Origin of the sequence: Altericista sp. CCNU0014, from assembly GCF_044923475.1 — a bacterium.
Taxonomy (GTDB): Bacteria; Cyanobacteriota; Cyanobacteriia; order Thermosynechococcales; family Thermosynechococcaceae; genus JAAURS01.
Genome location: NZ_CP137338.1, coordinates 563,616 through 621,286 on the forward strand (window position 1 = coordinate 563,616; position 57,671 = coordinate 621,286).

Here is a 57,671-nt window from a genome sequence, read left to right on the forward strand (position 1 = left end):
CAGAATCGACAAACTCGGCAGAACTATCCGCACCTTGACCCAACTAGAGCGTAAAAATCAGAGCGGCGAAAACCGTCGAAAGCTTTGATTTAGCTAGAAAAAGCCGCCCAGGACAGGCTTAAAGGAAGCTCTAATTTAAATCGGGATGACAGGATTCGAACCTGCGACATCCTGCTCCCAAAGCAGGCGCGCTACCAAGCTGCGCTACATCCCGTTGCTTTCAGTACCGAACGCTTATCTACTATAGCCCACCCAGGAACCCTAGGCTAGCGTTTTCTCTAGAACGGATTCCAAACCCCTTCAGTAGCGAGAATTCGGGTACCAAAACATGCCCTTGATGCCCTCTGGATCCGGCTTAAAGCCTAAGCCTCGATAAAAATTCACCACCTGCGGGTCGGCAAAAAGGGTAATGTTGCTAATATCCTCGCGGCGCAGCTCTCGCACGATATTTTTCATGAGCGCCTTCCCCAAGCCTCGGTTCTGGAAATCAGGATGAATCACCACATCCCAGATGGTGGCGTTAAAGGCATGGTCGGAGGTTGCACGGGAAAAACCCACCATTCGGCGATAGTTGCCGCGCACTTCCCACATGGTCACCACTAAAAAGCTGTGCTCGATCGCCTTTTTGACCTTGCGCAAGGGACGTCGAGACCACCCCACCGCATCGCATAACTCTTCGAGTTCGTAAAGATCGATATTGCGGTCTTTGCGGAACGTAATTCGAGACTCAATGCCGGGCTTTGCTCTGGGGTTGGCGGCTTCCCCAATCACTTGAGCGGATACTCCCATTGCGGGGTCTGCCGTGGCGATCGCCGCGCCACCGTTGCTATTAAACAGATTTTTCCAAAAACCCATGCCGCTGCTGCTGCCTACACGATGAAACGCATACTTAGGCTAGTATAATTCAGCTCTAATTCCCGTGTCGCCCTAGCTCGAGAGGAAACTTGCCGTCCACCAACGGGAAGAGAGGCAGCCTCTGCAATTGCTTGACTGCCGCTCTCTAGGTTTTTTTAGGTCTCTTTATCCTTTTACGCAAACCAACTGCCTCAGGGTCGCCACAATTTCCACCAAGTCAGCCTGGTTTTGCATCACGGTTTCAATGGGCTTATAGGCTGCCGGAATTTCATCAATCACGCCAGCATCCTTGCGGCACTCAATCCCATCGGTTTGGCGTATGACGTCATCCACATCAAACTGCCGCTTGGCCGCGCTGCGAGACATCAAGCGCCCCGCGCCGTGGCTGCAAGAACAGTAGCTTTCCGCATTTCCCTTGCCCTTGACAATGTAGGACTTTGCCCCCATCGAACCTGGGATAATGCCGTAGTCTTCCGTCCGCGCCCGCACCGCACCCTTTCGGGTAACGTAAACCTCTCGGTCGTAGTGCATCTCTTTTTCGGCGTAGTTGTGGTGGCAGTTCACCACCAACAGCGGCTTTGTGGGCTTACCGCCCGCCACATGCTTTTCCACAATTTGCTTAAACCGATCCATCATCACTTGACGGTTGAACCGAGCGTAGTCTTGCGCCCATTGCAAATCGCGCCAGTAGTCTGCAAACTCAGACGTTCCTGCTACAAAGTAGGCTAGGTCGGGATCGGGAAGTTGGGTGCGGGCCAACCGCGCCAGCTCGCGGGCCGTCTTAATGTGGTTTTGGGCGAGCATATTGCCAATATTGCGAGAGCCAGAGTGCAGCATCAGCCAAACTTGGTTTTGCGTATCCACGCACAGCTCGATAAAGTGATTGCCACCCCCCAGAGAACCCATTTGCTTGAGCGCTTTGGTCTCTAAATGCTGCACGCCCCTATGGAGCTCCTTAAAGTGGTTCCAACCTTGCCAGTTATAAACCGCCTTTTCCACCTCTTTATTGTCGTTAAAGCCCACTGGAATCATGGCTTCAATGTCCTGACGGATTTTTTTGAGTCTTCCGTCCAGTTGGTCTGCCCCAAACGGCATCTGCATGGCACCCATCCCGCAGCCGACATCCACCCCAACCGCTGCAGGGATAATAGCATCGTGCGTCGCCAGCACCGAACCCACCAAGGCACCTTTGCCCAAGTGAACGTCTGGCATCAGCGCTACATGCTTGTAGACAAAGGGCAGCGAGGCCACGTTACGAGCCATTTTAGTTTCTTCATTCCCTAACGGGTGATTGGCCCAAGATAAAACAGGTTTGGGCGTCGATAACGATAACTGTTCGTAAGGCATACAAATTCAACCGCACATTTTTCAATTTCAGTTGCGTTCAATCTGCTTTTGCAGTTTTGATGACAAGGCAAAATAACTCGCGGCCAGCGCAAACGAGGGATTGCCATTTTAGACAAACCAAACCCACCTTCAGTCGCAGGTGCTATGGATTCAAAACGCTTCGGACTTTTCTAAGAGCAGCAGGACGCATCCTGATGGCTAGCCTGCCAAATGTTCACCAAATATCCTTCTAAGACCGGGTCTGCGTTCATAAAGAAAATCCCTTCTCCCGGATTCTTTTGCTGAGCCAGCCAGTACCCTTGCAGCCGCATTTCTACCTGAGCGGCCCCTTTCTGGATTAACTCTAGTACGTTGGTGGGGGTTTGGGCGGACTCTTGGTGCGCAGCTACCGCCCCCATCAGTCCCTTCAGTGCGGGTAAAGAATCGTCTACCAGTAGCGATACCGACGTGGGTTCTAACCCCACGGGTTCGCCGATCCGAAGTCCTAGCAGTACGCGTCGGCGAATGGTCGCCTCAAAGGATTCAACTGAGCGCTCTAATGTGACGCCCGTCGAGGTATACGTAAGTTTCAGCATAAAAAATCCTGGAAAATTTCATTTTTCTTCTCTGCGTTCAAAAACAATTGGGACAGGCGGTCAGAACAGAACTGCCCCCGACAAACTTAAAGCTTTGTCAGGGAAACCACTCTTGAATCGATCGATTCATAAAAACCATGCGGCTCACCGCCTTAAAGGTTTAATAGCATTCCTATTATCAAATGAATATACGTCTAAAGCCGCAGTAAAAACCGTCAGCTCGCACGACGAGCTGTTTGTCGCGCGGGAGAGAGCGTTGGCTTGGCCTAGAAATGCCACGACTAATCCATTGACTGCGCTGTACTTTTGACTGCGCGAAAGTTATTCCAATATACTACAATCGTAGTACAATCTGTCAAGAGAATACAGGAGATCGCGCAGTGGTCAATGTTCGTCAGGTACCCACTACAGAGATGCAGGTTACGAGCATTCGCCTCGAGCAGGAGTTGAAAGATTGCCTCAAAGAGCTTGCGGGGCATCAAGGGTATCAGGCGCTGATTCGAGAAATCCTTTGGGAATACGTTCAACAGCGACAGCAGGTTCCGCCGCGCTCCTTGGCCGCATCTCAAATTCGGGCTACTTTGACGGCGATCGCCCAGACCACCGAGTATTGCGCCTTGAGCGGTCAAATCATTCATCCCCACGAACCCATGCTCCTGGGCCTGACCTCTGAAGGCCGACTCGTCCCTTTATCCCAAAGCTTCGAGCGAGAACCCGCCAGCATTAAATAATTTTGAGATAACTGCTAGATCGATTGTCTATCCCTTTGTGATGCAGCTCACAGATTAGGGGCGGGCTGGGTCACTGAGTCGTTCTATCTTTTAGCGCATGCTATATACAGCCTAGATGAGAGGATTGAAATCTGTGAACGGCTTTGGATGTAGAAAAAAAGCAGTTTTGTTTTTCAATGCAGGGCTAGCGGGACTTAGCCTTGGCATCAACTTGCTGGCGGGCACGGCTGGAGCAGAGACCGCGACGATCGAGCCTCCGATCCAGCAAGACGGAATTTACTTATACGGCGAGACCAATACGGCCCGTCAGCCGGGTAAAGGCTACCTCATTTTTCAGCAGTCCGGCGATCGGATTGTCGGCGCAATGTATTACCCGCAATCTGAGTACACCTGTTTCACGGGAAAGCGTGCCGCGACAAAGGTTCATCTTCAACCCTTTGAGCCAGCGGGACAGCCTTTGCCCGAGCAAGGCGCGCTTCAAATTTCTCTGCCTGGATTGCACTCCATCAGCCAGATTGGCTCATCCGAACGCCAGACGCTAGCAGCCTGCCAACGAGAGGCGATCGCCCTTCAACCTTCCGGTGCGGTTACGGTTTTACCCCTCCCTTAACGAGCGCTGTTGGCTGGCTCAAACCTTCCCGTCAAACTGGCGATACCAAACCCAATTTGCTGCAATTTCAAGAACCAGCAGAATAATGCCCGCACCTATTGCAAGATCGGGTCTGTAGTTGCTTCGGCTGAGGGTTTCCATCCAAACCTGGGTGCGATTGGAGTGCAGGGTAAGATGGGCGATCGCCGGAAACAAATAAATTAACGCTGCCCCGATCGCCATCCACCCCACCATTGCGCTGAGGAGAAAGATCGTTTTTGCGGTTGATTGCGAACCCATAATGCCTGAGATAAAAATGGTTAAAAAAGAGGATGCAGTCTAGATCGCCCCTAAGGAGAAAGACTACACCCTCTCGAACCACTGGAGTAAAGTTAGAGTCGATTCTTTAAAAGATCTCGGATACTGAAGCCGCCACCGCCGCCCAAGAGATCGCCTAGGCCGCCCAATAACCCGCCGCCCAGGAGTCCACCGCCCCCCAGGATGCCGCTATTTCTAGAGGAACGGCTCGACAGACCTTCCATAACGCCCGTGATGACTGACGGTGCAACTTCTCCAATGACCCCCATCGTGTCGTTGCCCTTACTGGCCGTCGCGCAATCGCTCAAGGTTCCAGTGCTGCCCTGAATGCTTTGGTCGGCAACGCAAGCGCAAAATTTGTTGACCTGCTTGAAGTCTGCATCGTTCGCGTTGGCATGGGCATCGAGGCAGTCGCGATAAACAGCCATTCTTCTGGGCGATGGCGTTGAAGTATTGGGAAGGGATCGCTCCGGTGTGGGAGAAGACTCGAATAGGGGTTTACTCTGAGCGCTTAAAGGCATGACGAGACCGGAAACCAGAAAAAGACCGAGGCCAAGAACGGGAGTGAGGGTTTTCATGGTGTTTTGCTTCAAGACAATCTAAATAGATAGATATTTCGCTGAGCTTCTAAACTCTATTTTTCCCAGAAATCTCTGGTTAATTTCAGTAACCTTCGTTTGCGAGCTAGAAAAACGCTCTCTAGAGGACTTAGATGAGTTCTGTCTAGCAAAACCGATAGAACTGAGCGCTATCGACCCAGCATTGAATTGATTCTAGTGTTTTTCAAGAATTTTTGTGCAGAAACGCAGACGCACTCTAAGTCTCGGGATAAGATTCGAGCAAGTTTGTACGCACGCATAAGGTGCATCGAGATTTAAGACTGCAAACGGGTTGGGATTGATTCCCAAGGATACAAAACGACATGATGGCTGAGGAAGGTTTCGTTAAGGGCGATCGCACTAAGAAAGTTGCGGTGATTGCCGTTCACGGCATCTCCGACCAAAAACCCTATGAGTCGGCACGGGCGATCGCCGATCTACTGCTAACCCAGGCCGATCCGGCCCAATCGACCTATGCCCCCTTCAGCGAACAGTTTATCCGGGTGAAGGTCGCTCGCGTTGAAGCGCAACAACAGGTCAATATTGAGATGGTCGAGGGCTGGAATCATCCGATATCCAAATTTTTAGATGGGGTTTTGCCTCGAAAATGGGCGGAAGTTTTCTACCGTCTGTGGGACTCCGCTGACGAACGCGGACCTTTTATGCGCCGGCTTTTGACGGGCAAGCCTGCCGATCGAAAGGATCCTTTAACTCAGCCAGACTATCTCTTTATTCGCGACCAAATTGATGAATATCAAAAAAAGTCAGTCTATGACAGCATTTGCTTGGAAGGTTACAGGATCGACGCCCACCAGACATCTCCAGAAAAGTCCCCAACCCAAGTGCATATTTACGAAATGTACTGGGCCGATCTCTCCCGGCTGGGTTCTGGTTTCGTTCGCATTTTTGGGGAACTCTATCAGCTCTTGTTTCACCTAGGCAGCTTGGGACGCCAATCCGTCGACTTGCTTCGAGCCGAACACCAAGAGGTTCAAAAGCATCCCGCGTTTGGCAATTGGCTCAACATTTGGGCTTGGTACGGCGCTACCGAAGCATTAGCCGCTCGGATCCTGTCTTTGTTTCTCCCCATTTTGAACTTGTGCCTCCTGGTCGTCGCGCTCTTGAGCCTTCCAGGCAATATTCCAGAACCCTATGCTGGCTCGGTCGCGACCGTCAGTACCGGAATATTGCTGACGGTCTGCGTAGGCCACAGGCTGCTGCACTCCAATAAAACAGCGTTCTGGCCCTGGCTCCTCCTGCCATTTTTTAGCGGGATTGCTGCTGCCTTAAGCATTGAAGGTCTTGTCACGGGTAAGTTTGACACTGGCTTTGCATTTGGTTCATACCGATGGCTGGCCATAGAATGGGCGGTGCTGCTTGGCGCGGTCATTTGGTATGCGTTAGTCAAGCCCTACAGCCGCCATCGACCAGGGGCAGATGTTTTCGCGATCGCTATTGGAATTCCGTTGGGGCTAGCGACCTTTGGGCTGATCTGTACGGCTGCAAACTCCCATCTGGGTATTACGTTTGCCAGTCTGCGCGCGATCGAGGTCATTTATCTGCTGCTGATGGGCGGTTGGATGGTCTTTTTGCTGCTGTACTTTTCTACCCTGGCGATTGCTGGATTGGCGATCGCCAGTATTGCCCAAAACGGCGACAGCGCGAGAACCTTGGCAAGGCGTGCCGCTTGGACGGCGCGCTTTGCCCTCGCATTCCCCGCACTTTTATTTTCTTTCTTAACGCTGTCGCTGTGGACGGCCTTGGCCCGTCTGTCGAAATCCTTTGTACCCGATGAAGCCTTTTACAAACCGCTTTGGTTTTTTAGAGCCATTCAGCCTGTCTTTAAACCCTTTGATTTTGCCCACGACCTCACGGTTTTCTCAGGTTCGGGATTGGCCTCAATCGTCATTCTTGCAACAGTCTTAGCTCTAATTTTATTTCTCTGGGTTTTGGTGCCTGCCATTTTGACAGAAATCTTTCCCCCCGAAACAAAAGACCCCGATAACTTGTTTTCCCAAGGGTTGGGAAACTGGCTTAACAACGGATTTAGGCTTATTCTAGGGCCAGGAGATTGGATTATTTCTTGGGTTATTCCCTTTTTATTTTTTGCCGGAACGATCGATGGAATTTTCTTGCTGAGCGGACAAAAAACCTCCGTTTTAGTCATGCTACTGCCATGGTTGAAGCCAATCGCTGGTTCGACCGAGACGCTGTTAACTTGGGTGGCTGCGTTTTTGACCGCTTCTGCCACCAGCCTCATTGCCTTTGGTGGGCGTTTAAATCAGCTTTCCTTAGGGCTGCGCGGTGCGATCGATGCAGTGTTAGATGTCGATAATTATCTGCGGCTTCACCCCCGAGACGATAACCCTAGCGCTCGAATTTATGCCCGCTATACGTCGCTGCTGCGCTATCTGTGCCGTCAGACTGCGCCGGACGGAGAACCCTACGATGCTTTGATCGTTGTGGCCCACAGTCAAGGTAGTGTTATCAGCGCTGACCTGCTTCGGTTTTTGGCGATCGACCCCGATCCAGAACTAAAACGGCTTTCGGAATCTAAACGTATCTATCTTTTTACCATGGGGTCGCCGCTCCGCCAGCTCTACAGCTATGCTTTTCCCCATCTCTATCGCTGGGCGATCCAAGAACCCGCTTCTGCCGAAACCATTTTGGACCTCGGACCGCAGGTCAATCCCCGTCCTGAAACCTTGCTCGGCGTCAGGGCGTGGGTCAATAGCTTTCGCAGCGGCGATTATGTGGGACGTCACATCTGGCGATCGGATCGCGCCGCACAGCAGTGGTTTCGGGTCGATGCTCGTAATACGCCAAACTTCATTTCAGTGGATCGAACTCAAACCCGTCGCGAGTTTTGCTTGGGTCCAGGTGCCCACACCCATTACTGGGACAAATATGCGCCTGAGGTGGCCCGTGAAATCGATCGCCTCATTCGCGAGAGTTGAATCATTTCGAAACAGGCCCTAGGGCATAAACCGCTACAGGCACCCGCTTGTAGGCTGGGATCCCTGACTTCTCGTCGACGCGTGCTTTGAAAATAGCGTTTACCTCTGGGTAAAACATCAGCGCCGCACCCTCGCGAATTTGACCGTAGATAATTTCTACGTCGTCCAACTGAGCGCGATCGCCCCTAACCGCGACCCGCTGGTGCTCCGATAGCCCAGCTTTCCGCGCATCTGCCGCATTCATCAAAATGCAATTTCGGTGAGGCATCCCGCGATATCGATCGCCAGAGCGGTAGACCACTGTATTGTGCTGGGAGTAACTGCGTCCCGTCCCGAGGGCTAAGACAATGCCCTTGGCTTGGGCTGGAACCTCAAACTCTGCCAAGGTAGGCAGCGAGAGGCAAGGCAGGGGCGTGACAAACATATTGGCTTTACCAGAGGGCGTGGCAAACGTCGGCTCGTGGAAAATTCGGTTTGAAATGGTGAACTCTTGCTTCGTGCGATCGATCTCCCCAATTTTTTCGTAGCCTGGAATGGTTTTGGCAATCAACTGGCGGACGTAGCGCGTGTCTTGCAACTCGCGCCAGCGCACGGGAGCTTCGCCATGAAGCCGATGGGCCAGCTCCGTCAAAAACTCAACCTCAGAAATCAGATCGGCCTCCTTGAGGTGGGTGCTGCCCTCGTCGCTGAGCCGCACAAAATTGTTGCCCGATTCCGTCGTGACTTTGTGGGGATTCTCAAAACGAGCAAATACGGGAATGACAAGGGTATTTTGGCGAGCCAACCCGTGGAAATGACCTAGATTGGGCTTGGTTGCCAGGTAAACGATCGTTTCAACATTCCCTAGCGCTCGCTTAGCTTGGGTCGAGTCGGGATTGGCCGCGTACAGGTTGCCGCCCAAGCAGAGCAGCGTATCAATTTTGCCGCTATCGGCAGCCGCGATTAGGGCGTGAGTGTTGTAACCAGGGACGCGACTGAGGGGACGATCCAGTAATTTTTCCAGAGCCGCGCGAATTTCTTCCTTGAGGTGAATCGTGACGCCCATCGACCCAAACCCCTGCACGTTAGAGTGCCCGCGCACGGGCATCGTTCCGGCTCCGGGTTTGCCCGCATTCCCTGTCAGAAGCGCCGTATTGGCAATACTAAATACGTTGTCAACGCCGTTGTCATGCTGGGTAATACCCATAGACCAGGCAAAAACAACCCGCTGTGAAGTTCCGATCGTTGTCGCTGCTGCTTCAATTTCTGAGCGCGATATGCCGCAAGTTTGGGTAATCGCGTCCCAGTCAGTCGCAGCGGCGTATTCTACAACCGCTTCCCAGCCTTCAGTATGGTTTTGGAGGTATTTAGGCTGGCTCAATCCCTGTTCGAGCAAAGATTTTTGAATGCCCACCATCAGCGCCGCATCGCTCCCTGGGATGGGCTGAAGGTACAGCGATGCAATATCGGAACCGACCAGCAGCGATTTTACAAACGCAGGTGAGGCGAATTTGACCAGTCCGACTTCCACTAAGGGATTGACGATAATGACTTTACCGCCACGATCGCGCAGTTTAATCAGCTCGTTCATCAGTCGCGGTTGGTTGGCAGGCGCGTTAGACCCCAGCAATACCACGCAGTCCGATTGCTTGAGATCCGCCAGGCTCACCATCGAAGTGCCGGAACCGAACATTTGCTTCAATCCTGTCGTGGAGGGGACGTGGCACAAGTCGGAACAGTCCGCTAAGTTATTCGATCCTAAGGCCCGCATCATCAGCTGCAATAGATACGCTGCTTCGTTAGACGATCTCCCGGAACTATAAGATGCCACGCGCTCGGCGGGTTTGCGGAAAGCGGATTCGGCGATCGCAAACACTTCCTCCCAGGAAATGCGCTCGTAATGCTGGCTCCCCGCCCTCAGAATCATCGGAAAGCTGAGCCGCCCCAACCGATCGGCTTCTTGAGAAGTCAGTTGCTGAAGCTCGGTAATTCTGCGTCGGGCAAAGATTTCGGGAGCGATCGCGGGTTTGAGTTCGGCGGCGATCGCCTCTACGCTTTTGGCACAGCGCTGGAGCGTTTCCCCCTCTTCGTTTGCAAAGCCGCCCTTTTGGCCCCCGGTGCCCCACGCACAAGAAAGGCAAGCACTTCTGTGGCGGAGCGTTTTCCAAATTTGGGGACCATCCGGCGATAGGGTATGCTCTGCCCAGTATTGAATGACAGGCATCCCACCACCCACGGTTGGCGTTCGAGAATTCTTTAGCTCGGCATCGGTTGCAGAGGGGACGTTAGATGGCCTTTCTAAATCCATAGCGCACCTCAGTACATGGAAATCGCAATGCGTCCTTCAGATAGGATAACTTTTTCTTAGAGTCACCCAAGGCCGAATATGCTTCCCGTTTTATCTCCCATTTCAACCGATGGTTTGACAGAGCCTACTTCAATTGCAATGGTGGCGGCCATAGAATCGCGTTCCATTCCCGTCCCCTTTAGACCGGAAGGCATAGAGACGACGTACGTACGGCAAGGCACGGGGTCGCCACCCATTTTGCTGCTCCATGGCTTCGATAGCTCCGTACTGGAGTTTCGTCGCTTGCTACCGCTCCTAGCGCAGCACGCGCAGACCTGGGCGATCGATCTGTTGGGGTTTGGTTTTACAGAACGTCCCGACGGTCTTGATGTATCGCCTGCTAATATCGAGACGCATTTGCACTCATTTTGGCAGACTGCAATCCAACGTCCGGTCGTGCTGGTGGGAGCATCAATGGGCGGGGCCGCAGCGATCTCCTTTACGCTTGCGTTTCCTGAGGCTGTAGAGAAGCTGGTTCTCATCGATAGTGCGGGTTATGGTGGCGGGCCTGCAATGGGTCGGTTCTTGTCCGATTCTCTGGGCAATTGGGTCACAGAGGGATTTCTCAAAAAGCCATCCGTCCGCCAGAAAATTAGCGAGAAGGCCTATTTCAACCCAACCTTTGCGTCCCCCGATGCTCGGACGTGCGCGGCCCTCCATTTGGATCGCCCGAACTGGTCTAAATCCCTGATTTCGTTTACGCGCAGTGGCGGGTATCGCTCGTGCAAGGCTAGACTTACAGAAGTTCGGGTGCCAACATCGATCTTGTGGGGAGAGTGCGATCGCATTCTCGGCACAAAGGACGCAGCTAAATTCCATCGCGCTATTCGTCAAAGTAAACTGATGTGGGTGCCAAACTGCGGTCACGTGCCCCACCTAGAACGGCCTGATACTGTTGCAGCGGCGATCGCGCAATTCGTCATTTGAGTTGCCCGACACGCCAAGGCCAATGATGGCGAACGCAAAAGTGAAGTATCACCCACAGCATTACGGCGCGACGTTCAATACATAGAAGTATATTTAAACTTTAAAGAGGATGGCAGGACTTGATTTGAGCGATTGTGTGAGAAGCTTGCCGATCTAAAAACGGAAAATGTATATCAAAACACACACACACAACTTCCGTGGTGTTAATATTTGTTTAGTGGGCCTTGTTCGCTTCATAGTTTTACGTTTAGGCATTGAGTACCACAGCCGAAAATGTAGGATTTGAAGATCTAAGTAACTAAGTCATGTCAATCGTGAAATATTACTGTAGTGCGAACAAGAAATAAAGCTGCATTTTCTCTTTTTGTTTTGACTTAAAAGTTCCGGGGGGAATTATGAACTCATCATTAAATGAGCAGGTGTCGAAAACGAGCACTTTTGTGAAAGACAAAAGTAAACTGTCCTGCCAAGCTCAGTCTAAAAAAAGATATGAGAGAATTTTCTTCGAAGTTAATGGTGTAGCTTAGAACTCTACAAGACTAGGCTGTTTGGCTTCGTAGTTTCCATTGCAATACTGAATGATGAAAGCCGATCGGGTTGCAATTGAGCACCTAAGGTTTGAATGACGTATCACTTCAGACGGCTGCGTAGCGGTTACTGTCTTCTAAAGTTACGATTTCAATGTAATTTGATGAAACTCAGGCGGCTGAGGGTTTCGAGCTACATTCTGCCACTCTGGGTGTCAGAAGAATATCTGCGTACATTTCTCTGCTTTCTGAATAAGTGCTTAGCTACGACGGCCTTATAGCTAAGTTATTCGTAGCTAAAGCTGTGTTGTATGCGCAAAGGTATAAGGTTCTTTGCTATTACGGCTAGGCAATTTCTCACGCGTTCAAATCTCGCTGTGCAAATCATTATGGCGCAGCTAACTTCGCCTATCTTTTTAGCTAGAAATCTATAAATTTTCTCTTGAAAAAGAGGAGATATTCTAGCACTATATTTGCATTTTAATAGGCTTAATGCTACAGAAACTTATTTGCTACGAGGCAAAAAAAACTTTAATTTTAAAATCAAAAATTAAGGTTGTTTGACCTTAATAAGTCTCGCTAAAGTGTTTTTGGATGTCTGAAATTCCTTACGCCTAATTCATTTGTAAAAGAAAAATATTAGCCTGAGATAATGCAATGAACTCCAAAAATTTACAGACGATCGATAGTAAATTTAAAAGCTTTCCAACAAACAATGCATATTTGTTGGGGCGAAAAATCACATGTATTACTACTGACTCATTGATACGAATGATTCATAAATCTTGTGAAAATAATGAAAAAATAACTGTAGCGAATTATAACGTTCACAGTTTTAACATGTCTATACAATTTCCATGGTTCTACAAGTTTCTTCAGCAAGCAGACATCGCTCATTGCGACGGACTCGGTATTATTTATGCTTTGCGTTTTATGGGCTATAGTATCCCTCATGCCTATAGAGTTTCTTACTCAGTTTTGATGCCAAAATTACTAAGGCATTGTAATAATAACTGTTTTTCTGTTTACCTGTTAGGAGCCAAGGATGAAAATCTAAAAATGGCATTAAACAATATCAAAAAGCAGTACCCAAACATTAAAATATTCGGACATCATGGATATTTCTTTGTTAACGATAAAGAAAAAAACCTTGAAATTGTTTCTGATATAAATAAAATTCAACCTAATGTCCTTATCGTTGGTATGGGAATGCCTATCCAAGAGTATTGGGTTCAAAAATATCAAAAACAACTGAATGTTAACTCCATTTTATTAGGTGGTGCGGTCATCGATAGACTAGCGGGAATTGTTCCTGAATGTCCTGAAATTTTATCCAATATTGGCCTTGAATGGTTGTTCCGCTTAGTAAGAGAACCTAAACGATTGATGACTCGATATATATTAGGAAATCCGGCATTTTTATTGCAAATTACGCTTGCCAAATTTCAAAATTCACCTTTAAGAATTTCTGCGAGAGAAGATATTTCGAGTGAGTTCGAAAGTCTATTTTAGAATGGTTTTGTTTCCTCGGCTCGTATAGGATTTTAGGTGTCTAATCGTTGAACGATTGAGCAACCCCGATTAGTTTCCAGTAGACTAGGTCAAATATTCGGTTTCTTAAATTTGTTTGTTGCCATCCTAGATTTTAAGTTATAGGGAGAGTTGAATGAATATCGATAGATTCAAAGATTTGTATAGAGTACTTTTAATTCAAATGGGAGTTAGTAGTGATAAGGCAGAAAGCGCATGTCAACATCTAACCGTTGAGGATATGAAAATTATCAGTGAGATTTGGCCTGAATGGCAATCTATTTTCTCTATGAATAAAACATAAAGGAAGCATTATCACAGATTTTTTATCTTCCTTTTTTTAATAAAAATTCTGATTCAATACCTTTTCTGAACACATACCCATTGTCTATGCGAGGTACCATGGAATCTACATCCGAGTTTCAACGCTTTGCATCTGATTTGCAAAATTTGCTTTCTATCGTAAAGCGACGTGGGAAGCCAGCTCTGGCTGGTGCAGGAGCAATATTTTCAGCAGTTGTATTATTAATAATTATTCAAGGCCCTAGTTATGAAACTAGCGGAAAAATTTTATTAGAAAAGAGAAACTCTACCTCTTCTTTGACAGAGTCAGGAAAAGAAATTGGTGAATTAAACTCGGTCGGTAGTAGCGATCCAGTTTCTAATGAAATGGAAATTATCCGTTCGTTACCTATTGCTCAAAGAACGATTCAAGATTTGCAGCTTAAGGATGAAAAGGGAAGACCTCTTGAACCTGAAACATTTTTAGAAAAGAAATTGACCGTCGAAAAAATCAGGGGTACCGATCTTTTGAAAATAACTTATAAAAGTAAAGCGCCTCAGGAAGCGGCTGCAGTTGTAAATAAATTAATGAGTATTTATGTCGAAAATGGTATTTTGATCGATCGTTCAAAAGCTTTAATGACTGGTAAGTTTGTCAGTCAGCAGCTTCCTTCTACTGAAGTTGCCGTTCGTAAGGCGGAAGATGCCATACGCAAATTCAAAGAAGTCAACCGAATTTCCGATCTAAATGAAGAGAAACGGTCTACCGAAGCAGCGGTATCTACGATCGATCAAAAAATGAGTGAGTCTCGCACTGCTTTAAAGAGTTCCTTATCTCGTTCCGAGCACATTCAACGTCAGTTGGGTATTACCTCTGGAAACGCACTTCAGATGAGCTCGCTGAATCAAACGCAACCCGTACAAGAAGTAATCGGCGAACTCAAACAAGCCGAAAGTCAGCGTGCCGTTGCGCTCAATCGTTATAGCGAACAGCATCCTATTATTATTGAATTAACTAATAAAGTTAATACATTAAAAGAGTTACTTCAAAATAGAATTAAGCAGGCTGTTAATGTCCAGGTTAAACTCAGCGATAGTCAACTGCAGTATCGGGGGGTAAAGCAAACTCTTCTCGATGATTTCGTAAAGGTACAAGCTGACAACGCAGCTCTGAGCGCGCAGCTCAGCTCTCTAGGCAACGAGAAAGAGCTTTATCTAAAGAGAATCAATACTTTACCTAGACTAGAGCAAAAGCAGCGAGAGCTTGAAAGACAGCTTGAAGCATCACAATCTACTTATTCTATGCTTTTAAAGAAATCTCAGGAAATCCGAATTGCCATCAACCAGAGCGATGGTAATGCTCGAATTATTGAATATGCAAGCATACCTAAAAAATTTCGAATAAAGCCGATTTTACTCAAGCTTAGCTTAGGTATATTCTGCAGTGGGTTGATTGGTGTCGCAATAACCTTTCTGTTGGAAGTTCGAGATAAATCAATTAAAACAGTCAAGGAGGCCAGAGAGAAATTTAATTACACATTATTAGGAGTAATTCCAAGCTTTGAATTCTCAGGGCATGATAACTCTGTTTTTGAAGAGTATGGAAAGCTAGTTCCACAGTTAATCGTTCAGAAATTTCCCTCTTCTCCTATCTGTGAAGCCTTCCGAATGCTTCATTCAAATCTAAGGTTTATGAACACTGATTCGGAATTGAAGACAATTGTAGTAACAAGTTGTATCCCTGGAGAAGGCAAGTCAACAGTTGCGGCAAACCTTGCCTTAACTATGGTACAGCAAGGACTTAAGATCTTGTTGATTGATAGTGATATGCGTCGTCCAATGCAACACCGAATATGGGAAACATCACAGCCTTACGGTTTAAGCGATCTCATCGTTGGGCAAGTCGATTCTAAAAAAGTTATCCATCATGACAAGGATGGCTTGTATTTACTCACATCAGGAGCAATGCCACCAAATCCTGGCTCGCTGCTCGACTCAAAAAGAATGTCTTCGCTATTACAACAATTTTCTCAGGAATTTGACCTTGTTATTATCGATACTCCTCCTCTTCTTTCTGTAAATGATGCACGTATTTTAGGTAATATAGCAGATGGAATTATTGTAGTTGCAAGGCCTGGGATTATTAATTCTAATGATGCTGTTTCTGCAAGAGAACTCTTGAGTCAGTTAGAGCACAAAGTTCTTGGCATGGTTGTCAATAGAATTATTCCTCAACATGAACCTAATAGCTATTTCTACTATGAAAAAAGCTACCAGTCCAGCTTTTCTGTGTCGAATCAGAAAATTGAAGTTTAGATGATTATCTCAAAATTTAAAATCTACTCTAACTTATACCGTTACGATCGAGTTCGTTTTGAGGCGTTTTGCTTTAAAGTTTTCTTCAAATATTTCTATTTTTAATTCTTTATTGAGCTATGGATTATTTTGTGTATGTGTCTATAAAGGAAAACAACAAAGAGCGAAAATTTTTGACCTGATATGTATGCTATTTTTTTTAGAAAAATAAGTTAAATGAAATTGGAGAATCATCTACGCTTAGAAAATGAGTCCAGAAAAAACTCTCTTGTGAAAAATACTCTCTGGATGCTTCTTTCCAATGGAGGGCGGCTAATTTTACAAGCAGGCTACTTTATAATTATTGCTCGTGCTTTAGGACCAGAACAATATGGTGCTTTTATAGGTGCGACTTCAATAGTTTCAATTGTGGCTCCTTTTGCAAGCTTAGGCAGTGGTCATCTTCTTATCAAAAATGTATCTAGAAATAGAGCTTTATTTAGTGCATATTGGGGTAATGCCTTATTTATGATTTTGGTTTCAGGGATTGCCCTGATAATCTTGATTGTCTCAATTTCACCTATACTTTTGCCCAAAACTATTTCACAATCTTTAGTTTTGATGGCTGCAATAACGGATCTAATATTTTTTAGAATTATAGATACGGCTGGTCAAGCTTTTAGTTCTGTATTATGGCTGAGTAGAACAGCACAGTTGAGCATACTTCAAGGTATAACAAGACTGTTTGCTGCTTTTGCACTAGTTAGTTTTTTTGATAATCCGAATGCTTTAGATTGGACATGTTTTTATCTTGTGGGTACGATTGCGTGTTCCTTCGTTGGGATTTACACCGTTCAGCGTTTCTTAGGATCGCCTAAATTATCTTTAGGGCTTATTAAGCATGAGATTGTTGAGGGATTCTACTTTTCTTTAGGTTTATCGTCTCAAACTATTTATAATGATGTAGATAAGACAATGTTGGCCAGTCTATCTTCTCTAGAAGCAACAGGAGTCTATGCAGCAGCATATCGCCTAATAGATGTAGCCTTTGTGCCCATTCGCTCGCTACTAGGAGCTGCATATGCTGAATTCTTCCAACATGGTGCTTCAGGTATCAAAGGTTCATTGGTTCTTGCAAAACGTTTAACACCGTCAGCAGGATTGTATGGAATTGCAGCTGGGATAGGCTTGTTTTACGGCGCGCCAGTTGTTCAGCTAGTCTTTGGTAATGAATATGCCGGTACTGTGGAGGCACTTCGATGGCTGGCACCCATCCCATTCCTTAAATCTATGCACTATTTGGCAGCAGATTCTCTTACTGGTGCTGGATTTCAAGGAATTCGTAGTGCAATGCAAGTATCAATTGCAATATTTAATGTCTTAATAAATTTCTGGTTAATTCCCAAATACTCTTTTCAAGGTGCAGCTTGGGCTAGTTTAGCCTCTGATGGATTATTAATGCTAGGACTATGGATAACTGTTATTTTTATATATAAAAATCAAATACAGATTCCTGGAGAGTACCAAATAAAAAATAAGTTTTCTAAAAACTGATAAGCACGTATATGTTCTCGAAAGGGAGATTAAGCCTTGACTTTACTAAAGGCAATTGAAAGCATTTTTTCCGTTTTCTCTATTTTATTTTTCTCAGATGTCATACTACCTGTCTTATTTGAACAGGGGGTGTCTTGGCCAAGTATATTTCTAAGATATATTCCATATATAATTCAGATAATCACTTTATTCTTGTTGATTTTTTATCGGAAAAATATATTTAAACCTTTGCTTAAAGAGAAATTTTTATGGCTGTTTTTGTTCATATCAATTACTTCAATTTTCTGGTCTGATTTTCCAATTGCAACGCTCAGATTTATTATAAGACTTATTCAGATGACTACATTCGGAATTTATCTTGCTGGGCGTTATTCCCGAAAGGATCAGTTAAATTTGCTTTTGTGTTCGTTTGGAATTGCCACGTTACTTAGTCTTGTATTTGGCTTAGCACTTCCAGGTTACGGAATTATGGGAATGGGAAACATTGTAAATCCAGAGAATGCTACTCACGAAGGTGCTTGGCGTGGAGTTTTTAACCATAAAAATACCTTAGGAAGAACGATGGTTTTGACCTCTCTGATTTCTTCATTTTTTGCATTGAGTAACAAGCAATTTCGTTTAATTGGCCTTTCTATATGTGGTCTTTCTATATGTCTGACCATATTATCTACATCGAAAACATCTTTGATAATTCTTATAACTCTAATTATACTATTTCCTTTTTATAAGGCATTGAGATGGTCTTATACTGTAGCGCTACCTTTTCTAATTATATCGATACAAATAGTTGCGGGTACTTGTATTTTATTTCTAGGTAATGCAGAAATAATTGCAGGTGCTTTAGGGAAAGATTTAACCTTTACTGGTCGTACGGATATCTGGATGCTTGTTTTTGAAAAAATTCAATCTAGGCCTATTTTGGGCTATGGATTTGGAGGTTTTTGGCGTGGAATGAAAGGTGAATCTGGTGATTTATGGACAGAATTAAAATGGGCAATTCCTCACTCGCATAATGGTTTTTTAGATGTGGTTCTAGATTTAGGTTTAATCGGGTTGATTTTATTCTCTCTTACCTTATTAGCTGTTGCCTTAAGGTCGATCAAATTAGTACGCACAAGTAAATCTGATGGAGAAATTTATCCATTGATGTATCTAACTTTCCTGATATTGTTTAATTTAACTGAGAGCTCTATAGTTATACTAAATAGTATTTGGATTATATTTGTAACTATAGTTTTATCTACTCATGAAACTTTTGATTCGCATGAATTTGTCAGAAAAAGCTATTATAAAAAGGAAGAAAGTAGCAATCATAAGATACTAAGAAATTCGCTGCCTAAAGATTATGATTTTAATAATATAAATGGATAAATTTAATTGTTTTTTCTTCATCTTAAGTTAGAAAATCTCTAGATTATAGGAAGAATTTATGATTTTGAATCAATAGTCTTTTAAAGCATTATTGCATGATTTTTTCATTTTGAAGAATCAATTTTTTATGTTATAAAAAGGATTAATATGGCTTATCCAATTGTCAGTATTATTATTAATAATTATAATTACGGAAGATTTTTAGGCAGGGCAATAGACAGTGCATTAAATCAAACTTATCCTTATTGTGAAATAATTGTTGTCGATGATGGTTCAACAGATAATTCAAGAGATATTATTAGAAATTATACAGATGATATTATTCCGGTATTTAAAGAAAATCACGGACAAGCCTCAGCATTTAATGCAGGTTATGCTGTGAGTAAAGGAGATATTATCTGCTTTCTAGACTCTGACGACAATTTTTTGCCACAAAAGGTGGAAAAAATTGTAGAAATCTTTAAAGCCAACAAAGATATTGGATGGTGTTTTCATTCTCTTATGTTAGTAGATTCTAATAAAAAAGAACTAATGAAAAGTGATCGTAATCTATCATCGTGCATATGGGATTTTAGACTGCAAATTCGCAGAGGGAATTTACCATTTATTCCCTCTGCTACATCTGCCCTCTGCTTCAGACGTGATATTTTGAAAACAATTCTTCCTATGCCAGAAGCTATCAGAATTACCAGCGATAACTATTTAAAATTTATAGCATCTGCTTTAAGTAAAGGTTTCTTCCTTGATGAAGCGTTGACCATCCAAAATATACACGAAAATAATGCTCTTACATTAAATGACAAACAGATCTATCTTAAGGCTAGGATTCTCATCCTAACTGCTTATTGCATCAAGTCTGAATTTTCATTTTTATCTAAATTCTCTGACAAGCTTCTTATTACTGGAAACGGTATTTACTGGTGTATTAGAAAAGTCGATCCAGAATCAAAAGAATTTGTAAAAAAATATTTTTCTTCTTTAGGAATATTTATCAGACTTATTTTTAGGTTGAGAACTTTCTGCTTTTTCTTTAAGAACTTTGCCAAAATTAGAAGCTATGCTAATGTCTAAAGATCGTTCAATCATTATCTATCGCGATCTACTTCTTCAATCCTCTGAAACTTTTATACGAAGTCAGGCTGAAGCATTAAAATTTCATACACCTTACTATGTAGGTTCTAAACTACTGTCAGGCTTATCACTTCCTCCAGCACGCACTTTTTTGATAAATAAAACTGAATTTCTAGAAGGCCGCCTCGCTCGACTGTGTTCGAGAACGGGAAGGTATTCGTATCAATTTGTTCAACAATTAAGACAATTAAATCCTCTTTTAATTCACGCGCACTTTGGTCAAGATGGTGCAATGGCCTTAAAATTGGCAAATAATCTAGCGATTCCTCTTATTGTCACATTTCATGGATACGATATAACGGTTAAAGATAAATATGTAAGTTTCTCTACCGCACAATGCTTGTATTTAAAGCGTAGAGCTGTACTTAAGCGCGAAGCTAATTTATTTATTGCTGTTTCAGATTTTATTAAAGGTAAATTAATCGAACAAAACTTTCCTTCCGAGAGGATCGTGCGCCATTATATAGGTATAGATACTAATCTATTTCAGTCCGATCCATGTATACAGCGCGAACCGATTGTTTTGTTTGTCGGTCGGCTAGTTGAAAAGAAAGGTTGTGAATATTTAATAAGGGCTATGCTGAATGTAAAGATAGAATTTCCTGAAGCAAGGTTGTTAATAATTGGGGATGGCCCATTGCGTGTCTTTCTTGAAGATCTTGCTAAAAAGCTTTCAATAAATTGCCAGTTTCTTGGAGGAAAAACACCGGAAGTCGTTCGTTACTGGATGCAGAGAGCTAAGGTATTCTGCGTCCCAAGCATTACTGCAAAATCAGGGGATGCAGAAGGGTTTGGTTTAGTCTTTACTGAGGCACAGGCTATGGGATTGCCAGTAGTAAGCACTGTAAGTGGTGGTATTCCTGAAGCAGTGGCTCATGAAGAAACGGGTTTTTTGGTTGCCGAACGCGATGTAAAAGCTCTGTCAGCTCGCATTACAAAACTTCTTGAAGATCGAGAAGTTTGGCAGCGCTGTAGCCAAAGAGGTCAGGAAAGAGTTCGCACCCAATTCAATTTAAGTAAGCAAACCCATGAATTAGAAGCTATTTATAAAAATTTTGTCGCTCCTGTTAATAAATAAATTAGTTTTACCGACTCTATACATGCTGTTTATCTCATTTAAGGGGAAATAATAATGAAACCTACTATAAGTGTAGTCATACCAACCTATAATCGACCTTCGCTAGTGAGGAGAGCCGTAGAGAGCGCGCTTAGCCAAACTTTTAAGGAGATTGAAGTCCTTGTTGTGATCGATGGAATCGATCACAACACTTCTCATGCTTTATCGATCTTTAGCGATTCGCGGCTTCGAATAATTGAACTACCGATTGCTCGTGGAGGCGCTGGTGCTCGACAGGCTGGTTTTTGCGAATCCCAAGCTGAATGGATTGCTTTTCTTGATGATGATGACGAATGGCTACCTCATAAATTAGAGAAGCAATTACAGGTTGCTCGAGCTTCTGAATATCGATTCCCCATTGTGACTTGCTATGTCACAGGTACTACCCCTAAGGGCAAATTTGTTTGGCCTAAGCGTGCCTTAAGACCGCTCGAGCCAGTAAGTGAGTATTTGCTAGCTCGCAGTACTTTATTCCACGGTGAAGGTATGATTCAAACCTCTACGCTGGTTGTGAAAAGGGAGTTGTTGCAGAGCATTCCCTTCAAGGCAGATTTGCAAAGGCACCACGAATGGGATTGGCTGATCAGAGCTAGTGTGGTGCCAGGGGTCGGCATTGAGTTTGCGCGCGAACCTTTGGTGATTTGGTATGCAGAGGAGCAACGCAAAAGCGTAAGTAGTAAAAATCATTGGCAGTATTCCCTCAGCTGGATTCAGGAGCTTCGCACTTTAGTAACACCGCGAGCCTATGCGGCGTTCATTATGACGGTGGTAGGCGCGATCGCTGCTCGTGAAGGCGATCGCCATGCATTTTGGCCTTTGCTAAAAGAAGCGGTTTGGGTCGGTCGTCCCAAACCTATCGATCTGGCATTGTACCTAGGGATGTGGTTAATTCCCCAAGATGGTCGCCGCCAAATCCGCGCGCTGGTACAGTCCATCCGCGATCGGGGGGCTAAAGGCCGCCTTTCAGAAACTTAAGTTGTACATTTGCTTTTTCTAAGGGGGAAACAGAAATGAAAATTGTCCAAATCGTCACGCAAATGGAAGCTGGGGGTGCCCAGCGCGTTGCAGTATTGCTCTCAGAAGCATTGCGCCAAAAAGGATATGATTCTGAGGTTTGGTTTTTATACCTCAAGCGTCCGAGTCACAGCCACCTGCCGGATGTGAAAGTACTGTTTGAGACAAAACCTAAAGCCTTAGATTACCTCACTATTGCGCGCAGACTGCACGCTAAGCTTTCCATTCATCAACCGGATGTAACGATCACCCACACACACTACGCTAACGTGATGGGACAGGCGATCGCGCGATGGTGCGGGGTACCGCAACGGATTGCCGTGCAGCACAATCCCATTCACACTTACCCGAAAGTAGCGGCATGGGCAGACTGGTTCTTAGGCACGACCGCCTTTTATTCTGACAACGTAGCTGTTTCTAAAACAGTTGTGCAATCTACTGTTCGGCATCCCAGTGCCTATCGTCGCAAACTGACGCAAATTTATAACGGTATTCCAACTCGCACAGCCGACCCCGTTGCTGCCAATTTCCGCAAACAGTGGGGGTTGCCAGAAAACGTGCCGCTCCTGCTCAATGTCGGTCGCCTCGCTCACCAGAAAAACCAGGCCGTTTTAATTGAGTCGCTGCTGACGCTCAAGACGGCTCACCTTGCCATTTTAGGCGAGGGAGAATTGCGAGAATCGCTGCGGCAAAAAGTAACCGAACTCCAAATTGCAGATCGGGTCCATTTCCTAGGAGAACTGCCATCTGAAGACGTAGCACGATTCTTCTCAGCCTCCGATGTCTTTGTTTTCCCGTCTCTTTACGAAGCGATGCCAATGGCCTTGGTCGAAGCCATGAGTGCTGGAATTCCCATTGTTGCTAGCGACATTCCAGCGCTGCGAGAGGTTTTAGGCGACACGGGCTCGTTTGTACCTGCCGATAATGCAGTCGCGCTAGCCCAGGCCATCCAAACGATTTTGGACTCGCCCGCACTGGCCCGTGGAATGCAGGCAAAACTGTTGGGCCGAGCGCAGGTTTTCTCGCTAAAGGCCATGGCAGATTCCTACGAGACCCTGTTTGCTTGAGTTACGGCCTCAGCTTAACGTCCTAAATATGAGTAATATTATGCCTATTCGTTTGCAACGCTCGCTCGGTCGCCGCCGTGCGATTTTCCTCGGACTGGAAATGATGGCTGGGATCGGTGCTTTTACTGCGATATCCCAGTTTAGAAACGCGCAGACACAAGCGCAAAATCAAGTTCTACAGCGCGATTTTACAGTATCTGGCACTGCTCCGCTGCGCGATCGCGCGGCTCGCAAAGGCCTTTTTTATGGAGCTGCGGTGTTGCGCAGTCAGCTCGCGAAGGATGCTGAGTTTGCCAAGAGCGTCGCGCGCGAGTGCAATATTCTCGTGTCGATCGGGGAGTTTAAGTGGGATATGCTCCGCGTGCAGCCAGATCGCTTTAATTTCGAGCCAGCCGATGTACTTGTTAAGTTTGCGCGGACCCACAACATGCGCCTGCGAGGTCACACTTTAGTGTGGCATCAAGCTTTACCCCTATGGGTGGAAAGCACGATGAACAACCTGAACGCGCGGGAAATAATGGTCGATCATATTTCGACGGTCGTGCGCCGCTATGCAGGCGCTGTTCATTCGTGGGATGTCGTCAACGAGGCTATAAAACCAGAAGAGGGTCGAGAAGATGGATTGCGCTACACTCCCTGGCTTAATTTCTTAGGCCCTAACTATATCGATCTGGCCTTTCGAACTGCAGCCGCAGCCGATCCAAAGGCTATGCTCGTCTATAACGAGTTTGGGTTAGACTACGACACTCCAGGGGCGAATGCCAAACGCACTGCGGTTTTAAATCTGTTAACTCGCCTGAAAAATAGCGGGACGCCTATTCATGGTTTAGGCATTCAAGCGCATTTAGGCCGCGAGGGCAAAGCTAAGCTGAAGCCCGCTCAACTGAGGCAATTTTTACGGAACGTTGCCGACTTGGGGCTCAAAATTTTGATTACCGAAATGGACGTAACAGAGAAAGCCTTCCCGACTGACATTCAGTTGCGGGATCGCGGCATTGCCGCACTCTATGAAGACTATCTTTCCATTGTGCTGGAAGAACCCGCTGTCATTGCAGTATTGACCTGGGGACTCAGCGATCGCTATACCTGGCTATCCACAGCCGAACCTCGAAGCGATGAGTCTCCCGTACGCCCTCTCCCGTTGGACGCGCAGATGAACCGTAAATTTGCCTGGAATGCGATCGCCCGCAGCTTCGATAAAACAACTAAGCGATCGCCAGTAGCATAGTGTTAAAACTACAGCAAATTAGATTATTTATCCTACTTCATTGACATCAAAAGGTAAAAGCTCAATATATTCTTTCAACACTGCCAACAACTTTGATGTCTAGAAACTAGTTGATAGATTTCCTACATGTATCTGACTACTGCGTCACAAGTTTCTCTAGCAGATAGATTTTATGAAGCGGCTACTTCGATATGGATTGGCAGTATTAATCAGCTACATGCCTACTAATAGGTTACGGTGTATTTTGTATAACTTGCTACTCGGTTATACGGTCCGGCGCAGCAGGATTGGCATTGGCACAATTATTGCGACTGCTGCAGCTAAAATTGAAGGGGCTTCTATTGGATGTGGTAATAAGTTTACAGGTCCCATGTCAGTACAGATTTCGTCAGGAGCAAACATCTGTAAAGATAATATCTTTGCCTGCGGAGAATGGGTTCTGCAAGCTGAGTTTCAGGAGTGTGGTTATGAGTGCGCCTTAATTTTGCAAGAGAATACGCTAATTGCCGATGCTCATTTCTTCGATCTTGCTGGGCGGTTTGTGTTAGGCAAAGACTCATGGATTGCAGGGCGCGGCTCTCAATTTTGGACTCATGGTGCTGGAGTAAGCGATCGAAATATTGCGATCGGTGAGGGATGCTACATTGGTAGCGCTGTACGGTTTGCACCAGGGTGTCAGATTAGCGACAATACTCTTGTAGCCATGGGTAGTGTCGTCACAGGTAAAGTAGAGCAGCCCAACCTAATGATTGCCGGAATCCCCGCTAAAGTGATTAAAGAAAACTACGACTGGAAAACTAGAAAGTCCCTTACCACTAGCCCGACCCATTCAGAAAATCCAAGCGCGATAAGCTGAAGCCCGAAGCGATAGATGCTATTTATAGTTTTACGAGTACGGTCGCTGGCTTGATTAGAATAGGAATGAGTCCAGCTTGCTTAAAACTGCGCTCCAATGAAGAATATAAAGAAGAGAAGACCTCTGACATTCCGCCTAGGACAGGTCAGGGGCAGCAGTATGACAATTTAAGGCCGATTAGGAGAGCAGCGTGACGCAACAGTTTGACTACGATCTCGTCATTATTGGTGCCGGGGTAGGCGGCCACGGGGCAGCGCTCCATGCCGTTGAGTGCGGTCTAAAGACCGCAATTGTGGAGTCTCACGATATGGGCGGCACCTGTGTCAATCGGGGCTGCATTCCGTCTAAAGCGCTTCTGGCGGCATCGGGGCGAGTGCGAGAGCTCCGAGATGCGCACCACCTCAAATCTTTAGGCATTCAACTCCAGCAGGTTTCTTTCGAGCGCGAAGGTATTGCCGAGCACGCCAGCAACTTAGTGGCGAAACTCAGAGGCGATTTAACCAATAGCCTGACGCGGCTCAAGGTCGATATATTGAAAGGATGGGGCAAAGTTGCGGGCGCTCAAAAAGTATCGATTATTGGAGATAGCGGCGAAAAGACCGTCACTGCTCGCGACATTATTGTTGCCAGCGGTTCTGTCCCTTGGGTACCGCCGGGGGTGCAGGTGGATGGCAAAACCGTCTTTACCAGCGACGATGCGATTAAACTCAACTGGCTTCCCGCTTGGGTGGCTATTATTGGCAGCGGCTACATTGGATTGGAGTTTTCGGATGTGTATACGGCCCTCGGCTCCGAGGTAACGATCGTTGAGGCAATGGATCGGTTAATGCCGACCTTCGACCCGGACATCGCCAAAATTGCCCAGCGGGTCTTGATCGAACCGCGTGACATTGAAACCCGCGTGGGGCTGATTGCCAAGAAAGTGACGCCTGGTTCGCCTGTTGTTATCGAGCTGGCAGATCCGACAACGAAGGAAACGGTCGAGGTCATTGAAGTGGATGCCTGTCTGGTGGCAACGGGTCGCATCCCAGCCACTAAAAACCTGGGACTAGAAACCGTCGGAGCCGAACCCGATCGCCGTGGCTTTATTCCCGTCAACGATCGCCTCCAGGTCACGTACCAAGGGGAATCGATCCCGCACCTATGGGCGATCGGGGATGCAACAGGCAAGATGATGCTCGCCCATGCGGCTTCGGCTCAGGGGATTGCGGCGGTAGAAAGTATCTGCGGGCGCGATCGCACGGTCAACTATCGGGCTATCCCAGCAGCGGCCTTTACCCACCCCGAAGTCAGCTTCGTGGGCCTGACCGAACCCCAAGCAAAGGAGCTGGGAGATGCGGAAGGCTTCAAGATAAGCGCGGTTCGGAGTTACTTCAAGGGCAATTCCAAAGCTTTGGCCGAAGGTGAAACCGATGGGATTGCCAAAATTATCTACCGGGAGGATACGGGGGAAGTCTTGGGAGCGCACATTATTGGGCTTCACGCGGCAGATTTGATCCACGAGGCATCCAACGCGATCGCTCAGGGTGCCACCGTTAAAACCCTGTCCCATTTCGTCCACACGCATCCCACTCTCTCGGAAGTGTTAGACGAGGCCTACAAACGAGCAGCCGTAACGGTGAAAGCGTAACTAAAGCGTTTTTCTAACCAAAGCGGGGGTTCGACCCATCAACCCGGCCATAAAACGCAGTGCCGCTATTTTGAGCGCCGGAACGCGCTCCATGGCCCGCAAGCCCAAGCGCCGGGTCGCTGTAAGCAGCCAAATGTTATTGGAAAACATCAAATTGATCAGATCGGTGAAGCCCAAGGAGAGTCTATTTTCCCACTTTCGCCACCGCTCGTAGCGCTTCAGGACTCGCAGGCTGCCGATGTCCTCGCCCTTAGCGCGGGCTTCTTGCAGGACCTGAGCCAGCGCTCCCACATCGCGAATGCCCAAGTTCAATCCCTGCCCGCCGACGGGGTGGCAGGCATGGGCTGCATCGCCGACGAGGGCCAGCCGCGATCGCACGTACTCGCAGGAATGCATGAGCCGGGCCGGAAACGCAAAGCGATCGCTCGCAAGGGTCAACCGACCCATCCGATCGCCAAAGCGCTCCGCGAGTTTTTCGGTAAAGGCCGCATCATCCAGCGCTAAGAGCGCTTGCGCTTCCGCGTGGGGAGCCGTCCAGACAATGCGGCATTGGGTGTCTGAAACGGGCAGAATTGCAAAAGGCCCGCTGGGCCAGAAGCGCTCGTAAGCTGTATTTTGATGGAATTTTTCGGTTTGGATGGTGGCGACGATGCAGGACTGCCAGTAGGCTTTACCACGGGTCTTGATGGTTGCCCGCTCCCTCACTTGGGACGCAGAGCCGTCAGCCCCCACCACGAGCCGCACCCGCAGCGTTTGAATCGCTCCGGGTTTTCTCCCAGGTTCCTGAAGATCCACCGCAACGTAAGCTCCGCAATCTCGCTGGGCAACGACCCGTGCCGGACAGCGCCATGCTACATTTTCGCAAGTTTCGACAAAGGCCGACAGTTCCTTTAGCAATACCCGATGTTCTGCCACATGCCCCAGCGCGCTGGCTTTAAGATCTGAAGGCTTGAACTCAACGACGTGGGGACAATCCGCATCCGACATCCGCACTCGATTAAACCGCTGCACCTGAGGCTCGATGGCGGACCAAACGCCAATGCTCTCCCAAATCTGTTTTGAGCTGAGGTGGATTGCATAGGCTTGCCCCTTGGAAATCGCCTCGGCCTGGGGTTGCGCTTCCACGATCAGCACCCTCAATCCAGAATCCTTGAGTGCCGCAGCCAGAGTCACTCCTGCAATGCCCCCGCCTACTATGGCAACGTCGTAGTCTAAGTCTAAATTGGGCTGTTGTCCCTCCTGGATAAAGTCGCCAGGCAATGCAGGGGGTGCCAAGACGTTAGAGCGAGCAGCAGACTGAATCATGGAGCTGTTGCAAATGTTAATAACTAACCCTTTCATTCTGACGCGCAGGGTCGTTCTTAACAAGGGTAAAGGCTGCGGGAATCCTGCTGGCTGCACTTTTTTGGCCGATGGGAGTCAAAAGACAAGGTGTCCGCGCGCGCCAAAACCTCTGTCCTTTCTCTAGAGAGCTTCAAAAGTTATTGAATTGAAAAAACGCATTTATGTACGCACAGTCAGGTAAAATTCTCTACATGAAAAAAATTGTAAAAGGAGAACAGCCATGAAAAATAGGCTGTTTTGGGCCTGTGCCCTCTTAAGCTTTCTCAGCATTCCATTCTCTGCCAAAGCGGCGGGTAAAATTGCTGGATATCAGTACTACACCTTTGCCAACGGGGATTATCCGTTAGAACGCAATACCATCCATGTCATTCCTTGTCGTCCCCAAAACAATGACTGCAAAGAATTGGCCAGCACGATTAGAACAGAGGTAAAAAAGGCACTTGCCGATTTAGAGCGAGCAAAGCTAACGATAGAACAACCGACGGAAGCGTGGTCGCTTTTCATCCAACTCGACCAACGATTTTTGCCCATGCTGTCCTCTAAGACGGGCTACCAAAGCGTTCAAACAAAGGCAAAAGGCGTTTATTCATTTAAGTGCCCCGCTCAAAATTGTTTGGTCTATTCGACCGCATTTGCAAATAACCGTTTCAGTTATTGGGTTGTCATTCATCCGAGTTGGAAACGCCTAGATTTAGGCCCAGGTAAAGAAATGGCAGCCGATAAACCTCTCAAGATTTGAGCTTTCCTACTATGAAGCGATCGATGTATATCAGCGCCCTACTGACCGTTAGCGTCGGTACCGTGCTTTTTGTGACGACGGAAGTCGGACGCAGCCAGAGCTGGTTCGTCAAGCAAAAATGTATTCGATGCGACTTGACCCGTGCCGATTTAGAGCGCCGTAACTTGCAAAGTATTAATTTTCGAGGTACGAATTTTACGTTCGCTAACTTGCAGGAAACCAATCTGAGCGGCGCAAATCTAAGCGGCACCAGACTCGTCCAAACAAAACTAGCGCGAGCCAACCTCAGCAACGCAAATTTGGATGCAGCCAACGTTGTCAATACAGATCTGCGCGATGCCAACTTTCAGGGTGCAAGCCTCCAAAGCGCGCGGGTAACGCAGACCAACTTAAACGGCGCGCAGTTCTTAGGGGCTAAAATGCGCGGCATTAATTTTTCCGAAACCGATCTTAAGAACTCGGATTTAAGAAATGCCGATCTGCTTTTGGCTAATTTTTCGAATGCAGACTGCCGGGATGCTAACTTTGGCGGGGCAAATTTACAGGGGGCAAATTTTAGCGGCGCTAAATTGCAAGGCGCGAGCTTCGTTGGGGCAAACCTCAAGAACGTTGCTTTTCCTGCCGGATTTCCGTCTCCGCAGTAGTGCCGTTGCAGCGACAATAGAACTACCCTACTGTTTTATTGCGATGACCCCAGCTACTTGGATTACTGTATCTCGCCTGTTAGCCGTCCCTATCTTGCTTTTTGGCCTGCGCTGGACTGCCGAAGACGGTTTCCTGCCTTCAGATTCTGCGCGCTGGGTTTGCCTCGTTGCATTCTTGCTGGCAGCGGGGACTGACTGGCTGGACGGCTATGTGGCGCGTCGCTTTAACCAAGTCACCGATCTCGGGAAAATTCTGGATCCTTTGGTCGATAAGCTTCTCGTCTTTGCGCCCCTGCTCTGCCTCGTCGAACTTCGCGAAATTCCAGCTTGGAGCGTATTTTTAATTCTCTTGAGAGAGCTAACCATTGCGGGTTGGCGGGTGCAGCAAACTCAAATTTCCGGCGCAAACCTGTGGGGGAAGGCCAAAACCGTCAGCCAAATTACGGCGATCGCTCTCTTAATTGCCCCATCTACTGCCATCAGTCATAACCTAGGGCTGGTCGCCTACGGCATTGCAGTGAGTTTGACCCTGATTTCAGGGGGAATATATCTCTGGCCCGGTCTTGCCAACCGCGCCGCGACGGAAAAAGCATAGCTAATCGGCAGAACCGCCAAACACGCTGGCCTCTAACTCCATCCGCTGTTCCATCTTGCGCAAGAAATAACCTGTCATCATGGCAGAAGCCAGCAATCCGGCTAGATTCTCCCGGTCCGTTACGATCTGGACGTTAAAAGCTTCAGAGGGCAGCACGCCCACCAATCCCTGAACGTTTTGGGAGATAATCTGCTTGATTTCGGGGCTGACGGACTTTGCAACCCGTGCCAACACCTCAGGCGGTTGATTTTGGAGATACTTGATCAGCAAATTACTCTGGTCTTCATCTCCGTCGCTGAGGATGAAATGAGCGTTGTCGGGGTTAAAAGCCATAGCTGCACTCGATGAATCGCTTTATCCATTTTTACATCTCTTCTCCCCAGTATGCCCATTGCTAGACGATCCCTAAAACCGAACTAAAAAAGGTGCAATGACCCATGGGCGTTAAGGGGAAAGACGCTCGACTTTCCAAGCAGGATCGGAAGCCGTTGCGTGCCGATAGCATAACCGATCGTGCAGTCGATTGGAGCGTCCCTGCCAAAATTCAAAGTAGATGGGCGCGACCCGATATCCACCCCAATGAGGTGGACGGGGAATCGATGCTCCCCGATAGTCCTGCTCGAGGTGTTGGAGGCGCTCTTCTAAAATCGATCGATCCGCGATCGCCTGACTTTGATCGGACACCCAAGCCCCCAGCTGACTGCCGCGAGGACGGCTTTGGAAGTAGGCATCCGCCTCAGTCTCCGATACCAAGGTGATCGAGCCTTCAATCCTAACTTGGCGCTCCAGTTCGCCCCACCAAAACACGAGCGCCGCTGCGGGGTTTTGGGCGATTTCTCGACCCTTACGGCTTTGGAAATTGCTATAAAACACGAATCCGCGCTCGTCAAAGCCTTTGAGCAATACAATCCGAGCCGCAGGCCGCCCTTCGGGGGTAACGGTTGCTAGCGTCATTGCATTGGGTTCGATGACTTGAGCCTCGAGTGCCTGAGCGAACCAATGCTGAAACTGCAAGAAAGGATCGGACTCGACATTGGATTCGAGCAGCATCTGGCGAGAATAATCGCGCCGCAGTTCTCCTATATCGATCGATGGATTGGCGGTGGATGAAGGAAGCGCACTCATACAGTCTGATTCAGAACAGCCTAGACATTCACGCGAGCGGCAGTCCGCAGGATTTGGCCCGCTAAAATTGCCGCACCAAAGCCATTGTCAATGTTAACAACACCAATCCCTGGCGCGCAGGAGTTCAACATGGTCAGCAGGGGGGCTAAGCCGTTAAAGCTGGCCCCATAGCCGATGCTGGTCGGGACGGCAATGACGGGACAATCCGCCAACCCCGCGACAACGCTAGCCAACGCGCCCTCCATACCCGCCACGACGATGAGGACATCTGCTCGGGCGATCGCCCCCCTATTTTGCAGCAGTCGATGAATGCCCGCGACGCCCACATCCCAGAGGCGATGCACCGAGAACCCGCAGAGCGTTGCCGTCACCGCCGCTTCTTCCGCAATGGGCAGATCGGCAGTGCCCGCCGAAATAATGCCAACTCGCCCTGGATGCTGGGGGGTCGGCGTATCCGTTTGCCCGAGCGCGCAAATCCTGGCTTGGGCGTAGTACTGGAGTTGGGGCAGCTCGGCCTGAAGCTGTTCGTAGACGGCTGGTTCGATGCGGGTGGCCATCACGCAGGATTGATGGGGCAGCATCGCCCGAAAAATATCCGCGATTTGCGCGGGCGTTTTGCCAATGCCCCAGATGACCTCGGGAAAGCCAGTACGAACCTGACGGTGGTGGTCGATCTTGGCAAAGTCCTCGACGGACTCATAGGTCGCTAAATACTTAATCTGCTCCAGCGCCTCATCCGGGCTGAGAGTCCCAGACGAAACAGCGCTGAGCAATTGGTGGAGAGAGTCGGTTGGAGTCACTATTTAAATTCGAGGGATTGCGCTGGGCGATGGAGTTCTGGCTACGGCGCTTTCTTGGGAGACAAAAACATAATCATGTTTCTCCCCTCTCGCTTTGGAAACTGCTGAACCTCGGCAATTTCTTTTAAATCGTTCGCCATGCGGCTCAAAAGCTCTTCGGCGAGGTGGGCGTGCTGGATTTCCCGGCCTCGGAACGTGATGGTGGCTTTGACCTTGTCGCCCGACTTAATGAAACGCTCGGCATGATTGACCCGAACCTGATAGTCGTGCTCTTCAATTTTGTAGCGCATTTTCACTTCTTTGACGTCAGCCGTATGCTGCTTCTTGCGCGCTTCTCTTGCCTTTTTTTCTTGCTCGAACTTGTACTTGCCATAATCCATGATTCGGCAGACTGGCGGATCGGCTTTATCGCTGACGAGTACGAGGTCTAGATTCTTTTCGTCCGCGATCGCCATGGCATCGCGAGGAGACATAATGCCGAGCTGCTCGCCAGTACTGTCTACCACCCGCACTTGCGGGAAACGGATTCGTTCGTTGATGTTAGGGAGATCTTGTTGCGCTTTTTTGCTGATTGGAGGCACAGGCGTTGAATTAAGAAATAAACAATAGTCGAACTTACGGATGAATGGAGCCAGGCGGCTTCACCGCCAAACCGAACTCCGCCCCTTAAACCTAACAGATCCTTCGTTCATCCCAACATACTTCATAACATAGCTTAGCGCTCGCGATCGGTATCGAACGAACCCTTAAAGACTTGAAGCGCCGTACCGAAGTCAGAAGTTTCTATCCTTTCTTCTGGCGCGGATTGACGATCTCCAGCTCTTTTTGACGAAAGGTTACGATTTTTATCCAGTTGCCGCCGCCAAAAATGACCGCAGCGCGGCCATCCGTCACGCGTTGAACCTGTCCTTCAAATCGATAGTAGGTATCGTTGGGATTGGTGACGCGGACGGTGGAACCGGGCAAAAGGAGGGGGGTTTTCATAATTGCATCCTGAAGAGATAATGACTGACTCTAGTTTACAGGAGAGCTGATTGACGCTCATCATCGATATCGCCTTACGGTTGGATAGGGACTCGTGCGGGGGTGAGTATAGTTGGCGACGGATTCGGCTAGGCCAATGGCTAAATAGTTAGTCAGCAAAGCCGAACGGCCATAGCTCAGCCACGGCAGAGGGATGCCCGTCACGGGTGCGAGGCCGATGGTCATGCCAATGTTAATGACAACCTGAAAGACGATCATGGTGAAGATGCCAATGCACAACAGCGATCCAAAACTGTCATTGGATGCGGTGGCGACCTTGATGAGGCGGACGCAAATCAACCAGAAGGCCGCCAACAAACAAAGGCTGCCGATCAATCCAAATTCTTCGCCGATGGCAGAGAAGATGAAGTCGGTGTGCTGTTCTGGAATAAAGTTGAGCTGGGTTTGAGTCCCTTGATTGAGTCCTCGCCCCCAGAGCTGGCCCGCACCGATCGCGATGCGGGATTGAATCAAGTGATAGCCGCCACCGAGGGGATCCTTATCGGGGTCGAGAAAGAGGATGAGGCGATCGCGCTGGTAATCTTGCAGGACTCCCCATAGTGCGTGGCCGATTGCACCAGAGCTGAGATTGATTATCCCAGCAAGGGCCGCACTCAGAATGGAATTAGGGAGGGTAAACCAAGCCGTAGCCGCCATTGCCGCGCTCCAACCCAGCCACAGCGTCGTGGAAGTCAGTAGGGGTAGGGGTAAGTTGAGGACGATGGCAGAGACCAGGGGTGACAGCATGAGGATAATCCAGCCGCCGTGGGCGTTGGCCCAGTAGAGCATGCCTAGGGTAACCGCGCCAAAGACCAGAGAGGTCCCGAGGTCGGGCTGCAAAAAGACTAGCCCCCAAGGTAAGGCCGTAATCGCCAGGGTACGGAAAATTGCGGGCAAGGAGGAGGCAGGCCAAGCGCTGAGAAGCGCCGCCAGGGAAATAATGACCCCGACCTTGGCAAATTCAGAGGGTTGAACGTTAAACCCGGCAATGGTAATCCACCGTTGGGCGCCTAGAGCGCTGGTGCCTGCAAACTTTACGGCTAAGAGCGAGAGGCAGGTGGCGCCATAAATCAGCCAGTGAAGCGACAGCAAAATTTTGTAGTCGATCCGCGACACCACCAACACGATCGCAATTCCGATCGCGCCGATTACCCAATGCTGCGACCAGTCCGTCCAGCCTTGGTGGAGTTCGGTGCTGCGAATCAGCAGTCCACCGAGGAGGGTGAGCAGAACTGGGATCCAAAACAAGTAGGGATCTAGTTTTTGCCATGGCTGAAGCCAACGACTCCAGGCTGGAGTTCGGCGCGAGCGTCGAATCAACATTGAATTATCCTAGGGGGCTATGCGCTCAGTCTTAAGTTAGCGCAGCAACGGAGACGATCGCCGCAACTTTTTGAGCGATCGCCGTCAGCGCCTTCGCTGAGGCGGAGTCCGGTTGGGAAATGACGATGGGAACGCCGCGATCGCCCCCCTGCCGGACCGAAATTTCGAGGGGGACGCAACCGATTAGGGGGACCCCCAGTTCGATTGCCAGCTTCTCGCCACCGCCGGAACCAAAAATGTCGTATTGCTGCTCGGGTCGATCGGGCGGGACGAAGTAGCTCATGTTTTCGACCACGCCCAGGACGTTCACTCCAAGCTGTTGAAACATCCGCAAGCCTTTGCGGGCGTCTAAAATGGCCACATCTTGAGGGGTGCTGACAATCACGACCCCCGCCATGGGGACGGCTTGGGCCAAGGTCAACTGGGCATCTCCCGTGCCGGGCGGCAAATCGACGACCAGGTAATCGAGTTCGCCCCAATCCACTTGGTATAGGAACTGACGGATGATGCCGTTGAGCATGGGTCCCCGCCAGATTACGGGCTGATCGCGATCGATTAAAAATCCCATCGACACCATTTTGACGCCGTGGGCTTCGGCGGGTTCTAACACGTCCCCTTGAGCTTCTTTGCGCACTTCAATGATGGCCTGTTCCAAGCCCAACATTGTCGGGACGTTAGGGCCGTAGATATCTGCATCGATCACGCCTACAGATGCACCGGATTGGGCTAGGGCAACGGCGATATTGACAGCAACGGTGCTTTTCCCAACCCCGCCTTTGCCGCTGGATACCGCAATGATATTTTTAACCCCTTCAATGCCCGTGCGATCCGGTAGGCTTTTCTGCTGGGGGGTTTCAGCGGTCACGTCTACGTCGATCGAAGCTACGCCTGGGAGGGTGTGCACTGCTTTTTTGCAATCTTCTACGATAAATTCGCGCAGCGGGCAGGCGGGCGTCGTGAGCACGAGGGTAAAGGCGACGTTCCCGTCTGTAATCCGGACATTGCGGATCATGTTCAGTTCGACCAGACTTTTGCGGAGTTCTGGATCCTGCACGGGACGTAAAACTTCAAGTACGGATGCAGGGGTCAACGTTGCGGACATGGCGATTTCTTAAACAGCTGGGCAAGAAGCGAAAAAGACCGAGATCGAGGCTTTTAGAATCTTAGCCTTTTGGGGCTTACACGAGTTAAGGCAAATGGAGTTCCGGGTATGTTTGTTTTCGATGGTCGCCATTGCGATCGCGAGAGATCGCAAATTCAGAGGGAGTCCAGATGGCGATCGCCACTGCATCTCGGATTGAAAGGAGATCGCGATCCATCGTAATGAGGACGGCACCCGTCGCGTCTGCTAAAGCCGCAAACTTGATGTCTGCCGGATCTGAAATGAGCGCGAACCGCTCTGGGAACAGGTCTCCGAGGTAGCAGTCTTCCAGTCGAAAGAGCGGCGCGATCGCGTCCCAGGACAAGGGCGGGATTTTACGGACGATAAAGGCCGTTTCTTGGCGGGTTTGTTCGTTCCAGACCATGGGCAAAAGCCCGTCCCGCACTTGCGCGACAATCTGGGCCGAGTGGCTCTTGGGCTTAAATCCAGCAGCCACAAACACATTGGTGTCGAGGAGAACAGCTTGGAGGGTCACGATGCTCAATCCTCGGATGCTGTTCCTTCATTCTAGGAGGTGTCAGAACGAATCGCTCCCGCTTCAAGTGCGGCAAATCGACGGGCTGGGTGGCGATGGACGCGCTTTCGGCGAAAATTGAGAAGATGCCGATAGGTTCGCTGTCGAGTCGGGATAGACGGGCCGAGGGGGCAGAAAACGATAGATGGCAGTTTTATGGATCGACGGAAAGTCTTAAAGCTGAGCGGGGGGCTAGGGCTGGGCTATCTCCTCGCGCGACAGAATGTTTCCCAGGCAGAAGCGGTCAAGCCGCGCCTGAAAATGGTTGCTTATTTGCCCGATGGGAACCCGCTGCCGCGTCAGCCGCTCAATCAGCTCTATTTCCTAGATCTTCAAGACGAGCCGCTCCCCTCCCCGCCGCGCAAGGTGGAGGATGGCGTGCTGGTTTCCGAACCCCCTGCCGTTATTCCCTTTGCGATCGCCCTCAAACTCCCCGTCGAAGGCTTTGGCGAAGTGACCCTCTACGCCGACAACGACGGTCGCGGGTTTGGCCCCGCCGACTTTCCCCTGAACTTGAACTTAGCGTTCGCCCAAACGAGGCTTCAGCGCGTGCAGAATGCACTGCGGCACTGGCGATCGCAGGGGTTTAGTTTCTCCGACGGGATCGAGCAGCGGTTGGGTCGGGCCAAGGGTGGGGTGCGAGTGGCGATCGCTACGCACCCGGAGTCCGCTAAGCGCCCAGAGTCCAACGCGACGTCTCTCCAGGCAAAAATCAAAGCGTGCAATGCATCTTTAGCCGAAAGCCTCTGGGCCGGAGAAGAACTGGTTTTTGCCAAAGCTCGGCAAATCGTCCAAAAACTCCCCCGCTCCCGAACGATGCGGTTGGGCTGTAATGCCTTTGGCTACCCTCAAGCAGGACCCGACTACGAACGCTACTTTCGCCAGATTTTTAACTTCGCCACCATCCCGTTTTATTGGAAACCCTTCGAACCCGAACCCGGACGAACCCAATTTGCAGATCGAGATAGAACCGCAGACTGGCTGCGCGACAGCGGCATTGCCGTCAAGGGACATCCCCTCGCCTGGTTTCATGAAATTGGTATCCCCGATTGGGTTCGCCAGAAACCTTACGCCGAACTGAAAACGCTCTTGCGCCAGCGCGCCATCGATATTACGGCCCACTATCAAAACCGCATCTCCTACTTTGACGTCATTAACGAAGCCCACGGCGCGCCCTGGGCCAACGAACTTCGCTTTACTCCCGAGCAGTTTTTAGACCTGACGCGACTCACTGCAGAAGCCGCACGCCAAGGAAATCCCGCCGTGCAAAGAATTTTAAACTGCTGCTGCCTTTGGGGCGAAACTGTCCCTTATTACCCCCCACCTCAACGAAGCCCTTACCAATACCTCAAAGCCGCCCTCTCCGCTCGAATCCCGTTTGAAATCGTCGGGCTGCAGCTCTACTACCCCGACCAAGACCTGTTTGAAATCGATCGCCTGCTGGAACGCTTTAGTGCCCTGGGCAAGCCCATCCACATCACCGAACTGGGCGTTTCCTCCGCAACGGGGATCGACGAGCAGTCTTATCTCAAAGACGCACGCGGTCTTTGGCATAAACCCTGGAGCCAGACGATACAGGCGGATTGGATCGAACAGTTTTATACGATCTGCTACAGCAAACCCGCAATTGAGGCGATTTCCTGGTGGGATTTTAGCGATCGCGGCTGCTTCTGGCCTTTTGGTGGCTTACTGGATCGAAACATGCAGCCTAAAGAATCCTTTTATCGTCTCAAAACCCTACTGGCCCAGTGGCGCTATCGATAATGTAAAGCTTTAGACCTAGATGAGAATTCATGTTAAGATTTTGATTGGTTTGAGACGCTGTGTTGGAAGGACTATTGATTCATGGAAGCTGCTCTGCTCTTGGCGAAACTGCCCGAAGCTTACTCAGTGTTCGATCCTCTCGTTGACGTATTGCCCGTCATTCCAGTCTTCTTTTTGCTACTGGCGTTTGTGTGGCAGGCTGCGGTTGGATTTAGGTAAGCGCGTTAAAACTCATTCAATTTTTATAAAAGCTGGATAATTGCATTTTTATCCGGCTTTTTTATGGCTTCGATCGAACCGATCGGCCAACGCGGTCAACCAGGCAAAAAAACGAGCCGCCGCAGACCTTGCCAGAGCGCTTCGATCGCTCTAGGGTCTCGACCTAGCAGCCATCCCGCGGTCAACCCTCCCCACGACGCGAGGGATAGGCAAACCAACACGAGACGCCGACCGATCCCCTTGAGCTGGAGTTCCAGACGCGCCCAGGAGAGGCTCAACAGTAACACGAGCCCCAAGCCAAACAGCTCCGCGTGGGTAATTGCAAAGGTTACGGTTATGCTGACAAACAAAATACTCACCAACACGGCAGGGCCGAGCCGCACCCATCGACCGATCGCTTGCCCGCGCCAAATCCATAAGGCGATCAGCAAGATCGTAGCCAGCCAAGACTCTACTAGCCAAAACAGTGGCAGAGCAGACAACCGCCAACCCAGAAGCCCGTAGGCCAAGCCAGTGCAGCTTACCGAAAGCCACGGGAACGAAAATAGATTCAGCTTCATGGGGTTTGAAGGTATAGGCGATAGTGAATGGCTAAACGACGGACCCTTTTGGCCTTAAGAAACCACAGTACGTTCTCGACAACCGATACTATGGATCTCAGTGATGGGTTCAGGATCGTAACAATAGCAGTACCCCGAGCAATGGTAAAAACGCCGCCATCCGCTCGATCTGATACAATTAGTTACATTGGCTCCTTAAAATCGCCTTAAACTATTCTATGTAAGACCAGTTTGCATCCAAATTTTAGCAATAAGATGGATGAAGGTAAGTGGTATGGGGGTTCAGCGAATGTCGCAGGTTTACCGCTTTCTGATGAACTCACTCTTTTTTGATGATGATAAACTCTACTGCCGCACCATCCCTTAACTTCCAATCTGTTGCCTTCGAGTTACTGAGTTATTACAGCTTAGAGCCAGAGCGCTATCCACAACCTTTGACCAAAAGTAAAGTGCTGGGTCAGTGGCTGCGGGCCTACCCCGAGCAGTGGGTTCGCTGGGCGCTCATCGAGTCTCTCTATCAGGGGCGCTACAAGACCTATTCCGTAGAGCAGATTTTGGCGATGTGGCATCGGCGCGGACAGCCTACTTATCACTTTAACGATGAGTTTGAAACCATGATTTGCCACAATGTCCCGCGTCGGATGGAGAAGGCCGAGTCAGAGAAGGCGATGGTTGAAGAGTCGTCTGCGGGCGATCTGGAATCGGTAGAGGGCGAAGAAGGCTTAGCGCTCCTGCCACCCGCTTGGGATGTTGCTGAAGTTTCGAGTTTGGCGATCGCCTCAGAAGCGCAGCCCCTAGAGCCGAAACCTGCTGCTCGGGAGTCTGACGCGGAATCCTACTGGGATAATTTTTTCGAGCCGCCTTTGAAGGATACGCGAGAGTCTATTTTGACTTCCGTATTAAAAAACAATCAGCTTTTGCCGCTGACGTTCGACCGTTCTGGCCTAGAACCCATTCATCGATTTATGCCTGAGGCGGAGCCGATCGAGTTTTGCGAGAAGCTGGCGGAGATTGCCCGTTCTCAGCGCTAGTAACCGCACTGCTGGGTCTCAGCGCTATCTAAACTAAGTTGCCCATCCTGAAACAGAACGAGCTGGTTGGGGGCGATCGCCCTCCAAGTCTCGTTATCGGTCAGCGGTAGCGTCGCAATCACTGCAACTCGATCTTGGGGTGCCGTCAAGCTTTGAAAGTCAACCGTCACGTCTTCATCGACTAAGTGCGCCTCTGCAAAAGGGGCTTGGCGTACGATGTAGTGCAGGCTGGTGCTGCAATGGGCAAACAGATGAATTCCATTTGAAAGTAAATAGTTGAACGCACCATGGGTAGCAATTCGAGCGGTTATATCCTGTAGTACTGTATAGATCTGCTCGGTCGCAGGCATCCCATCGGGAAACTGGGTGCGAAGCGTTTCAAGGATGATGCAAAAGGCGCGTTCGCTATCGGTATTGCCGACGGGTTTGTAGAGTCCTTCGATGGGTCCGGCAAAATCTTTGAGGTCGCCATTGTGGGCAAACACCCAATAGCGACCCCACAGTTCCCGCCGAAACGGATGGCAATTTTCCAGGGCAATCTCTCCCTGGGTTGCCTTCCGAATGTGGGCGATGACGTGCTTCGAGCGAATGGGATACTGCTTGACCAGCTCTGCTACGGGCGACGTGACCGCTGACTTTTCATCGATGTAAAGACGGCATCCCCTTCCTTCAAAAAAGGCAATGCCCCAGCCATCCTGATGGTCGTCCGTTTGGCCGCCCCGCGCGCAAAAGCCTGTAAACGAGAAGCAGATATCCGTGGGGACGTTGCAGTTCATGCCTAACAGCTGGCACATGGTGTTGATGCTATTTAAAAAATTGCACTGACTGTAATCTAGCCGATCGCTCAAACTTTGATGCGGCGCTTGGCCTTGAACCAGGTTGAAAATAAAACCAGCGCGCCCGTTAACCCTAACGCTCCTAACAGCGGCCATAGATTGCCTGTCGTCAGGGCTTTAAAGCTAGAGCTGCCCACCAACACAAAGGGTAAAACGCTGGGAACCGTGCCGAGAAGGGTGCCGATCGAAAAATCCCGAAAGCGAATAGAGGTCAGTCCCGCTGCAAAATTCACAATCCCATAGGGCATGACGGGGATCAGCCGAATCGCAAACATATAGAACAAACCGCCCCGATGAATTTCCGCATCCATCGCCTGCCATCGTCCCGCCAACCGCCTTTCCATCGCGGGACGCCCCACCGTGCGGCTGAAGAAAAAGGCGATCGTCGCTGCCCCCACAGCCCCCACGCTCGTCCACAGAATGCCCCACCACGGTCCAAATAGCATCCCTCCAGAAATATTGAGCGGGGTAGAAGGCAAAAGTGCTAGCGTCCCTGCGACGTAAAGTGCAATATAGGCCAGAGGTCCCCAGATCCCCAATTGGCGGATAAAGGTTTGAAGCTGCTCCGGTTTGTAGCCGCCGAGGGCCTGGATAATCCCCCAGGTCAAAAGCAAGCAGACTAGGGCCAGAAGGATCCAGAGCAGTTGATATTTTGAGAGGAAAGGCCGCTTGCGCATTGGGGAGGGAGAAAAAGAATCTTTGCTAGTTTAGCGCGAGGTCGTCGGGAGAATTGCAGTTGTGGAACATGGGGGCGATCGCCGCATCTACTGCTAACGGAGTCGCGCCAACAACCTGCAACCATTGCTGGAACGAAGCGCGATCGCCATTCCGCACCAAATACGCTTGGAGAGAAGGCAGACCGTCCGCGCGATAAAACCCACACAACGGCTCCCAGCGATTTTGATGGTAGGGAACTCGGGCAATTCCCGCGTCCGGCAACGCCTGTATCCATCGCTGTAGGACAGTCTCGTCAAGCTGGGGTAGATCGCAGGCCAGTAGAAGCACCCAAGGTGTTTGGGCCGACTCCATCGCCAGGGCTAAAGCGGCCATCGGTCCCGCAAAAGTGGGCGGCTCGACGAGCCAGCGAACGCTGCGAGGCAAGAGGGTTCGATACCGCTCCGGCCAAGGCGTAACCACAAACACGTCGGTGCAGCAGGCTTGGGCCGTGGCAAACACGCGCTGGAGTAAAGGGACGCCTTGCCAAGTGGCCAGCGCTTTATCCGAACCCATGCGGCGGCTGCGCCCTCCCGCTAAGATCGAGGCCGTCACCTGTCGCGAGGGGGCGATCGCGCTACCCACCGCTAGAACAGATTTTTTGGGGAATATGGCGTTGAAGCAAGGCCAGCTGCGCCGCCACTCGCCCTTCCCGAAGCAACGCTCGAGTTTGGCCGATTCCTTCTGCCAGCGTGGGTGCCATCCCTAAATGCCACAGGTAGAAGCCCGCATTCCACAGGACCGCATTGTAGAGTTTGGAGTCGGTTTGCCCCTGCAACACCTGCTGGACTTCCGTTGTCCAGGTTTCAATCGAGATGTAGCTCGCTTCCGGCCCGCTCAGCCCCCAATCGCGGGCGTTGAGCAACAGCCGATCCAGATCGTCGCGCCCGGCGTACGCCCCAATGATGGCCGTGCGATCGCGCGGTAAATCGCAGCTTCCTTCCAGCCCTTTAATTGTGGTGTAGCAGGTCTGCCCCCTCAACTTAAATGCCTCCTGCATCATGGCTTCCGTAGGGGGATGTACGTAGCCCGAGCATAAATGGGCGTCTCCTTCATAGGGACACCAAAACAGCTCCAGGGTGGCAAGGGGAGGACGTTTTCCCAACTGATCGCGGGCTGCGGTAAGCGGTTGCGAGAGGGGGAAGTGACGGGAGGTGTAAAGCAAACCTAGATTCGTTTGTTCTAGAGTTTGCTGGAGCTGTTCTAGGCTGAGGGCAGACCAGTCAATGCCAAGCTGCTGCCACAACTCTAAGAGCGGTACGCCATACTTGGTCGCCATGCGATCGCCCCCGTGCACGAGCGCCGGACGCCCCGCTGCTGCCAGAATTAGCGCTGTTATGGGTAGGATGGAAGCCGTCCGCGATCGCCCATCGTAGGGCACGCTAAAGACCGCAACGGGAGCGGTCGATGCGATCGCGGCTACCTTGGGGCCGAGGGCATCGTAGGCATCCAGCATGCCTGCCAGTTCCTCTCCCGTAGGACGCTTGATGCGGTGGGCGATCAGAAACGCGCCAATCTGCACCGGAGTAGCTTCTTGGCGCAGCATCATTTCCAGCGCTGCTGCCGCTTCGGCACGGCTCAGGTTGCTGCTGGTGTGGGTACCGCTGCCAACCTTTTTGAGCAATTCTCGGAAGGCTTGACTCATAGCGTCTCCAGTACGGGGCGCGTTGCGGTGAGGGGCTGGTGCGAAACCGGAATCAACTGGTTGCGCACCATCTCGCGGAAATGGGCGATCGGCGGAATCAAGAGCCGATCTTGAGTGGTCACCATCACGACCTCGCGGGTGAGGATAGTCGCCCCCAAACTAGACTCATTTTCCAAAATTCCCAAATCGCGTACGGCTAAAGCAGGATCTGTCTGAGACTCCGCCAGCGCCCCGCGCGGCAACAGCGAAATCATATTTCCCTGACGAATGACGCCGCGAAACGCATCTAAGGTATTGAGTTCGATGGCCGCATTGAGCGCTAGCCCTAGTTTTTTGAACTGACTTTGCACCAGTCGCTGCATTCCGTAACCATCCTTAAAGACTACGTGCGGAAACCGCGCTAACTCTGGCCACGGCACGATTTCATGGTGCGCTAGTGGGTGGTTTGCTGCCATGAGGACTTGGATCGGCTCGTCGTAAAGCTTATCTACCACAAGTTCTGGCTGCTGCGGTAGGGAAGGAGTATTCATCACAATGGCTAAGTCTACCAGTCCATCGCGCAAAACCTTGAGAGAACGATCGCTTCCTAAGGATGTCACCCGTAACTGAATATTCGGATGGCGCTCGCAAAAAAGCTGCAGGACTGGGGGCAGGTAGTGGGCGCAAACCGAGTGGATGGCTGCAACGCATAGCTCCGATTGGAGGCCATCTTTAAGCGTGGCGATCGTCTCTAATGCATCCTCCCACTCAGACAGAATTCGCTTAGCCTTAGGTAGCAGACGCTCCCCAGCGATGGTGAGCTTATTTTGGCCGCCCCGATGAAACAATGGCATGCCGAGGTTCTCTTCCAGACCCTGAATTTGACGACTGATAGTAGACTGTGTGACGCCGCAATGATTGGCAGCCCGTTGGAAATTTCCTGTTTGGACTACTGCCAGAAATGCTTGCATCTGCTCGATTCGCATAGACCTAAACCTGCCGTCGCCTTCTCAAGCAAAGGCATGGATACAATAACGGGTGTTCTAAGACAATGGGTGTTTTAAAACAATGAGTGTAGTGAAGACTACAAATCCCAAGCTTCAACACTAAAAGGCTCTCGCTACAACTGCTGTAGAAAAAGATACGGATTCCAAAATTTAGCCCCCACGGCCAGAATACTTTTAAGACGCAGATAAGACGCAAAGAGAGCTTACCGAAAGATAAGCTCTCTTTGCCCTAAGGTGTTCTATTGCTCGAATAACCTAGAAAGTGAAGGTCGTTCTGACAACGCCCACAATAATGTCAGAGTTTCCATTGTCGGCATTTGGGTTGATCAGATAAATGATCCCTGGCGTAATGGTAATGTTGCTATTGATGGGAAATTGGTACAGCGCTTCAAGGTGAACCGGAGTAGAGGGATCCCTGCGACGCCCTCCAGCGCCGATAAAAGAACTGCCAACCACAGTCGGTGGAACTCCGACCACAAGGCCCCCAACGGCCCCTTTCTTAAAGAGATCGGGAATCGCTATATTCACGGCTCCGTTAATAATATCTGCATTGCCAACTCCATTGGCGCGATCGGCGTTGGTATAGCCGAACCATCCGCCGATGGCTAGCTGAGGCAAAACCCTAAAGGAACCTTGGACCCCAAATGAATTGGAAATGAGGGGTTGTGCGACATTTGTGCCCAACGCAACAAAAGGATTGTTGGCATAGTTGCTACCGCTAAAGTAGCGCAGGTTGCCGTCTGGTGCGTAATTACGGACATAGGTCAGCGCAACTTCAGTGGCTTTAGTTGGCTTAAAGGAGAGCTGTGCCAATGCACTATAACTACCGCCAAATAGACCGCTATCAGTGGACACTGTCCCAAAACCATTAGGATTTACAGCATTCGTTGCGGTAGAAAGATTGGCTCGCCCCGCCAAATAGCCCACGTCAAAGCGAAATTTAGGGGTGAACTGATAGGTTGCACCCACCCCAGAGGTTGCTGAATACCCAGCCGTTCCAATACGATAAATCGGATTGCGTTCTCCGAAAAAGGAGAGTGCCCCTTTGCCGCCACCCCCGCCTTCAAAGAAGGGGTTGACGGTGGTTGTGTAGTAATGGTGGAAGCCACCATTGGCATACACATTAATTTTGAGCTTTTTGCCCACAGGGAACATGTAATCCAGGCGATCGAGGACGACGTTGTTGTTCGTATTGCCCGTGTCAAATGCCAGACGGCTCATATTGGTGCCCGTTGCACCCCCAAAATTAACTTCCCGATTAGAGGTTTGCAGTCTGACGTACAGCCGATCCTTGCCCGTAAAACTGGTCAAGAAGTTAAGTCGAACCCGCTGGGTGAACGTGATACGAGAATCAATTTCTGGGCCAATTCCAGCCGCAGCACCTGTTCCGGCCCGATCGCCAAATACGTCGCTAACCGCAAAAATAGCCTCCCCTTGGAGTTTGGTCGTGGTCGAAAACTGCTGGGCTTCGAGGGTCTTGGTACGAGCTTCTAGGCCATCGACGCGGCCTTTGAGCGTTGCGAGTTCGGCCTTGAATTCTTCTTGCAGGGCTTTGACCGCAGCAAGATCTTCTTTCGTGGCAAAGCGATCGCTAATTCGATCCAAGCAGGCATTCAGCGCTGCAGCTAGTTCGTAGCGCGTTGCCGCTCGGTTGCCCCGAAATGTACCGTCGGGATAGCCCGCAATGCAACCGTAGCGCTCGACCAAAGACTGTAAAGCCTGAAAGGCCCAATCGGTCGGCTGTACGTCGGACAGTTGAGATACGGAAGTAACTTGCGCCTCAGAATCCACATCTCCGGTCAAAGAAGATAAATGCACGTTAGATTCTACTGCTGGCGCATTTTGGCCTTCAAGGGCAGCCACCGTAAGCTGCTCTTCTGCCAATACTTTTACTGGGAAACCAGCCCCGGCAAGCAGGACAAGGCTCAGGAGCGCGCGGCTCCAAATTCGATTAGCAGTCATAACTTGTCTCTCACACCTAAAAAAACGAGAACTCGCATTTCAAACAAGTTGTCCGTCGGGCAGAGGCTATTGTTCTGCAGCGGGAACGTTGCTGGCAATGCCTAAAATTCCTAAGTTTAAGTAAGCTTTGCGCTTAGGTTAAGTCCACGTTAAAAAGGGGATCGTTCGAGATTTGTATTAGTAGCCACAAAATTTGCAGTAAATTGCAGCTTATCCATCGAATTGATGCAAAACTTGAATTAGGTTGGCCGATCGCGCGATCCCGTCCGCGATGATGGGACAAATCGGATCTGACCTTATCTTAAAAAAGCGGGCAGGTCAGTTAAGCCGCGCTGCACGATCGCTCATCCTCGAACGATGCGCTTCAGGCTGAAGAGGGAACGATACAACTGTCGATCGCAAGTTAAAGCGCGCGATTTTAAAGTGCGGCGATCGCCCGTCCCAATTGTTCGATGTGTTCTGGCTGATGGGTTGCCATCACAGAAATCCGAATCCGGCTCGTGGGTACTGTAGGGGGACGAATGGCCGGCGCAAAAATCCCTCGTTCTGCGAGGCGCTGACTGGCCAGAAGCGCCGTTTCGGCGTCGGGTAACTGCAAACATAAAATCGGCGATTCCGACGGTAAAGTCTTGAGATTTTTAACCCCTTCAAAGTGCTGCCGCAGCCGAGCAACACTTTGCCAGAGACAACTGCGGCGTTCTGGCTCAGTTTGAACGATGCGAACAGCCGCGAGGGCAGCGGCGGCAGCGGCTGGAGATAGGGCAGTCGTGTAGATCCAAGTTGCAGCGCGGTTGCGCAAAAAATCGATCAGAGAGGCCGAACCCGCCACGTATCCGCCCAAACTACCTAACGCTTTACTCAACGTGCCCACGTGGACCAAGGGAACTTTGCTACAGCCTAACTGTTCCGCGCACCCGGCTCCTGTCGCCCCCAGCACGCCAGTTCCGTGGGCGTCATCCACCAAAACCATGCAGCTAAATTCTGCCGCGAGGGCTAAAATTTCCGGCAGGGGGCAAATATCCCCATCCATGCTAAACACGCCATCGGTCAATATGAGGCAGCGGCGATGCAACGATCGATGCTGCTCTAACAACAGCCGGAGTTGGGTTGTGTCGTTGTGGGCGTAGTCAAAAACGGAGCCCCCGCTTAGCTTGGCTCCGTTTTTAAGGCTGGAGTGGTTGTACTCATCCCCTAAAATCAAATCCTTCGCGCCTGCCAGCGCGGCGATCGCCCCTAGATTGGCGCTATAGCCAGAGCTAAAAACGATCGCCGCTTCAGTCTGCTTCCATCGGGCGATTGCCTGTTCTAAGTCCCCATGCACCGGACGGTGACCGCTGAGCAATCGGGAGCCAGTACTGCCCGTGCCGTAACGGGCGATCGCCTCAATGGCGGCTTGCTGGAGCCGTTCGTCCCCCGCTAGCCCTAAATAGTCGTTGCTGGCAAAATTCAGCATCGCCTTGCCTTCTATCTCCACGACCGGGCCAGCCAGAGACGTTATGACCCTGACCTGGCGATACCAGCGGGCGCGATGAATGGCCGCGAGGGAATCGTCGATCCAATCGTAGGGAGAGGGAGAAGGCGTCACAGTTCGGCTCACTGGAGGGGTGAAGGGAGAACCAATACTGTATCCTCTGTTCGACCCACCCGATCGTCGTTTCGGAATCAGTCGCAGCAAACCCTCTGTCGAGACTTTTCCCCTCATGTCGCTTCCTTCGAGGAGGCTATCGATTAAGTCGCGTTTTTGTTGGTGCAGTTCTACAATCTTCTGCAATCGCGTTTTTTGCCACTCAGCAATGGATGGTAACGGGCGCTAGAACGAAACTGCTTCGAGAGCTGAACATAAATCAAATCCTTTTTTTAATGTCCTAGCCAATACATTCTTAAAGTGTCGCCAACCTGTTATCTTAAGTGGGAAGTATTTTGAGCCAAATAGAAGCGCCGCATGGGAAATACGTATCAGCGAGTCTTGTTGAAACTGAGCGGCGAAGCTCTGATGGGAAGCCTCCCTTACGGCATCGATCCTGCCGTGGTGCAGCAGGTCGCTGAAGAAATTGCGGATGTTGCCCGACAAGGCATCCAAATTGCAGTTGTCGTGGGCGGCGGCAATATTTTTAGAGGGGTCAAAGGTGCTTCCGCTGGTATGGACCGCGCAACGGCTGACTACATCGGCATGATTGCCACGGTCATGAATGCCATGACCCTCCAAGATTGTTTGGAACGCTCGGGGATTCCCACTCGCGTGCAGTCGGCGATCCCGATGCAGCAGGTGGCAGAGCCCTACATTCGCCGTCGAGCCATTCGGCACTTGGAAAAGGGCCGCGTTGTGATTTTTGGGGCGGGTTCCGGGAACCCCTTCTTTACGACGGACACGACTGCCGCACTGCGTGCTGCTGAAATCGATGCGGAAGTGATCCTAAAAGCCACCAAAGTGGATGGGGTTTACGATTCCGATCCGAAGATCAACCCCGATGCGAAGCGGTTTCAAACGTTGACCTACAGTCACGTATTGGCTCACGATTTGGGCGTAATGGACAGTACGGCGATCGCCCTTTGTAAAGATAACAACCTTCCCATTTTAGTGTTTAATTTGTCTGTACCCAACAATATTCGACGAGCGTTAACGGGTGAATCGATTGGCACCCTTGTAGGAGGTTCTTGTGAAGTTAGCTGACACTGAAGACCACATGCAAAAGGCCGTCGAGGCAACTCAACGGTCGTTTAATACCATTCGAACGGGGCGGGCCAATGCCTCCCTTCTGGATCGCATTACAGTCCCGTATTACGGTGCTGAAACGCCCCTGCGTTCTGTCTCTACGATCTCCACCCCAGATTCCGGCACCATCGCCATCCAGCCCTTCGAGCGGAATCTACTCGGCCCGATCGAAAAAGCCATTTCCATGTCGGACGTAGGGCTGGTGCCCAACAACGACGGCTCCGTCATCCGCCTTAACATTCCGACCCTGACCGCCGAGCGACGTAAAGAATTTGTCAAAATGGCGGCAAAGCTAGCAGAAGAGGGAAAAGTCTCGGTGCGGAATATCCGTCGGGATGCCATTGATGCGGTTCGCAAACAGGCCAAGAACAGCGAGATTTCTGAAGACGAATCTAAAGACCTACAAGATAAGGTTCAGAAGCTTACGGATAAATACACGGCCAGAATCGACGAACTCTTAGCGGTCAAAGAAAAAGAGATTACAACCGTGTAAGGCTTGAATAAGGCTATTCCGCTCTAGTCTCGCATTACCTTTATTTTTTTATTCCTTTATGTATGACTGCATTATTGTCGGTTCTGGCCCAGCTGGCGGGACTGCAGCCTATCACTTGGCCAAAAATGGCCGCTCCGTATTGGTTCTAGAAAAAGAGACGTTGCCGCGCTATAAGCCCTGCGGGGGCGGTGTTTCGCCTATCGTGGCCGAGTGGTTTGACTTTGATTTTTCCCCGGCCATTTCCCTAAAGGTCAGCAGCATTCGCTATACCTGGGAAATGGGGGATCCGGTCGAAGCGGAACTCAAAACCCCGGAGCCAATCTGGATGGTACGGCGGGATATTTTCGACCATTTTTTAATCCAGCAAGCGCAAAAGCAAGGTGCCGAGCTGCGCGACAGCACTGAGGTGACGGGCGTTGAGTTTAAGGGCAGCTACTGGCAGGTCAATACCGCTAACGGCCCTGTAGAAGGTCGCTACCTAATTGCCGCGGATGGCGCCAAAGGACCTATGGCAAAATGGTTGGGCTTTAAAGATCGGAAGCGTCGCATGGGCGGCGCGTTAGAAGCAGAAGCCATTACCCAAATTGAAAACGGCCACATGGCCCACTTTGAGTTTGGGATGGTCAAAAACGGCTATATCTGGAACTTCCCCAAGGCGGATGGTTACTCCATCGGCATCGGTTCCTTTCGCGGCGGCGAACCCCAGAATTTGCGGGAAATCGTGACGGAATATTCCAAGATGTTTGGGATAGATTTCAAATCCATCAAACAGTTCGGACATCCGCTGTGCCTGTGGGACGGCGATCAGACGCTCCATACGCAAAATGCACTCCTGGCGGGCGAAGCGGCCTGCGTGGTCGATCCTTTTACAGCTGAGGGCATCCGTCCTTCCATTTTTAGCGGATTGAAGGCTTCTGAGGCGATCGATCGAGCGCTATCGGGCGATGCCAACGCGCTGGAAAACTACACCCAGGTCATCGCTGAAGAGTGGGGAACTGATATGGTGTGGGCGCAGCGACTGGCAGGCGTATTTTATCGGCTTCCGGGCGTTGGCTACCGTTTGGGTGTAAAGCGACCTGCGGCGACGCAAAAGTTCGGTCAAATCCTCAGCGGCAAGTTGGGCTATAAGGATATTGCTGGCAATGCCATTAAAAAGCTCAGCAGCAGCTTTCTTCCAGAACGCAGTTAGCGTCAGAATAGTAGCAAAACCCAATTGGAGACTTTATGGCTGACCCTATTACCCCCGAAGTAAGCCAGCGCATCTGCGCGCACATGAATGACGACCATGCTGAGGCGGTATTGTTGTATGCGAAGGTCTACGGACAAACCGAAGGCGCGACTGCTGCCACCATGAAAGCCATTGACCCAGAGGGAATGGATCTCAACGTGATGTTGGGCGATGAAGCTACCACGATTCGCGTGCCCTTCGAGCGATCGCTCACCGACTCCGAAGACGCGCACCAGGTCTTAATTGCCATGGTGCGCCAAGCGCGGTCTAAAGACTGAGATTTGAGGCTCAGTAGCCCAGGTAGGTTTTACTCAGATACTTCAAAATCCGTTTGCCTGGGCTGAGGGTCTTGGGGACTGTCGTCCCGACGATTTCTACGAACACTTTGTCCGAGAGCTCGCCCGCGTGATGCTTTTCTAACGCATCTACGACAGTAACCAGGTCGTTGGCAGAAAATTCGTAGCCGTACTGAGCGGCAAACTCGGCCACGACGGGCGCGCGATCGCCTTTCAGCGCCGCCGACTCCGCTTTGTCCAGCGCATCTTCGTTACTGATGTCTCCATCGCCAACCCCCAACAGCGCTTCGAGCCGATCGCGCAGTTGCTTATCTTCTGCGGTCTTTTGCATGAATTTAACAACGGTTGCAGTAGCCATAACGCACCCTAAACGCTAAAACGTTTTCCATAGTAGCAAGCCTCAAATGGTTGTTGTGTTATCTGGAAAACGGCTGGGCTAGAGTCCGGTAGAAGGATTGCACCACTAGAACATAAACCTAAGCTGAATCGACCATTGGGCCCCATCGCGCGCGATCTCGATGCTGCGGATGAATTCTCGAAAATAAAAGCGTCGCTCGGGTTCGGAAAGATCTTGCCAGAATTGAGGGATAGAGACAGTCTTGGCGGTTTCTAAAAGATTGACGGGCGGCAGTTGCGCCAGTTTACTTTGCAGCTCGGCAATTTCTGCCCTGAGCGTATAAGTCCTTAAATTCGCCGTTTTCTCGTCTAAAATCTGCTGCTCGACGAGATCTGGCAGTTGGGCGATCGCCCTTTGTTTGTCGGCGATCGCCTCCATCACCCCCGCCGCAATCCGATCCAGGGGGATTTGCGTCAGCCCTGCCACTTCTTGAGGCAGCGTTTGACAGATGGTCTCAATCGTTTTTGCGAGCACCTCCTCGTATTGCAGCGCTTTGCATTTAGGCCGCTGCGAGCAGGTCGTGGGTCGCAGGTAGAGATACTCGCGGGTTTGGCGCTGGTTCGTCACCCGCGACACGCTCATGGAAGATTGGCACTGCTGACAGGTTACAAGGCCAGAGAGCGATCGCGGGGCGCTGGCCGCGCGCGGGGCCACACTTTGATTGCGGCGCAGCAGCCGATCCACCTGGGCCGCCTCCGCCCGCAGCAGAATAGGAGGATGCGTATCAGGTTGGATGGCAGCTCGGTGGAGCAGATCGCCGCGGTAGACCGGATGGGTCAGCCACCGCTGCCCCGTGGAAGGCGATATCTTTTTGTTATGTTTTTTGGCAATGTGCCGCACCGCACCGCGCACGGAGCCGTAGATTAAAAAATGATCGTAAAAGTCCCGCAACACCGGAGCGACGCTGCGGTCGATCGCGTAGCGATCGCGACCTCGCCGATAGCCGTAGGGAGCCTTCCCCGGCGGTGGTAGCCCCTTCAGACGGTTGAGCGCGTGCCCCTGCCGGATCTGACGGCTGCGCTGCTGCTGCTGAATCCCGTTGAAGAGCGCCAATCGTTCGGGGGCTGATTCGACATGCTGCCCGTCTAATTCGCGGGCGGGCGCTTGCGATCGATAGGCTTGCTCCAGCGCCACAACGCACACCCCCAAAGATTCGAGCTGGGAAAGCGCGCGCGTGACGGCAGCCAGCGAATCGCCGAGTTCTTCCAAATGCCGCAATACCAGAAAGGCGGGTGGGTCTTGGATGGATTCCACGAGGAGAGCCTGGAGCTGCGATCGCCGAGGATCGGTATCTTCATAGACTGCATCGAACTGCCACCCCCACGCAGACGGGTTCGGTCGGTCTTCCCAGGCCGCGTCATAATACAGGTAAGCAACAGTCCGCATCAACTTGGCATCCGCCTCAAAGCGCTGACAAAAAATCAATATAGGTTGGCACAGATGTTCCCGCTGTGTTACCTTTGATTACTGTGCTACCGAACGACATAGGCTACATCTCGGGTCGCTAACTCAATGGTAGAGTACTCGGCTTTTAACCGATTAGTTCCGGGTTCGAGTCCCGGGCGACCCATTTTTCCAGTCCATTAAGAACAACTAATGTTTGCTATAAACAAGCAATGTTAACGGGAAGCCCTCAACAGGATAAGATGGCTTAAGATTAACGTAACAATTCAGCGCGTTTAACCCGAAGTTCGTCAATACCATAACGAGGAGAATCATCTATGGCGCTCGTACCTATGCGGCTACTGTTGGATCACGCCGCTGAGAACGGCTATGGCATTCCAGCCTTTAACGTCAATAACTTGGAGCAAATCCAGGCCATCATGCAGGCCGCAAACGAAACGGATAGCCCTGTGATTCTGCAAGCTTCGCGCGGCGCTCGTTCCTATGCTGGCGAAAACTTTTTGCGCCATCTCATTTTGGCTGCGGTGGAAACTTACCCCCACATCCCCATCGTGATGCACCAAGATCACGGCAACGAGCCTGCAACCTGCTATTCTGCGATCAAACACGGCTTCACCAGCGTGATGATGGACGGTTCTTTGCAAGCCGACGCAAAAACCCCAGCTAGCTACGAATACAACGTTGCCGTCACCGCAGAAGTCGTCAAAGTGGCTCACGCCATCGGCGCTTCCGTCGAAGGCGAGTTGGGCTGTCTCGGCTCCCTGGAAACGGGTATGGGCGAAGCAGAAGACGGGCACGGCTTTGAAGGCAAGCTCGACCACTCCCAACTGCTCACCGACCCCGATGAAGCCGTGGACTTCGTCGAGCGCACCCAAGTGGATGCGCTAGCAGTGGCGATCGGAACCAGCCACGGAGCTTACAAATTTACCCGCAAACCCACGGGCGAAATTTTGGCCATCAGCCGCATTGCCGAAATCCACAAGCGTTTGCCCAATACTCACTTGGTCATGCATGGCTCTTCTTCCGTGCCGGAAGACCTGATCGCCATCATCAACCAACACGGCGGCCAAATCCCTGAAACCTACGGCGTTCCAGTCGAAGAAATTCAGAAGGGCATCAAGAGCGGCGTGCGCAAGGTGAACATCGACACTGACAATCGCTTGGCCATCACGGCTGCAGTCCGCGAAGCGTTGGAAGCCAAACCCAGCGAATTTGACCCCCGTCATTTCCTGAAGCCTTCCATTAAGTACATGCAGAAAGTTTGTGCAGACCGCTACCAAGAGTTCTGGACTGCTGGAAATGCAAGCAAAATCAAGCAAATTAGCTTGGATGAGTACGCTCGTAAGTATGCTAAGGGCGACCTCAAGCAAGTTGCTGCGGTTGTTTAGGCAACTGCAACCTTTGCAACCTTACAGTTGAATTAACTTAGGGGTGGGCGTTGCTCACCCCTAAGTTTTGGGTTTGAGTCGGGTTCGCAAGGCCGTGCTTGCAATTAAACTTAAGGTCTCTATCGCCGCAATACCCTTTGGTCTCGCTATTGAATTCCCGGACCGCTGTTGAGATATTCTGGGCTGAGCGTGGCGATCGCCGCCCCCGTACTCCAGCTGCCGATCTAATTTACACTGATGGTTCTTGCCCGACTTCAACGACTAGAAGATCGCAACCTCCAAGAGGTTTTCTTGGTAACGCCCCGCACCCGTTTGACCATCGGCCAAAACCGTTCTAATCTTCTGGTGTTAAATCATCCGTCGATCTTGCCCTTTCACGCCATTGTATTTTGGCTGGGCGATGGATTTGCAGTCGAAAAAAAACATCCGGCAGCAGAAGTCTGGGTCAACCAACACAGCCTTCTGCCCGATAGCCCCTACGGCCTGTCCAGCGGCGATCGAATTCGAATCGGAGGCGTTACGCTAACCTTTAATTTAGACGCCTTTGCCTCCGCATCCGTCGAACCGAATCCCAGCCCAGAACCTTCGAGAGACGCTTTGCACAATCGTACATCAACCCCATCGCTCAGCCAGCCAGCTCCAACCGCTCCCATTCATCGACTCAGACTAGATGCATGCGATCTGGTCTACCGCGTTGGCGGGCTGAAGCTCTTAGACGATATTTCGCTCTCGATTTTACCGACAGAATTTGTCACGATCGTCGGAGTCAGCGGCGCTGGTAAATCGACCCTCCTCAACGCGCTGTGTGGCTTCAGACCGGCGACCCGAGGCAGCGTGTTTGTCAATGGCGATAGCTTGTATCAAAACTACGATGCCTACCGCAACGAATTAGGCTACGTGCCCCAAGACGACATCATTCACGAAGACTTGACGGTACAGCAAGCCCTCAGTTTTGCCGCGCAGTTGCGGCTTTCCCCGCACACGACCGAGGCCGATCGGCAGCAGCAAGTCCACCAGGTCCTGTTGGACTTGGAGCTTCGGGAACAGGCAAACACCATTGTTAAAAACCTCAGTGGCGGTCAGCGCAAACGAGTTTCCATTGGTGTCGAGCTATTGACCAAGCCGGGTTTATTCTTTCTGGATGAGGCGACGTCAGGCCTCGACCCCGGTACCGAGCTTCAAATGATGCGGCTGCTGCGGCGCATGGCCAGTCAAGGACGAACGGTGGTGTTGGTTACCCATACCACTAAAAATCTAGCGATCGGCGATTTGGTGGTGTTTTTAGCAAAAGGGGGTCGCGTTGCCTATTTTGGCCCGCCGAAGGACGCGCTCGACTACTTCGGTGTCGAAGAATTCGATGAAATTTATATCAAAGTAGAAGAAGAGCGATCGCCTCAAGAGTGGGCGCTGCAATACCAGCAGTCGCTGTACTACCAGAAATACGTCGCCGACCGACAAATCTCTTTGCTCGAAGTGCAGTCGAGTCCGGACATTGCTCCCCTCCCGACGGAACTCAGACAGTCCCTCAAGCCCTCCCCCTGGCGACAATTTCGCATCCTGTCCAAACGCAGCCTTACCATTTTGCGTCAGGATCGCCCTAGCTTTTTCTTTTTGTTAGCCGTCGCGCCTATCTTGGGGATTTTGGATTTTGTGATGTGGCGGCGCGATATGTTCGACTCCGACACGGGCGACCCCAGTCAGTGCTTTACGCTGCTCTTCATTACAGTTCTGATTGCAGTGATCGTCGGCAGTTTGAGCACGATGCGCGAAGTCGTGAAGGAGTCGGAAATTTATCGGCGCGAGCGCATGATCGGGTTGCAAATCGTCCCCTACGTGCTCTCCAAAGTGAGTCTGAGTGCCATTCTAGCGCTGTATCAGTCCGCCATATTTATCAGTACTAAGGCGATCGCCGTCGATTTCCCAGGCACGTGGGAGACGGGTTTTTACATCTACATCACCCTGTTCTTATCGACCCTTGGGGGAATGGTGATGGGGCTGCTGGTTTCTGCCCTTTCCACCTCTCAAAATATGGCTCCGCTGCTCACTATTTTGTTTCTGGTGCCGCAAATTACCTTCGCCGGGTCTTTTTTACCCCTGCGCACCCTTGGTCCTGCTGGACAGGCCATCAGCCAGCTGACAATCACCCGCTGGGCCTACGAATCGATGGTGACGCTCTCAGGCATCGGCAGGGATGTTGCCCGAGATCCCTGTTGGAAGCAGCCAGACTCAGTCCGCAAAGCTTGGAAGGATGCGGATAAGGTATCTTGCCAGTGCATGGGGCCTCAGCTGTTCGATCGGTGTGAATTTCCGTCTCTCCATCTAGAGTACGATCCTGCCGTCAGTCAGCCGGAGCCGCTCAAACCTAAAAGCCCTGGCGATCCTCCCGCCGCACCGGAGAATCTATTGCTGGAAGCGACGCAATTTTCGGACGATTTGACAGCTTATTCCGATAAAACGAAGGTTTATCGCAAAGAATTGGATGCCTGGCAGACTCGCTTTAGTCAGTGGAAAGAAAAGCGAGGTCGGGCGATCGCCGCAGCTGAGGAATTGCTGAATCGATTTAATCGAAATCAAGGCGATGCCTTCGCCGTCAATTTTGTCCGCCATTGGGTCAAACTGGGCCTGCTCATCTTAGCCATGCTGTCGATCTTAATTGGCGTTCAAAAGCGCAAAGATTGGGTGTAGATCTCTATCTTTAGGGGCAGACAGTCAGCATTGAGTCATGATACGAAATATGGCAATTTTTTAAGATCGTGTTGTGCGCTGCAATCTGCTTGACTAAAACCGGGTAATGTATGCTTTGATCGAAAAGTAATTTAACGCTATTACCCTCGCTTCTGAAAGTATTTGTAGTCCAATCTAGCGACGCTTCGGGTGTGTGGATATGTCTCTATCTGAATCTTTCGACCCTGAATCCTTGGGCGAGTATTTGACGCCTCCTAAATCCTGGTTTACTGGCGAATTTGCCCAGCCGCTCCCCCCTGACGACAATTCTGAGGTTGCAGAGAGCAGCTTGCCCTATCTTCATTGGCAAGAGCATTTGCTGCCCCTATCTTGCATCTCCCAAGAGGATAACTTGACTGTCTTGCGCTTGGAGTTAGAGACCGCTCACCAACTCTTGCAGTACCAACAGACTGCAATCGATGCGTTATCCGAGCAGCTCACCAATCGCGATCTGGCGCTGCAGCACAAGCAAGACGAGCTATGCAACGCGCAACAAGTTTCCCGCGGGCAAACCGCTCAGATTTCCGAATTAGGAGCTATTTGTCGAGATCTTAAAATGCAGCTGCGGCGTCAGCAGCAGCGAGTGCTGCAGTATAAAGATCTGCTGAAAACACAGTCGGTCGTGGATGCAGCCCCTGTAGCGTCCGCTAACCCTAAGTTTTCGGAGTCCGTCGTTTCTTTCGGTTACGATTCAATTTCGATTGAAACCCGCTCTTGCTCTAAAACGCCCAAACCTTTACCCGTCAGTGCTTGGTCTGCGCCAGAATCGATCGACTTGACGGGGCCGCTCGCCTGTTACCGCGAATTAGCCACGATTCGGATGACGACGTCTCGGATTCGCCTCGAATCATCTACCTGGTCTTCAGTCCATACTCAGCCTGCACCCGCGCTTCCCTCTGTTGCTGCTGGCACGGTCGGTTCTGAAGGTCAGAGGTCGGCAGGGACTGCGATGAGGGTCGAGCTGCCTAGTTTTACCCGCACGTCTGGTTGAAGCGATGGGGAGGCTCGCCGAGAGTCGGTCTTTCAGCTGAAAGCAACCATTTTATTTGTCTAGACGTCGGTTGCTTGTGTCCGATCGGCAGAAAGGTGCTTCTATGTGTGGAATTGTTGGCTATATTGGACCCCAGCAAGCAAGCCGGATCTTGCTCTCTGGGTTGCAAAAGCTAGAGTACCGAGGATACGATTCAGCGGGCATTGCCGCACTGTGGGAAGGAGA

At 50.3% G+C, this 57,671-nt stretch carries 55 protein-coding genes, 2 tRNA genes and 1 pseudogene (1 of these 58 only partly in view); 32 read left to right on the forward strand and 26 right to left on the reverse strand.

The window, feature by feature from the left end; genetic code table 11:
- Positions 1–140: 140 nt before the first annotated feature.
- The 4 genes from R6H26_RS02795 to R6H26_RS02810 form a co-directional block, all read right to left on the reverse strand.
- Positions 141–214 (reverse strand) — tRNA-Pro (locus R6H26_RS02795).
- A gap of 86 nt (positions 215–300) precedes the next feature.
- Positions 301–789: a GNAT family N-acetyltransferase gene (locus tag R6H26_RS02800; protein ID WP_404791186.1), complete on the reverse strand. Its 489-nt coding sequence runs from the start codon at positions 787–789 to the stop codon at positions 301–303.
- A gap of 231 nt (positions 790–1,020) precedes the next feature.
- Complete coding sequence (locus tag R6H26_RS02805) at positions 1,021–2,118, reverse strand: RtcB family protein (RefSeq protein ID WP_404788133.1); 1,098 nt, start codon at positions 2,116–2,118, stop codon at positions 1,021–1,023.
- 254 nt (positions 2,119–2,372) lie between these two features.
- Positions 2,373–2,777: an alr0857 family protein gene (locus R6H26_RS02810; protein ID WP_404788134.1), complete on the reverse strand. Its 405-nt coding sequence runs from the start codon at positions 2,775–2,777 to the stop codon at positions 2,373–2,375.
- 380 nt (positions 2,778–3,157) lie between these two features.
- Between R6H26_RS02810 and R6H26_RS02815 the strand changes: the two genes are divergently transcribed.
- Both R6H26_RS02815 and R6H26_RS02820 read left to right on the forward strand, forming a co-directional pair.
- Complete coding sequence (locus tag R6H26_RS02815) at positions 3,158–3,508, forward strand: hypothetical protein (protein WP_404788136.1); 351 nt, start codon at positions 3,158–3,160, stop codon at positions 3,506–3,508.
- 133 nt (positions 3,509–3,641) lie between these two features.
- Positions 3,642–4,118: a hypothetical protein gene (locus R6H26_RS02820; RefSeq protein WP_404788137.1), complete on the forward strand. Its 477-nt coding sequence runs from the start codon at positions 3,642–3,644 to the stop codon at positions 4,116–4,118.
- An 18-nt stretch (positions 4,119–4,136) separates the two neighbouring features.
- Here the strand turns inward: R6H26_RS02820 and R6H26_RS02825 are convergent, their stop codons facing one another.
- Together R6H26_RS02825 and R6H26_RS02830 are read right to left on the reverse strand one after the other, a co-directional pair.
- Positions 4,137–4,397: a hypothetical protein gene (locus tag R6H26_RS02825; protein ID WP_404788139.1), complete on the reverse strand. Its 261-nt coding sequence runs from the start codon at positions 4,395–4,397 to the stop codon at positions 4,137–4,139.
- 92 nt (positions 4,398–4,489) lie between these two features.
- Positions 4,490–4,993, reverse strand: a complete 504-nt coding sequence (locus tag R6H26_RS02830; RefSeq protein WP_404788141.1) for a hypothetical protein — start codon at positions 4,991–4,993, stop codon at positions 4,490–4,492.
- A 344-nt stretch (positions 4,994–5,337) separates the two neighbouring features.
- Here R6H26_RS02830 and R6H26_RS02835 point away from each other — a divergent pair, with 344 nt between their 5' ends.
- Positions 5,338–7,971 (forward strand): hypothetical protein, encoded by a 2,634-nt coding sequence (locus R6H26_RS02835; RefSeq protein WP_404788143.1) that lies wholly within the window; start codon positions 5,338–5,340, stop codon positions 7,969–7,971.
- Between the two features lies 1 nt (position 7,972).
- Here R6H26_RS02835 and R6H26_RS02840 read toward each other — a convergent pair whose 3' ends face one another.
- The gene (locus R6H26_RS02840) at positions 7,973–10,258 is read right to left on the reverse strand and encodes an FdhF/YdeP family oxidoreductase (protein WP_404788145.1); all 2,286 of its coding nucleotides are present in this window, start codon (positions 10,256–10,258) and stop codon (positions 7,973–7,975) included.
- A 78-nt stretch (positions 10,259–10,336) separates the two neighbouring features.
- Between R6H26_RS02840 and R6H26_RS02845 the strand changes: the two genes are divergently transcribed.
- From R6H26_RS02845 to lpdA, 14 genes and pseudogenes are all read left to right on the forward strand, one after another.
- The gene (locus tag R6H26_RS02845) at positions 10,337–11,224 is read left to right on the forward strand and encodes an alpha/beta fold hydrolase (protein ID WP_404788147.1); all 888 of its coding nucleotides are present in this window, start codon (positions 10,337–10,339) and stop codon (positions 11,222–11,224) included.
- 1,184 nt (positions 11,225–12,408) lie between these two features.
- Positions 12,409–13,263 (forward strand): WecB/TagA/CpsF family glycosyltransferase, encoded by an 855-nt coding sequence (locus tag R6H26_RS02850; RefSeq protein ID WP_404788149.1) that lies wholly within the window; start codon positions 12,409–12,411, stop codon positions 13,261–13,263.
- Positions 13,264–13,417: 154 nt separating this feature from the next.
- Positions 13,418–13,585, forward strand: a complete 168-nt coding sequence (locus tag R6H26_RS02855; RefSeq protein WP_404788151.1) for a hypothetical protein — start codon at positions 13,418–13,420, stop codon at positions 13,583–13,585.
- A 98-nt stretch (positions 13,586–13,683) separates the two neighbouring features.
- A complete protein-coding gene (locus R6H26_RS02860; RefSeq protein WP_404788152.1) occupies positions 13,684–15,879 on the forward strand; it encodes a GumC family protein in 2,196 nt (731 codons plus the stop codon).
- A 270-nt stretch (positions 15,880–16,149) separates the two neighbouring features.
- A complete protein-coding gene (locus R6H26_RS02865) occupies positions 16,150–17,412 on the forward strand; it encodes an oligosaccharide flippase family protein (protein WP_404788154.1) in 1,263 nt (420 codons plus the stop codon).
- A 36-nt stretch (positions 17,413–17,448) separates the two neighbouring features.
- On the forward strand, positions 17,449–18,783 hold the full coding sequence (locus R6H26_RS02870; RefSeq protein ID WP_404788156.1) for an O-antigen ligase family protein: 1,335 nt from the start codon (positions 17,449–17,451) through the stop codon (positions 18,781–18,783).
- A gap of 147 nt (positions 18,784–18,930) precedes the next feature.
- Positions 18,931–19,854 carry a glycosyltransferase family 2 protein gene (locus R6H26_RS02875; protein WP_404788158.1) on the forward strand — a complete coding sequence of 308 codons (924 nt, stop codon included), beginning with the start codon at positions 18,931–18,933 and terminating at the stop codon, positions 19,852–19,854.
- On the forward strand, positions 19,847–20,992 hold the full coding sequence (locus tag R6H26_RS02880; RefSeq protein ID WP_404788159.1) for a glycosyltransferase: 1,146 nt from the start codon (positions 19,847–19,849) through the stop codon (positions 20,990–20,992). Before R6H26_RS02875 ends, R6H26_RS02880 begins: the two co-directional genes overlap by 8 nt.
- Positions 20,993–21,046: 54 nt before the next feature.
- Positions 21,047–21,415: pseudogene (locus R6H26_RS02885) on the forward strand (glycosyltransferase family 2 protein); the annotation flags it as partial.
- 102 nt (positions 21,416–21,517) lie between these two features.
- Positions 21,518–22,006, forward strand: coding sequence for a hypothetical protein (locus R6H26_RS02890; protein WP_404791479.1), 489 nt, complete (start codon positions 21,518–21,520; stop codon positions 22,004–22,006).
- Between the two features lie 35 nt (positions 22,007–22,041).
- Positions 22,042–23,112, forward strand: a complete 1,071-nt coding sequence (locus R6H26_RS02895; RefSeq protein ID WP_404788161.1) for a glycosyltransferase family 4 protein — start codon at positions 22,042–22,044, stop codon at positions 23,110–23,112.
- Between the two features lie 40 nt (positions 23,113–23,152).
- Complete coding sequence (locus tag R6H26_RS02900) at positions 23,153–24,340, forward strand: endo-1,4-beta-xylanase (protein WP_404788163.1); 1,188 nt, start codon at positions 23,153–23,155, stop codon at positions 24,338–24,340.
- Between the two features lie 172 nt (positions 24,341–24,512).
- The gene (locus tag R6H26_RS02905; RefSeq protein WP_404788165.1) at positions 24,513–25,196 is read left to right on the forward strand and encodes an acyltransferase; all 684 of its coding nucleotides are present in this window, start codon (positions 24,513–24,515) and stop codon (positions 25,194–25,196) included.
- A 190-nt stretch (positions 25,197–25,386) separates the two neighbouring features.
- On the forward strand, positions 25,387–26,826 hold the full coding sequence (gene lpdA / locus R6H26_RS02910) for a dihydrolipoyl dehydrogenase (RefSeq protein WP_404788167.1): 1,440 nt from the start codon (positions 25,387–25,389) through the stop codon (positions 26,824–26,826).
- On the opposite strand, the gene R6H26_RS02915 is transcribed toward lpdA, so the two are convergent.
- On the reverse strand, positions 26,827–28,131 hold the full coding sequence (locus tag R6H26_RS02915; protein ID WP_404788168.1) for an FAD-dependent hydroxylase: 1,305 nt from the start codon (positions 28,129–28,131) through the stop codon (positions 26,827–26,829). It abuts the gene before it with no gap.
- Between the two features lie 259 nt (positions 28,132–28,390).
- Here R6H26_RS02915 and R6H26_RS02920 point away from each other — a divergent pair, with 259 nt between their 5' ends.
- Genes R6H26_RS02920 through pgsA form a run of 3 tightly spaced genes read left to right on the forward strand, consistent with a single transcriptional unit; the run spans position 28,391 to position 30,148 of the window.
- Positions 28,391–28,909 carry a hypothetical protein gene (locus R6H26_RS02920; protein WP_404788169.1) on the forward strand — a complete coding sequence of 173 codons (519 nt, stop codon included), beginning with the start codon at positions 28,391–28,393 and terminating at the stop codon, positions 28,907–28,909.
- Between the two features lie 11 nt (positions 28,910–28,920).
- Positions 28,921–29,553 (forward strand): pentapeptide repeat-containing protein, encoded by a 633-nt coding sequence (locus tag R6H26_RS02925; protein ID WP_404788171.1) that lies wholly within the window; start codon positions 28,921–28,923, stop codon positions 29,551–29,553.
- A 43-nt stretch (positions 29,554–29,596) separates the two neighbouring features.
- Entirely contained in the window at positions 29,597–30,148 is a 552-nt protein-coding gene (gene pgsA, locus R6H26_RS02930) for a CDP-diacylglycerol--glycerol-3-phosphate 3-phosphatidyltransferase (protein WP_404788172.1), read from the forward strand.
- Here the strand turns inward: pgsA and R6H26_RS02935 are convergent, their stop codons facing one another.
- From R6H26_RS02935 to R6H26_RS02970, 8 genes are all read right to left on the reverse strand, one after another.
- On the reverse strand, positions 30,149–30,481 hold the full coding sequence (locus R6H26_RS02935) for a DUF760 domain-containing protein (protein WP_404788173.1): 333 nt from the start codon (positions 30,479–30,481) through the stop codon (positions 30,149–30,151).
- Positions 30,482–30,592: 111 nt separating this feature from the next.
- Complete coding sequence (gene pdxH, locus R6H26_RS02940; RefSeq protein ID WP_404788174.1) at positions 30,593–31,273, reverse strand: pyridoxamine 5'-phosphate oxidase; 681 nt, start codon at positions 31,271–31,273, stop codon at positions 30,593–30,595.
- 20 nt (positions 31,274–31,293) lie between these two features.
- Positions 31,294–32,073, reverse strand: coding sequence for a nickel pincer cofactor biosynthesis protein LarB (larB, locus tag R6H26_RS02945; RefSeq protein ID WP_404788176.1), 780 nt, complete (start codon positions 32,071–32,073; stop codon positions 31,294–31,296).
- Positions 32,074–32,114: 41 nt separating this feature from the next.
- The gene (gene infC, locus R6H26_RS02950; RefSeq protein WP_404791188.1) at positions 32,115–32,645 is read right to left on the reverse strand and encodes a translation initiation factor IF-3; all 531 of its coding nucleotides are present in this window, start codon (positions 32,643–32,645) and stop codon (positions 32,115–32,117) included.
- A gap of 211 nt (positions 32,646–32,856) precedes the next feature.
- On the reverse strand, positions 32,857–33,057 hold the full coding sequence (locus R6H26_RS02955; RefSeq protein ID WP_404788178.1) for an NAD(P)H dehydrogenase subunit NdhS: 201 nt from the start codon (positions 33,055–33,057) through the stop codon (positions 32,857–32,859).
- 60 nt (positions 33,058–33,117) lie between these two features.
- A complete protein-coding gene (gene rodA / locus R6H26_RS02960; RefSeq protein ID WP_404788179.1) occupies positions 33,118–34,419 on the reverse strand; it encodes a rod shape-determining protein RodA in 1,302 nt (433 codons plus the stop codon).
- 31 nt (positions 34,420–34,450) lie between these two features.
- Complete coding sequence (locus R6H26_RS02965; protein WP_404788180.1) at positions 34,451–35,521, reverse strand: Mrp/NBP35 family ATP-binding protein; 1,071 nt, start codon at positions 35,519–35,521, stop codon at positions 34,451–34,453.
- A gap of 85 nt (positions 35,522–35,606) precedes the next feature.
- The gene (locus R6H26_RS02970) at positions 35,607–36,056 is read right to left on the reverse strand and encodes a putative toxin-antitoxin system toxin component, PIN family (RefSeq protein ID WP_404788182.1); all 450 of its coding nucleotides are present in this window, start codon (positions 36,054–36,056) and stop codon (positions 35,607–35,609) included.
- Between the two features lie 195 nt (positions 36,057–36,251).
- On the opposite strand from R6H26_RS02970, the gene R6H26_RS02975 reads away from it, so the two are divergent.
- Together R6H26_RS02975 and R6H26_RS02980 are read left to right on the forward strand one after the other, a co-directional pair.
- Positions 36,252–37,859: an endo-1,4-beta-xylanase gene (locus R6H26_RS02975; protein ID WP_404788183.1), complete on the forward strand. Its 1,608-nt coding sequence runs from the start codon at positions 36,252–36,254 to the stop codon at positions 37,857–37,859.
- Positions 37,860–37,940: 81 nt separating this feature from the next.
- Complete coding sequence (locus R6H26_RS02980) at positions 37,941–38,078, forward strand: photosystem II reaction center protein K (RefSeq protein ID WP_404788185.1); 138 nt, start codon at positions 37,941–37,943, stop codon at positions 38,076–38,078.
- Between the two features lie 95 nt (positions 38,079–38,173).
- Here R6H26_RS02980 and R6H26_RS02985 read toward each other — a convergent pair whose 3' ends face one another.
- On the reverse strand, positions 38,174–38,638 hold the full coding sequence (locus R6H26_RS02985; protein WP_404788187.1) for a hypothetical protein: 465 nt from the start codon (positions 38,636–38,638) through the stop codon (positions 38,174–38,176).
- 332 nt (positions 38,639–38,970) lie between these two features.
- On the opposite strand from R6H26_RS02985, the gene R6H26_RS02990 reads away from it, so the two are divergent.
- Positions 38,971–39,669: a hypothetical protein gene (locus R6H26_RS02990; RefSeq protein ID WP_404788189.1), complete on the forward strand. Its 699-nt coding sequence runs from the start codon at positions 38,971–38,973 to the stop codon at positions 39,667–39,669.
- Here the strand turns inward: R6H26_RS02990 and R6H26_RS02995 are convergent.
- From R6H26_RS02995 to bioF, 7 genes are all read right to left on the reverse strand, one after another.
- On the reverse strand, positions 39,666–40,463 hold the full coding sequence (locus R6H26_RS02995) for a class II glutamine amidotransferase (protein WP_404788191.1): 798 nt from the start codon (positions 40,461–40,463) through the stop codon (positions 39,666–39,668). The genes R6H26_RS02990 and R6H26_RS02995 overlap by 4 nt on opposite strands.
- Positions 40,464–40,513: 50 nt before the next feature.
- Complete coding sequence (locus R6H26_RS03000) at positions 40,514–41,182, reverse strand: TVP38/TMEM64 family protein (protein WP_404788192.1); 669 nt, start codon at positions 41,180–41,182, stop codon at positions 40,514–40,516.
- Between the two features lie 25 nt (positions 41,183–41,207).
- Positions 41,208–41,804, reverse strand: a complete 597-nt coding sequence (locus R6H26_RS03005; protein ID WP_404788194.1) for a molybdenum cofactor guanylyltransferase — start codon at positions 41,802–41,804, stop codon at positions 41,208–41,210.
- Complete coding sequence (locus R6H26_RS03010) at positions 41,797–42,864, reverse strand: anthranilate phosphoribosyltransferase family protein (protein ID WP_404788196.1); 1,068 nt, start codon at positions 42,862–42,864, stop codon at positions 41,797–41,799. The genes R6H26_RS03005 and R6H26_RS03010 overlap by 8 nt, the downstream gene beginning before the upstream one ends.
- Positions 42,861–43,829 (reverse strand): LysR family transcriptional regulator, encoded by a 969-nt coding sequence (locus R6H26_RS03015; RefSeq protein ID WP_404788198.1) that lies wholly within the window; start codon positions 43,827–43,829, stop codon positions 42,861–42,863. Before R6H26_RS03015 ends, R6H26_RS03010 begins: the two co-directional genes overlap by 4 nt.
- 276 nt (positions 43,830–44,105) lie before the next feature.
- Positions 44,106–45,812, reverse strand: coding sequence for an iron uptake porin (locus tag R6H26_RS03020; RefSeq protein WP_404788199.1), 1,707 nt, complete (start codon positions 45,810–45,812; stop codon positions 44,106–44,108).
- Positions 45,813–46,230: 418 nt separating this feature from the next.
- On the reverse strand, positions 46,231–47,397 hold the full coding sequence (gene bioF, locus R6H26_RS03025) for an 8-amino-7-oxononanoate synthase (RefSeq protein WP_404788201.1): 1,167 nt from the start codon (positions 47,395–47,397) through the stop codon (positions 46,231–46,233).
- A gap of 357 nt (positions 47,398–47,754) precedes the next feature.
- On the opposite strand from bioF, the gene pyrH reads away from it, so the two are divergent.
- The 4 genes from pyrH to R6H26_RS03045 are packed head-to-tail and all read left to right on the forward strand — an operon-like array spanning position 47,755 to position 50,524.
- Positions 47,755–48,483, forward strand: coding sequence for a UMP kinase (gene pyrH, locus R6H26_RS03030; protein ID WP_404788203.1), 729 nt, complete (start codon positions 47,755–47,757; stop codon positions 48,481–48,483).
- Complete coding sequence (gene frr / locus R6H26_RS03035) at positions 48,470–49,018, forward strand: ribosome recycling factor (protein WP_404788205.1); 549 nt, start codon at positions 48,470–48,472, stop codon at positions 49,016–49,018. Before pyrH ends, frr begins: the two co-directional genes overlap by 14 nt.
- Before the next feature lie 58 nt (positions 49,019–49,076).
- Positions 49,077–50,207: a geranylgeranyl reductase family protein gene (locus R6H26_RS03040; RefSeq protein ID WP_404788206.1), complete on the forward strand. Its 1,131-nt coding sequence runs from the start codon at positions 49,077–49,079 to the stop codon at positions 50,205–50,207.
- Between the two features lie 35 nt (positions 50,208–50,242).
- Entirely contained in the window at positions 50,243–50,524 is a 282-nt protein-coding gene (locus tag R6H26_RS03045) for a DUF2470 domain-containing protein (protein WP_404788208.1), read from the forward strand.
- Between the two features lie 10 nt (positions 50,525–50,534).
- On the opposite strand, the gene R6H26_RS03050 is transcribed toward R6H26_RS03045, so the two are convergent.
- The gene (locus R6H26_RS03050) at positions 50,535–50,900 is read right to left on the reverse strand and encodes a hypothetical protein (RefSeq protein ID WP_404788210.1); all 366 of its coding nucleotides are present in this window, start codon (positions 50,898–50,900) and stop codon (positions 50,535–50,537) included.
- Between the two features lie 105 nt (positions 50,901–51,005).
- A complete protein-coding gene (locus tag R6H26_RS03055; RefSeq protein ID WP_404788212.1) occupies positions 51,006–52,364 on the reverse strand; it encodes a recombinase zinc beta ribbon domain-containing protein in 1,359 nt (452 codons plus the stop codon).
- 73 nt (positions 52,365–52,437) lie between these two features.
- Here R6H26_RS03055 and R6H26_RS03060 point away from each other — a divergent pair.
- From R6H26_RS03060 to glmS, 5 genes are all read left to right on the forward strand, one after another.
- A tRNA-Lys gene (locus R6H26_RS03060) sits at positions 52,438–52,509 on the forward strand.
- Positions 52,510–52,660: 151 nt separating this feature from the next.
- Positions 52,661–53,731, forward strand: a complete 1,071-nt coding sequence (gene fba / locus R6H26_RS03065; RefSeq protein WP_404788214.1) for a class II fructose-bisphosphate aldolase — start codon at positions 52,661–52,663, stop codon at positions 53,729–53,731.
- A gap of 237 nt (positions 53,732–53,968) precedes the next feature.
- On the forward strand, positions 53,969–56,416 hold the full coding sequence (locus R6H26_RS03070) for an ATP-binding cassette domain-containing protein (RefSeq protein ID WP_404788215.1): 2,448 nt from the start codon (positions 53,969–53,971) through the stop codon (positions 56,414–56,416).
- A gap of 199 nt (positions 56,417–56,615) precedes the next feature.
- Positions 56,616–57,446 carry a hypothetical protein gene (locus R6H26_RS03075; protein WP_404788217.1) on the forward strand — a complete coding sequence of 277 codons (831 nt, stop codon included), beginning with the start codon at positions 56,616–56,618 and terminating at the stop codon, positions 57,444–57,446.
- 103 nt (positions 57,447–57,549) lie between these two features.
- On the forward strand, positions 57,550–57,671 hold the start of the coding sequence (glmS, locus tag R6H26_RS03080) for a glutamine--fructose-6-phosphate transaminase (isomerizing) (protein ID WP_404788219.1). It continues 1,777 nt past the right edge of the window; 122 of the gene's 1,899 nt are visible here — the first part of the coding sequence; its start codon is at positions 57,550–57,552; its stop codon lies off the right edge, out of view.

Excerpts from the sequence above, each read along its gene's own strand:
- R6H26_RS02800 (WP_404791186.1), bottom strand. The coding sequence starts at position 789 with ATGGGAGTATCCGCTCAAGTGATTGGGGAAGCCGCCAACCCCAGAGCA.
- R6H26_RS02805 (WP_404788133.1), bottom strand. The coding sequence starts at position 2,118 with ATGGCTCGTAACGTGGCCTCGCTGCCCTTTGTCTACAAGCATGTAGCG.
- R6H26_RS02810 (WP_404788134.1), bottom strand. The coding sequence starts at position 2,777 with ATGCTGAAACTTACGTATACCTCGACGGGCGTCACATTAGAGCGCTCA.
- R6H26_RS02825 (WP_404788139.1), bottom strand. The coding sequence starts at position 4,397 with ATGGGTTCGCAATCAACCGCAAAAACGATCTTTCTCCTCAGCGCAATG.
- R6H26_RS02830 (WP_404788141.1), bottom strand. The coding sequence starts at position 4,993 with ATGAAAACCCTCACTCCCGTTCTTGGCCTCGGTCTTTTTCTGGTTTCC.
- R6H26_RS02835 (WP_404788143.1), top strand. The coding sequence starts at position 5,338 with ATGATGGCTGAGGAAGGTTTCGTTAAGGGCGATCGCACTAAGAAAGTT.
- R6H26_RS02840 (WP_404788145.1), bottom strand. The coding sequence starts at position 10,258 with ATGGATTTAGAAAGGCCATCTAACGTCCCCTCTGCAACCGATGCCGAG.
- R6H26_RS02845 (WP_404788147.1), top strand. The coding sequence starts at position 10,337 with ATGCTTCCCGTTTTATCTCCCATTTCAACCGATGGTTTGACAGAGCCT.
- R6H26_RS02850 (WP_404788149.1), top strand. The coding sequence starts at position 12,409 with ATGAACTCCAAAAATTTACAGACGATCGATAGTAAATTTAAAAGCTTT.
- R6H26_RS02855 (WP_404788151.1), top strand. The coding sequence starts at position 13,418 with ATGAATATCGATAGATTCAAAGATTTGTATAGAGTACTTTTAATTCAA.
- R6H26_RS02860 (WP_404788152.1), top strand. The coding sequence starts at position 13,684 with ATGGAATCTACATCCGAGTTTCAACGCTTTGCATCTGATTTGCAAAAT.
- R6H26_RS02875 (WP_404788158.1), top strand. The coding sequence starts at position 18,931 with ATGGCTTATCCAATTGTCAGTATTATTATTAATAATTATAATTACGGA.
- R6H26_RS02880 (WP_404788159.1), top strand. The coding sequence starts at position 19,847 with ATGTCTAAAGATCGTTCAATCATTATCTATCGCGATCTACTTCTTCAA.
- R6H26_RS02890 (WP_404791479.1), top strand. The coding sequence starts at position 21,518 with ATGATTCAAACCTCTACGCTGGTTGTGAAAAGGGAGTTGTTGCAGAGC.
- R6H26_RS02895 (WP_404788161.1), top strand. The coding sequence starts at position 22,042 with ATGAAAATTGTCCAAATCGTCACGCAAATGGAAGCTGGGGGTGCCCAG.
- R6H26_RS02900 (WP_404788163.1), top strand. The coding sequence starts at position 23,153 with ATGCCTATTCGTTTGCAACGCTCGCTCGGTCGCCGCCGTGCGATTTTC.
- R6H26_RS02905 (WP_404788165.1), top strand. The coding sequence starts at position 24,513 with ATGAAGCGGCTACTTCGATATGGATTGGCAGTATTAATCAGCTACATG.
- R6H26_RS02915 (WP_404788168.1), bottom strand. The coding sequence starts at position 28,131 with ATGATTCAGTCTGCTGCTCGCTCTAACGTCTTGGCACCCCCTGCATTG.
- R6H26_RS02920 (WP_404788169.1), top strand. The coding sequence starts at position 28,391 with ATGAAAAATAGGCTGTTTTGGGCCTGTGCCCTCTTAAGCTTTCTCAGC.
- R6H26_RS02925 (WP_404788171.1), top strand. The coding sequence starts at position 28,921 with ATGAAGCGATCGATGTATATCAGCGCCCTACTGACCGTTAGCGTCGGT.
- pgsA (WP_404788172.1), top strand. The coding sequence starts at position 29,597 with ATGACCCCAGCTACTTGGATTACTGTATCTCGCCTGTTAGCCGTCCCT.
- R6H26_RS02935 (WP_404788173.1), bottom strand. The coding sequence starts at position 30,481 with ATGGCTTTTAACCCCGACAACGCTCATTTCATCCTCAGCGACGGAGAT.
- pdxH (WP_404788174.1), bottom strand. The coding sequence starts at position 31,273 with ATGAGTGCGCTTCCTTCATCCACCGCCAATCCATCGATCGATATAGGA.
- R6H26_RS02955 (WP_404788178.1), bottom strand. The coding sequence starts at position 33,057 with ATGAAAACCCCCCTCCTTTTGCCCGGTTCCACCGTCCGCGTCACCAAT.
- rodA (WP_404788179.1), bottom strand. The coding sequence starts at position 34,419 with ATGTTGATTCGACGCTCGCGCCGAACTCCAGCCTGGAGTCGTTGGCTT.
- R6H26_RS02965 (WP_404788180.1), bottom strand. The coding sequence starts at position 35,521 with ATGTCCGCAACGTTGACCCCTGCATCCGTACTTGAAGTTTTACGTCCC.
- R6H26_RS02975 (WP_404788183.1), top strand. The coding sequence starts at position 36,252 with ATGGATCGACGGAAAGTCTTAAAGCTGAGCGGGGGGCTAGGGCTGGGC.
- R6H26_RS02980 (WP_404788185.1), top strand. The coding sequence starts at position 37,941 with ATGGAAGCTGCTCTGCTCTTGGCGAAACTGCCCGAAGCTTACTCAGTG.
- R6H26_RS02985 (WP_404788187.1), bottom strand. The coding sequence starts at position 38,638 with ATGAAGCTGAATCTATTTTCGTTCCCGTGGCTTTCGGTAAGCTGCACT.
- R6H26_RS02990 (WP_404788189.1), top strand. The coding sequence starts at position 38,971 with ATGATGATAAACTCTACTGCCGCACCATCCCTTAACTTCCAATCTGTT.
- R6H26_RS02995 (WP_404788191.1), bottom strand. The coding sequence starts at position 40,463 with ATGTGCCAGCTGTTAGGCATGAACTGCAACGTCCCCACGGATATCTGC.
- R6H26_RS03000 (WP_404788192.1), bottom strand. The coding sequence starts at position 41,182 with ATGCGCAAGCGGCCTTTCCTCTCAAAATATCAACTGCTCTGGATCCTT.
- R6H26_RS03010 (WP_404788196.1), bottom strand. The coding sequence starts at position 42,864 with ATGAGTCAAGCCTTCCGAGAATTGCTCAAAAAGGTTGGCAGCGGTACC.
- R6H26_RS03015 (WP_404788198.1), bottom strand. The coding sequence starts at position 43,829 with ATGCGAATCGAGCAGATGCAAGCATTTCTGGCAGTAGTCCAAACAGGA.
- R6H26_RS03020 (WP_404788199.1), bottom strand. The coding sequence starts at position 45,812 with ATGACTGCTAATCGAATTTGGAGCCGCGCGCTCCTGAGCCTTGTCCTG.
- pyrH (WP_404788203.1), top strand. The coding sequence starts at position 47,755 with ATGGGAAATACGTATCAGCGAGTCTTGTTGAAACTGAGCGGCGAAGCT.
- R6H26_RS03040 (WP_404788206.1), top strand. The coding sequence starts at position 49,077 with ATGTATGACTGCATTATTGTCGGTTCTGGCCCAGCTGGCGGGACTGCA.
- R6H26_RS03045 (WP_404788208.1), top strand. The coding sequence starts at position 50,243 with ATGGCTGACCCTATTACCCCCGAAGTAAGCCAGCGCATCTGCGCGCAC.
- R6H26_RS03050 (WP_404788210.1), bottom strand. The coding sequence starts at position 50,900 with ATGGCTACTGCAACCGTTGTTAAATTCATGCAAAAGACCGCAGAAGAT.
- fba (WP_404788214.1), top strand. The coding sequence starts at position 52,661 with ATGGCGCTCGTACCTATGCGGCTACTGTTGGATCACGCCGCTGAGAAC.
- R6H26_RS03070 (WP_404788215.1), top strand. The coding sequence starts at position 53,969 with ATGGTTCTTGCCCGACTTCAACGACTAGAAGATCGCAACCTCCAAGAG.
- R6H26_RS03075 (WP_404788217.1), top strand. The coding sequence starts at position 56,616 with ATGTCTCTATCTGAATCTTTCGACCCTGAATCCTTGGGCGAGTATTTG.